The 48,867-nt window shown below is 52.1% G+C and carries 44 protein-coding genes, 1 pseudogene and 1 riboswitch (1 of these 46 cut by a window edge); of the genes and pseudogenes, 3 read left to right on the forward strand and 42 right to left on the reverse strand.

Annotation, left to right across the window (positions count from 1 at the left end; all coding sequences use genetic code 11):
* From ACFVSO_RS18720 to ACFVSO_RS18745, 6 genes are all read right to left on the reverse strand, one after another.
* On the reverse strand, positions 1–662 hold the beginning of the coding sequence (locus ACFVSO_RS18720) for an ABC transporter ATP-binding protein (RefSeq protein ID WP_387476347.1). Its footprint begins 1,147 nt before the window's first position; 662 of the gene's 1,809 nt are visible here — the first part of the coding sequence; it begins with the start codon at positions 660–662; its stop codon lies beyond the left edge, outside the window.
* A complete protein-coding gene (locus ACFVSO_RS18725; RefSeq protein ID WP_387476349.1) occupies positions 659–1,141 on the reverse strand; it encodes a lasso peptide biosynthesis B2 protein in 483 nt (160 codons plus the stop codon). The genes ACFVSO_RS18720 and ACFVSO_RS18725 overlap by 4 nt, the downstream gene beginning before the upstream one ends.
* Positions 1,142–1,154: 13 nt before the next feature.
* Positions 1,155–1,475, reverse strand: coding sequence for a lasso peptide biosynthesis PqqD family chaperone (locus ACFVSO_RS18730; RefSeq protein ID WP_387476351.1), 321 nt, complete (start codon positions 1,473–1,475; stop codon positions 1,155–1,157).
* On the reverse strand, positions 1,465–2,406 hold the full coding sequence (locus ACFVSO_RS18735; protein WP_387476353.1) for an HPr kinase/phosphorylase: 942 nt from the start codon (positions 2,404–2,406) through the stop codon (positions 1,465–1,467). The genes ACFVSO_RS18730 and ACFVSO_RS18735 overlap by 11 nt, the downstream gene beginning before the upstream one ends.
* An 80-nt stretch (positions 2,407–2,486) precedes the next feature.
* Entirely contained in the window at positions 2,487–2,633 is a 147-nt protein-coding gene (locus tag ACFVSO_RS18740; protein WP_387476355.1) for a paeninodin family lasso peptide, read from the reverse strand.
* A 13-nt stretch (positions 2,634–2,646) separates the two neighbouring features.
* On the reverse strand, positions 2,647–4,587 hold the full coding sequence (locus tag ACFVSO_RS18745) for an asparagine synthase-related protein (RefSeq protein ID WP_387476357.1): 1,941 nt from the start codon (positions 4,585–4,587) through the stop codon (positions 2,647–2,649).
* A 356-nt stretch (positions 4,588–4,943) separates the two neighbouring features.
* Here ACFVSO_RS18745 and ACFVSO_RS18750 point away from each other — a divergent pair, with 356 nt between their 5' ends.
* Entirely contained in the window at positions 4,944–5,270 is a 327-nt protein-coding gene (locus ACFVSO_RS18750) for a helix-turn-helix domain-containing protein (protein ID WP_387476359.1), read from the forward strand.
* 12 nt (positions 5,271–5,282) lie between these two features.
* Here ACFVSO_RS18750 and ACFVSO_RS18755 read toward each other — a convergent pair whose 3' ends face one another.
* The 3 genes from ACFVSO_RS18755 to galE all read right to left on the reverse strand — a co-directional run bounded on the left by ACFVSO_RS18755 (position 5,283) and on the right by galE (position 7,806).
* Positions 5,283–5,444, reverse strand: coding sequence for a hypothetical protein (locus ACFVSO_RS18755; protein WP_165867318.1), 162 nt, complete (start codon positions 5,442–5,444; stop codon positions 5,283–5,285).
* Between the two features lie 16 nt (positions 5,445–5,460).
* Positions 5,461–5,542, reverse strand: a riboswitch (cyclic di-GMP riboswitch).
* 100 nt (positions 5,543–5,642) lie between these two features.
* On the reverse strand, positions 5,643–6,701 hold the full coding sequence (locus ACFVSO_RS18760) for a glycosyltransferase family 2 protein (RefSeq protein ID WP_387476362.1): 1,059 nt from the start codon (positions 6,699–6,701) through the stop codon (positions 5,643–5,645).
* Positions 6,702–6,768: 67 nt separating this feature from the next.
* Positions 6,769–7,806 carry a UDP-glucose 4-epimerase GalE gene (gene galE / locus ACFVSO_RS18765; protein ID WP_387476364.1) on the reverse strand — a complete coding sequence of 346 codons (1,038 nt, stop codon included), beginning with the start codon at positions 7,804–7,806 and terminating at the stop codon, positions 6,769–6,771.
* Positions 7,807–8,040: 234 nt separating this feature from the next.
* On the opposite strand from galE, the gene ACFVSO_RS18770 reads away from it, so the two are divergent.
* The gene (locus ACFVSO_RS18770; protein WP_387476366.1) at positions 8,041–11,175 is read left to right on the forward strand and encodes a right-handed parallel beta-helix repeat-containing protein; all 3,135 of its coding nucleotides are present in this window, start codon (positions 8,041–8,043) and stop codon (positions 11,173–11,175) included.
* Positions 11,176–11,218: 43 nt separating this feature from the next.
* Here ACFVSO_RS18770 and ACFVSO_RS18775 read toward each other — a convergent pair whose 3' ends face one another.
* From ACFVSO_RS18775 to ACFVSO_RS18815, 9 genes are read right to left on the reverse strand one after another with little or no spacing between them, the layout of a single operon-like run.
* The gene (locus ACFVSO_RS18775) at positions 11,219–12,781 is read right to left on the reverse strand and encodes a lipopolysaccharide biosynthesis protein (RefSeq protein ID WP_387476368.1); all 1,563 of its coding nucleotides are present in this window, start codon (positions 12,779–12,781) and stop codon (positions 11,219–11,221) included.
* Positions 12,778–14,016: a glycoside hydrolase family 88 protein gene (locus ACFVSO_RS18780; RefSeq protein WP_387476370.1), complete on the reverse strand. Its 1,239-nt coding sequence runs from the start codon at positions 14,014–14,016 to the stop codon at positions 12,778–12,780. Before ACFVSO_RS18780 ends, ACFVSO_RS18775 begins: the two co-directional genes overlap by 4 nt.
* A 4-nt stretch (positions 14,017–14,020) precedes the next feature.
* Positions 14,021–15,235: a glycosyltransferase gene (locus ACFVSO_RS18785; protein WP_387476372.1), complete on the reverse strand. Its 1,215-nt coding sequence runs from the start codon at positions 15,233–15,235 to the stop codon at positions 14,021–14,023.
* Positions 15,236–15,238: 3 nt separating this feature from the next.
* Positions 15,239–16,435, reverse strand: coding sequence for a glycosyltransferase (locus ACFVSO_RS18790; RefSeq protein WP_387476374.1), 1,197 nt, complete (start codon positions 16,433–16,435; stop codon positions 15,239–15,241).
* A 7-nt stretch (positions 16,436–16,442) separates the two neighbouring features.
* Positions 16,443–17,600, reverse strand: a complete 1,158-nt coding sequence (locus tag ACFVSO_RS18795) for a polysaccharide pyruvyl transferase family protein (RefSeq protein WP_387476376.1) — start codon at positions 17,598–17,600, stop codon at positions 16,443–16,445.
* A 16-nt stretch (positions 17,601–17,616) separates the two neighbouring features.
* Positions 17,617–18,669: a glycosyltransferase family 2 protein gene (locus ACFVSO_RS18800; RefSeq protein WP_387476378.1), complete on the reverse strand. Its 1,053-nt coding sequence runs from the start codon at positions 18,667–18,669 to the stop codon at positions 17,617–17,619.
* Positions 18,629–19,894, reverse strand: a complete 1,266-nt coding sequence (locus tag ACFVSO_RS18805) for a glycosyltransferase (protein WP_387476380.1) — start codon at positions 19,892–19,894, stop codon at positions 18,629–18,631. Before ACFVSO_RS18805 ends, ACFVSO_RS18800 begins: the two co-directional genes overlap by 41 nt.
* A complete protein-coding gene (locus tag ACFVSO_RS18810) occupies positions 19,891–20,529 on the reverse strand; it encodes an acyltransferase (protein WP_387476382.1) in 639 nt (212 codons plus the stop codon). The genes ACFVSO_RS18805 and ACFVSO_RS18810 overlap by 4 nt, the downstream gene beginning before the upstream one ends.
* A gap of 30 nt (positions 20,530–20,559) precedes the next feature.
* Positions 20,560–21,759: a nucleotidyltransferase domain-containing protein gene (locus ACFVSO_RS18815; RefSeq protein ID WP_387476384.1), complete on the reverse strand. Its 1,200-nt coding sequence runs from the start codon at positions 21,757–21,759 to the stop codon at positions 20,560–20,562.
* A gap of 331 nt (positions 21,760–22,090) precedes the next feature.
* Between ACFVSO_RS18815 and ACFVSO_RS18820 the strand changes: the two genes are divergently transcribed.
* Entirely contained in the window at positions 22,091–22,750 is a 660-nt protein-coding gene (locus tag ACFVSO_RS18820; protein ID WP_387476386.1) for an acetyltransferase, read from the forward strand.
* Here ACFVSO_RS18820 and ACFVSO_RS18825 read toward each other — a convergent pair.
* From ACFVSO_RS18825 to ACFVSO_RS18940, 24 genes and pseudogenes are all read right to left on the reverse strand, one after another.
* The gene (locus tag ACFVSO_RS18825; protein ID WP_387476907.1) at positions 22,747–23,889 is read right to left on the reverse strand and encodes an aminotransferase class I/II-fold pyridoxal phosphate-dependent enzyme; all 1,143 of its coding nucleotides are present in this window, start codon (positions 23,887–23,889) and stop codon (positions 22,747–22,749) included. The two genes, ACFVSO_RS18820 and ACFVSO_RS18825, sit on opposite strands and share 4 nt — an antisense overlap.
* A 53-nt stretch (positions 23,890–23,942) precedes the next feature.
* Positions 23,943–24,548 (reverse strand): sugar transferase, encoded by a 606-nt coding sequence (locus ACFVSO_RS18830; protein WP_387476909.1) that lies wholly within the window; start codon positions 24,546–24,548, stop codon positions 23,943–23,945.
* A gap of 246 nt (positions 24,549–24,794) precedes the next feature.
* Entirely contained in the window at positions 24,795–25,535 is a 741-nt protein-coding gene (locus ACFVSO_RS18835) for a glycosyltransferase family 32 protein (protein ID WP_387476388.1), read from the reverse strand.
* 94 nt (positions 25,536–25,629) lie between these two features.
* A complete protein-coding gene (locus ACFVSO_RS18840) occupies positions 25,630–26,703 on the reverse strand; it encodes an EpsG family protein (protein ID WP_387476390.1) in 1,074 nt (357 codons plus the stop codon).
* A 34-nt stretch (positions 26,704–26,737) separates the two neighbouring features.
* Positions 26,738–27,640: a glycosyltransferase family 2 protein gene (locus tag ACFVSO_RS18845; protein ID WP_387476392.1), complete on the reverse strand. Its 903-nt coding sequence runs from the start codon at positions 27,638–27,640 to the stop codon at positions 26,738–26,740.
* An 18-nt stretch (positions 27,641–27,658) separates the two neighbouring features.
* The gene (locus tag ACFVSO_RS18850; RefSeq protein WP_387476394.1) at positions 27,659–28,780 is read right to left on the reverse strand and encodes a glycosyltransferase family 1 protein; all 1,122 of its coding nucleotides are present in this window, start codon (positions 28,778–28,780) and stop codon (positions 27,659–27,661) included.
* Positions 28,671–29,858 (reverse strand): glycosyltransferase family 2 protein, encoded by a 1,188-nt coding sequence (locus ACFVSO_RS18855; protein WP_387476396.1) that lies wholly within the window; start codon positions 29,856–29,858, stop codon positions 28,671–28,673. Before ACFVSO_RS18855 ends, ACFVSO_RS18850 begins: the two co-directional genes overlap by 110 nt.
* On the reverse strand, positions 29,821–30,984 hold the full coding sequence (locus ACFVSO_RS18860) for a glycosyltransferase family 4 protein (protein ID WP_387476398.1): 1,164 nt from the start codon (positions 30,982–30,984) through the stop codon (positions 29,821–29,823). Before ACFVSO_RS18860 ends, ACFVSO_RS18855 begins: the two co-directional genes overlap by 38 nt.
* A complete protein-coding gene (gene galU / locus ACFVSO_RS18865) occupies positions 30,974–31,861 on the reverse strand; it encodes a UTP--glucose-1-phosphate uridylyltransferase GalU (RefSeq protein WP_387476400.1) in 888 nt (295 codons plus the stop codon). The genes ACFVSO_RS18860 and galU overlap by 11 nt, the downstream gene beginning before the upstream one ends.
* Positions 31,862–31,912: 51 nt before the next feature.
* Positions 31,913–33,739, reverse strand: a complete 1,827-nt coding sequence (locus tag ACFVSO_RS18870; protein WP_387476402.1) for a polysaccharide biosynthesis protein — start codon at positions 33,737–33,739, stop codon at positions 31,913–31,915.
* A 94-nt stretch (positions 33,740–33,833) separates the two neighbouring features.
* Positions 33,834–34,502: a CpsD/CapB family tyrosine-protein kinase gene (locus ACFVSO_RS18875; RefSeq protein ID WP_387476404.1), complete on the reverse strand. Its 669-nt coding sequence runs from the start codon at positions 34,500–34,502 to the stop codon at positions 33,834–33,836.
* The gene (locus tag ACFVSO_RS18880; RefSeq protein WP_387476406.1) at positions 34,492–35,223 is read right to left on the reverse strand and encodes a YveK family protein; all 732 of its coding nucleotides are present in this window, start codon (positions 35,221–35,223) and stop codon (positions 34,492–34,494) included. Before ACFVSO_RS18880 ends, ACFVSO_RS18875 begins: the two co-directional genes overlap by 11 nt.
* 105 nt (positions 35,224–35,328) lie before the next feature.
* Positions 35,329–35,742, reverse strand: coding sequence for a helix-turn-helix domain-containing protein (locus tag ACFVSO_RS18885; RefSeq protein WP_387476408.1), 414 nt, complete (start codon positions 35,740–35,742; stop codon positions 35,329–35,331).
* A gap of 293 nt (positions 35,743–36,035) precedes the next feature.
* Positions 36,036–37,016, reverse strand: coding sequence for a C39 family peptidase (locus ACFVSO_RS18890; RefSeq protein WP_387476410.1), 981 nt, complete (start codon positions 37,014–37,016; stop codon positions 36,036–36,038).
* A gap of 381 nt (positions 37,017–37,397) precedes the next feature.
* A pseudogene (locus ACFVSO_RS18895) lies at positions 37,398–37,856 on the reverse strand (argininosuccinate synthase domain-containing protein); the annotation flags it as partial.
* A gap of 567 nt (positions 37,857–38,423) precedes the next feature.
* Positions 38,424–38,831 (reverse strand): VOC family protein, encoded by a 408-nt coding sequence (locus ACFVSO_RS18900; RefSeq protein WP_387476412.1) that lies wholly within the window; start codon positions 38,829–38,831, stop codon positions 38,424–38,426.
* 26 nt (positions 38,832–38,857) lie between these two features.
* On the reverse strand, positions 38,858–39,844 hold the full coding sequence (locus ACFVSO_RS18905; RefSeq protein WP_387476414.1) for a zinc-dependent alcohol dehydrogenase: 987 nt from the start codon (positions 39,842–39,844) through the stop codon (positions 38,858–38,860).
* A 58-nt stretch (positions 39,845–39,902) separates the two neighbouring features.
* Entirely contained in the window at positions 39,903–40,694 is a 792-nt protein-coding gene (locus tag ACFVSO_RS18910) for a sugar phosphate isomerase/epimerase family protein (RefSeq protein WP_387476416.1), read from the reverse strand.
* A gap of 22 nt (positions 40,695–40,716) precedes the next feature.
* Positions 40,717–41,361, reverse strand: coding sequence for a ThuA domain-containing protein (locus ACFVSO_RS18915; protein ID WP_387476418.1), 645 nt, complete (start codon positions 41,359–41,361; stop codon positions 40,717–40,719).
* Positions 41,362–41,441: 80 nt separating this feature from the next.
* Entirely contained in the window at positions 41,442–43,031 is a 1,590-nt protein-coding gene (locus ACFVSO_RS18920; RefSeq protein ID WP_387476420.1) for a response regulator, read from the reverse strand.
* On the reverse strand, positions 43,006–44,922 hold the full coding sequence (locus tag ACFVSO_RS18925; RefSeq protein WP_387476422.1) for a sensor histidine kinase: 1,917 nt from the start codon (positions 44,920–44,922) through the stop codon (positions 43,006–43,008). The genes ACFVSO_RS18920 and ACFVSO_RS18925 overlap by 26 nt, the downstream gene beginning before the upstream one ends.
* Before the next feature lie 92 nt (positions 44,923–45,014).
* Entirely contained in the window at positions 45,015–46,640 is a 1,626-nt protein-coding gene (locus tag ACFVSO_RS18930) for an extracellular solute-binding protein (RefSeq protein WP_387476424.1), read from the reverse strand.
* A 77-nt stretch (positions 46,641–46,717) separates the two neighbouring features.
* Positions 46,718–47,593, reverse strand: a complete 876-nt coding sequence (locus ACFVSO_RS18935) for a carbohydrate ABC transporter permease (RefSeq protein ID WP_387476426.1) — start codon at positions 47,591–47,593, stop codon at positions 46,718–46,720.
* A 14-nt stretch (positions 47,594–47,607) separates the two neighbouring features.
* Positions 47,608–48,576, reverse strand: a complete 969-nt coding sequence (locus tag ACFVSO_RS18940) for an ABC transporter permease (protein WP_387476428.1) — start codon at positions 48,574–48,576, stop codon at positions 47,608–47,610.
* Between the last annotated feature and the right edge of the window lie 291 nt (positions 48,577–48,867).

Genomic DNA, 48,867 nt, shown 5'->3' on the forward strand with positions numbered 1-48,867 from the left:
AAGTGATCGGATATGCCCGCCAGATAGCTTTGAGCCAAGTCAACAGAGACGGCTCCCAGTTGTTTGGATTTGCGGATATAACGCCGCGACAGCCATCCGATCAACAGGCCGCAGCCTAATATGAACAGCGTTAACGGCCAGGACAACCACAAGGCCAGCCCAATCTGTATCAGTGTGAACGCAACAGAGGCGATCATCTGCAGGAACAAGAAGGCGCCATTCGTTACCCTTCCCAGCTCACCTGTCAATGCATTGATTAAATCCGATTTTCGTTTCCGTACAAAAAATGTCCAATTCGCTTGCAGCAGCAGTCGGTAAGTCTCCAGCCGCACATGATTGATAAAACCTGTATGTATGCGTACTTCCCGCAGGGATAAATTACGCTGGAGCAGGCTCTGGGCCGCTACCAATGCGATATAGAAACATAAAATAATAGTCAGTGACCAGGTGACCGGCATCTCTTGCAGGAAGGACAGAAAGCCAATACCCGGAATGGTTGCCGTCGCAGACGGGATAATGCCGATAATGCCGATCAGCGGCAACAGCAATAGGACTGCCGCGCCATCCAGCAATCCGATCAACAGCATTCCGAAAAGATTGACATAAAGGATCTTTCCCGCGTACCTGTGGAGCTGGCCTGCAAAATACAGCAGCTGCTTCATACATTCATCGCTTTCCGGCCCTCGAATGCCATCGTTCGGGCAAACTTGCCTGTGACAGTAAATGACTTCATCTCTTCCGCCCCGGTAATATACCACGGGCCGCTGCGGAGCCAGGCATGCGCAATCATGCTGCCTTGTTCATTTTTGGCGGTCCCCAGATACAGCGTGCTTTCGATCCCGCGCCTCTCCAGCATTTTCATCCCGGCGACGGCACGCACGAGGCATTTGCTCTCCCAGAAAGTATGTTCACTCATCAAGTTAAGCGCATGCCGAACACGAGCCAGGTCCTTACGATGCGCTTCCGTCTCTTCATAATCCGTCTCCTTCATCGGCTCTCCCAGCCGGGCGGCCAAACCCGCGAAGGGACGGTGCAGCAGTTGGTACCGGGCCCAACCCATATAACAGGTTGCTTCGACAAGCAGTGCGATGGTGCGCCTATCATAAGACAACAGCAGCTTCAGCTTTCTCGCGATCGACATCGGTACACCAGCCTTAAATGCCGAACTGGACAAGCCGTTCCTCAGAGAGATGCGTCAGGAACGAGAATACTTGCTCCTCGCATGTCGTCCGGTCAATCTCGTATTCGTCCATCAATGTATTGACGATGGAACCGATCGTCTCCGGATACGCCATCATATCCCAGATGCGCCCGCCGATGGCGCCCAAATTGTAATACTTGCCGTTGTCGATGCTTAGAAGCACCTTCTCCCCGTTCATGTCGCTGGCAATATTGTTTTTGTTCTGCACAGCAAGCAGATCCAGCGAGAAGGCCTGGTGTTCCGGCTGGCTCATTAATTCCCCTTTATAAACCATGGACTGTTCCCTCCGTCGAAATCGTATTCAAGACAAGATCGGCTAATTGAGGCGCAGTGAACGCGGATTCGCCACGGCGCAGCCGGTATATATTCAGCCTTGAGGCCAGTGCCGCCGATTGCTCAAAGTGCCACTTCATCACATTCATACGCTCGATCAGCTGATACCGGTATGTATGCTGGAACAATAGAGGCAGCCTCTCCAGCTTGCCGGCGGGCTCCACCGCAATGCCGTTATGCTCCGCATTCTTCGTTAGTTCGAAGACACCGCCGAGCGGCAACGAAGCGGACTCGAAGTTATCGGTCAGCGGAACGCAATATTTGGTCTCCCTGCCGAAGATCGAGCGCAGCGCTTCATAACTCTGCCCCATCGCTTCCAGACTGTTCTGCCATAGCTTCTGCTGGGGATAAGACGGCGCTACAGTCGGCTGTCCCGTAAGCGGATCGATCGATACGGCGATGACGTCATCGCTCAGCAGCCGGTAACCCTTTGCAATCAGCGCGGAAGCGAGCGTCGACTTGCCGGCGCCGGACTTACCGACGATAGCATACGCCTTTCCATGAATGGCAAGCGCGCTGCCATGAAGCGGATAGATGCCCCGCTGCAATAGCACGATACCGAAGCAAGTGCCAAGCACATAAAGGCGGATTAAATCCTCATCCGCACCCGCATAAGGCGAGACAATGATCTTGTCGCCATCCTGCACGCGGAAGACGCCAGCATCAGGCATTTTGACCGTCACCGTATGATCCTCGGCCACAAAATGATAGGGTTTCGCATCAAACCCGTTTTTGAGGAAGGGATCTACCTTCACCACGACATCCGCCGAAGCGCTGAGGCTATCCAGCTCCGAAAGCTCAGGCAGCACCATGTCGCTGTGGACGGATAAGCCGAAGGCTCTATATTGCAGTTTCACTTTCGTATCCAACATGTTTTGTTCACCCCACAAACGGAATCAACAAGCTCTTATACAGAACCGTATAAGAGCTTGCCCAGTCGCCATTTCCGACATTAGCTTGAAAACCGCGGGAACTCACTGTTGTTGCCAGGGTTATAAGCTTCATCAGTAAAAGGACCGTTGTGCGTCGAAGCCTCCGTCATTTGAACTTGAAGAACTTCCAATTCCGGCTTATTCCATTCTTTTTTTGCCATCATCATTCGTCACCTCCTTTCAAGCCGATTTCCGAAGAAATCGATACAGAATCATTAAGTACATGGCGGCGTTGACATCCCGTCCATACGCATCTGCGGATTGGACGCCATTCTTCAGACGGGCAAGCACACTCTCTACGACTCGTCCATCCACGATCTCAAGCATTCGGTCATCGCGGCCGATCTGCTGAAGCTCCTGATAGAACGATGTCCAATCCGGCAGCATCCGATGAAGCCAATCCGCTCCCTGCACACCGCGTATGGTCTCGTTCAGCCGGATCGAATCGGGCAGCAGCTTCTCCGTCGCACGCCTGACTAACGCACGCGACATCCCTTGCCTCACATATTGATCCTCTGGCAAAGACAGGCAGAAGCGAATGACTCGCAGATCATTGGTTGGATCGCGCTTCCACAGCTTATAGCGATGGGAAAGCTTGGCCGCAAGCGTATTGCTGGCATTCCAATGGAACAGCTCACGGAAGTGGTTCTTCTTGTCCTTGTACGTATCACCCGAAGCCAGCCAGCCGGAGCCGCCGATTCCGTATTCGCGTAATTGCTCATACACCTGGGTCCTTGCGGCAAATTCGGGATTGATGAGCGCATGATACGGACTCTCGGCAAGCTCTCCGTTCTTTCCTCTCAGGAAGGGGAACGCTTCTTTGCTGACGAGTGACAAGAGATGCCCTCGTCCCGAGCCGATCTTATAGCTGCGAGACCGCAGCTCGCCCATCAGCTTGATCCACCTCATTCGCTTTAGCAGCCGGGCATAATAAGGAATTGCGTCCCCCCACGAAATGGACAGGTTCCCTCTGCCTCCATTAAGAAGCACTCCGATGTTACGGTCGCTCGCTTCCTTGAAGATGCCCTTCAGCCAATACGAATTGCTATAAAATTTATATGGCATTTCCATTACATTCAACATGTCGTCGATATCCGAATAGGGATCAAGTCCTTCAAAATCGAGGCAATGGGACTGGATACCTCCGATATGCGTAACCGTCTTCTCGATATAGGGTCTCTCATTGGGCATATACCACTTGGACGTGTAATCCACAAAGTCGTGAACCGGCACATAACTGAACGTTTGAAGCGTCCGATTCTCTTCGCGAAGCCGTCTGGCGGCAAAGCTTACGACGGCTCCGGAATCCAGTCCGCCGCTGAGCTGCGCCCCGACACCTCCGGCAGTGCGCACTCTGGCGTCGACGGCCTGCTGGAATACGTCGCGGAAAGCCTCTACATATTCACCGTCGGACTTCAGCTTCAGCATGCCAGGCGATTCCAACTTGCAATACCGGGACAAAGTGAGCTTGCCATCCTCCAGCACAAAGTAATGGGCAGGAGGGATTTGTCGAATGTCCTCGTATACCGTCTGGTCAGCGCTCGCGGCATCCACCACGGTCGAGATAGCCAAATATTGCGCAAGCCACCGCTCGTTGATGGTTCGGGTTCCCTCAGGCAGCTTCAGCAGCGGCTCCATCATTGAGCAGAAGCGGAACGCTATCCCGTCCCAGCTGTAGTAGAGCATTCTTCCGCCGGAGAAATCCCGCGCCCCATACAGCCTGCCGTTGCGATCGTCCCGAAGCACGAACGCAAAGTCGCCTACCAGCCGGGCAGCGGTCCCTGTCCCCCATTTCTCATAAGCCAACAGAATCAGTTCCTGATCGCTTATAGAGGCTCTGTCGCGCCGATGTACGCCAAGATTGTCGAACAGCTCCTCGCGATTGTCGATAATCGCGTCAGCAACAACGGTTAATCGGCGTTCCCGGTCGCAGAACGGATTAGGTACGCCGACCGATTCCGGAGTAATCCAGTGATTGTGCGCACCCAAGTATGTAAGCCGGTCTTCCCAAGCCAGGACATCATCCGCAGTCTGATTGTCCCATGCCTGCAGCATGCGGCTGCCCTCTTCTCGCAGCCGAACCCTTCCGATATCTCCGTGTACTCCCGCAATCACGCTCATGTCTGCCTCCGAACCGGTCAGTTTCGTTCATTTTAACGAACAATTTTTCTATAAACTCATCCCGTCAGCCGACAGAACTAAGTTCTTTATTAAGAACACAATCTCATATTATCCTCAAATCATTCGGGTGTCAACCGTATTTTTCGCCCTTTTTTGGTTCATTTCGCAATCTTTTTGTTCGTTATTAAAAACAATAGAAAGCTTTCACTTCAATGGAAAATATTGAATGAACAGATCTTATTCTGTTATGCAATATCTTTTATGTACGGCAAATGGAACATAATCACTTTCGTTAATCACTATATTTCGCTATAATAAAAAAAAAATGCATATAAGCATTAACGGAGGAGTTTGCTATGATCGGACAACGCATTCAGATGCTTCGCAAACGAAAGGGCCTTTCGTTAACTGAGCTCTCGCAGCGCGCAGGGGTTGCAAAATCGTATTTGAGCTCCATTGAACGTGGTCTTCAGCAAAACCCTTCCATACAGTTTCTTGAGAAAATAGGCGAGGTATTAAACGTGCCGGTCGAGGAATTTGTAAATAACGACCAATCGGAACGCCCAGCCGGGCTCGATCGGGATTGGGAAGATTTAGTAAGAGAAGCGATGAATTCCGGGGTAAGCAAAGAACAATTCAAAGAGTTTCTCGAATTTAATAAATGGAAATCAGGTCGTGAATAGCGCTGTATATCGTTATACAGCGCTCTCCTGTATAATGGATTGCCCTTCCTCTTGAAGGATACGCAGAACCTTGCTCACTTCTTCGGTTGTGAGTCCCTTTTCGCGCGCGCATATCATGAGCTCTACCCACTCCGCGTCCAGTTCCTGCTGGTTGTCCGATATTACTCGTCTCATCCTTTATATCCCCCATTCGTCGGGGCCGGTTGCACCACTGACTCCATGCGCTTAAGGTGCCCAGATACTAAACGCATTTCAACGTCTCCCTTTTTCCATATTGATTCCACAAGATGTATATTATCCTAACTCAAATGCACATGCTGTCGGTTCATGTCTCCATAATTTGAGAGATTATTTCTCAATTTGTCGAAATAATTAGAATGATATTTTTGCAATCGCATACATCACAAATTTCTTTGGCAGGCTGATCTGGTAGTCCCTTTTCCCCAATCTGGATAAATAAGCGGCGTCCCCGTTTTGAATGGCACGAATGTAACGAAGGGGGAAATAAGCCGCCGCCGCCTCGTCCCTGGCGCACTCCAGAACAGCCGGATGGGAGCAATATTCGCGGATCGCGGACAAGCGCTCCCGCTCCGGCAATCGTCCCGTAGACAGGTTGCGCAGACAAGTGCGGAGCGTATTAAGCAGCATGACTCTGATTCCAAAGTAGTGGAATTGGATCTGGTGCCGGTAATGAGATTCCACCACTTCCTTCTGAATGAGAAATCCGTTCACCATATCATGGAACAGATGCGGCATATAGCGGCTCGTAGCTCCGCCTGCACGGTAATAGTAAAGGACATCGGGGATAATCTGAACCGACCGCGCCTTCAAAAACATCTCCAGATTCAGAAAAAGATCATCGCCAAAAAAACGAATCCGCGATACATAATGCCCGCTGGACAGCAGAAGCTCCCGCTTGTAGAGCTTGCCGTGCAGCTGCGGCGGGAAGGGATGGCCGTGCAGAAAAGCAGGTACGAGCTCGCTGCGGATCTCGTCAGCCTCATACCTCCTCTTTTGCTTGAAGTAGCGGCTGCCGTTGCTCCGTCTGGGCCATGCTGAATCATTCATGACTTTATACATATTGCATACCGTAATGTCCGCGTCATCGGCAAGAGCCGCCCCTACCAGCTTCTCCAGCAGCCGCTTGTCGGCCCAGTCGTCTGCATCCATATACAGAATATATGGGGCATCGGACAGCTCCAGCCCCAGCCTGCGAGCGGATATGCTGCCGGAATGAGACTGCCGGACATAGGAGATTCGGCTATCGCGTTCGGTATATTGCTTGCACAACGCATCGCTGCCATCGCTAGAACCGTCGTCAACCAGCAGCAGTCTCCAATTGGGGTAGGACTGCAGCCGGATCGAGCGGATGCAAGCATGCAGCTTCAGACCGGCATTATACACGGGCACTACGATATCAATCTTGCTCACAAGCAGCACCTCGCCGATGGTAGATTATAAATGGTCACGAGGATAAGAACCCTGTGCCGGTTACGGCCTACAGCCGCTGAGCGACAGGCTCCGGCGCGCGGTACCCTCTTGGATTCATCGATTGCCAGCGCCAGGCGTCTAGGCACATCTCATCGATTCCTCTGGCGGCTTCCCAGCCCAGCTCCTGCCCCGCTTTCGACGCTTCCGCATAGCAAATCCCGATATCGCCCGGCCTTCTGGCGGCGATCCGATACGGAATCGTTTGCCCGGAAGCACGTTTGAACGCCTCAATCATCTCCAGCACGCTGTACCCTCTGCCAGTACCGAGATTATAGGTGTGAATGCCTGCAGTCCGTTCGATTCTGCCCAGCGCCTTCAGATGGCCGATGGCCAAATCCACGACATGAATATAGTCACGGACACCCGTGCCGTCTATCGTCTCGTAATCACTGCCATAGACGGACACCTCGGACAGACGGCCTACCGCAACCTGGGCAATGTAGGGCATGAGATTGTTCGGAATACCGCTGGGGTCCTCTCCGATCCGACCGCTCTCATGCGCGCCAACCGGATTGAAATAGCGCAGTATGGCTACGCTCCAGTTGGCATTCGATTGCGCCAGATCCATAAGCATCTGCTCGATCATCTGCTTGGTCCGCCCGTATGGATTAATGGCGCCGACGGGGGCCCCCTCATCGATCGGCACGCTCTCCGGCACACCGTACACAGTAGCCGAAGAGCTGAAGATGAGCTTGCGCACACCGTTGTCCTCCATCACCTCGCACAGCGTCGTCGTGCTCATGAGATTGGAATGATAATACCTGAGCGGCTGCTGCACGGACTCCCCAACCGCCTTCAGACCCGCAAAATGGATAACCGCCTCGATGCCGTGCTCTTTGAACACATGATCCAGCGAATCGCGATCGAGCAAATCGATAAAGTAGGAAGGGAATGTTTTGTTCGTAATCTCCGATACTCTCTTGAGCGCCTCCGGATGACTGTTCGATAAATTATCCACAACAACAATGTCATAACCGGCATGAAGCAGCTCCACACAGGTATGACTGCCGATGTATCCGGCTCCGCCCGTAACGAGAATGGCCATGTTCCATCTCCTCCGCAATTTTCTAATGAGAACATTTTCGTTCTTTATAAAGAACATTGTAGCAGAACATTACCATTTTGTCTCTAATAACGAACAAAAGATTGCGATTTGGTCCAGAATTGCCGACGACAGGCAGAAGCATATTCTATAAAACGCACATACCATCTTCACCCGTCTATCATATGAATATCAGTGAACCGTCTTTATTCATTTTGAGAGAGGAGAGTAGATTGTATGGCTTCAAATAATAACGGTTACATCGATGTGAACGGACAGTCCTTTCTGATATACGACGATTCAGCCATCCAGTCCAGGCTGGATGCGATTATCGATTCTGATACCGGACAAATCAAGGCGTCCGCCATTCCCGAAAGCATCGGCCAAACGCCCGGCCCCACGGGACCGCAGGGACCACCCGGAACGCAAGGTGCAACTGGCGCGACTGGCGCTCAGGGGCCCGCCGGGATGCAAGGTGCGACTGGCTCTACAGGCGCACAAGGGCCAGCTGGCCTACAGGGCGCGACTGGCGCTCAAGGGCTAGCTGGGCTGCAAGGCACGACTGGCGCTACTGGCGCTCAAGGGCCCGCCGGACTGCAAGGTGCGACTGGCGCCGCCGGCGCTCAAGGGCCGGCTGGGCTGCAAGGCGCGACTGGTGCTACTGGCCCTCAAGGATCTGCGGGACTGCAAGGCGCTACTGGCGCTCAAGGATCTGCGGGACTGCAAGGTGCTACTGGCGCGACTGGCACTCAAGGTCCGGCAGGGCCAGCGGGTCAAGCAGGACCACAAGGACCGGTCGGTCCGCAAGGACTTCCCGGTCCCGCTGGCGCTGCCGGACCAAAGGGCGATACCGGGCCTACAGGACCGCAAGGGCCGCCCGGCTCAGGCTCAGGAGGAGGCGAAGCCGCATCCTATCTGATCGAGCTTGCGAGATGGGGCATAACGCCCGGACTTCCATCGAAGCCGTATACCGATCAGCATTACTTCATGGCCGACAAAAATATCGATGGCTTTAACAATGCCATCGCATGGGCATATGACAATGGGTATCGTTATCTATTTGTCCCAAAGAACGAATACGCCATTTGCTTCCCCAAGAGCATAACGATTGCCCAAAGCCATATGACGATCGATTTTGAAGGCTCGACCCTCAAGGTACTCTATGATTCCGACCGCAAATCGCCATTCGATACGCGCACAGGTACGACGGCTTATTATCAATTCCCCGTCCAAAGCGGCATGAGCATTCAGCTCCCGGGGGTCACCGATTCCCATATCAAAAATCTGATTCTCATAGGCGACAAGGCAGACCGCAGCTTCACGAATGCAGCCGAAGCAGCGCATGAGGGCACCTACGGCATTCATCTTACAAAAGGCTCCTCCTTCTGCTCCGTCCGCAACAGCGTCATTAGCAGCTATATGGGAGACGGCATCTCCATCGACAGCGTATCCTTCTACGATTATGCCGAATTTGCTTTGGGGCTTACGGTCAATGAAGTACATCGCCAGACTGGCGCTCTAATCCAGGCGAACGGCAAGACGCTTGTGTCGCAGCCCATCAACGTTCCAGCAGGCTATGACAGCTTCCTCGTTGCCGGGGCCGGCTATACCCGCCAGACCGCGTTGAATACGAAGGAAGTTGACGTCGCCTATTACGGTGCCAATAATACCTACCTTGGCCGCTATGACGCCAAAAAAATTTACACACCCATCTCCATTCCCCCCGGCGCCCGAACCTTCCGATTTATCTTCAACAACGAAACTTCCACGACCAAAAACATGCAAATTACGCTGAAGTTCGGATTGACTCCCCATCATAACCTGATCGAATACAACGAAGTCTACAATACGCATAGAGGCGGCATTACGCTCGGCGGCAACTACAACACGATTCAGAACAATATCATTCGCGACGGAACGGGGCTTCTCGACCGCAAGCCCGTCTTCAATGATCCGACCCGTTATGGCATTAATCAGGAGGATTCCTACGGGGAAAATTGCGTCATCCGCAACAATGTATTCTACAACCTGTACCACGGCATTCTGGTTGGATGCTGGTCGGTCGAGGTCCACAACAATCATCTGTACAATCTGTCCGGCATCGGGATTAACCTGTATTCGCTGCAAGTGGCGAACGTACGGGAAAACTTCCTGCATCGCTGTCAGTCCGGCATCGGCCTGATGACTGCCCATCTCCCCAACGCGCATGTCAATATCGAAAACAATACGCTGGTTAGCATCAGCAACACGAGCATGGCGGGCACGGGCTACGATGTGAACTTCCGCAACAACACGCTGATCGATTCCGCCAACTTCTCCTTGCCCGACGATGACCGCTTCATTTGCCGCGAGAATCACTTCATCTGGACCGAAAACTTCTCGGGCACACCGTTTGTTGTCGCGAACCGGATCGAGAGCTGCTCCTTCGAGGGCGTAACGATCCAGCGGGAATTGTACCTGCGCGCCTACGAGGTCATCGGGACGATCATGACGAACGTCAATGTGCGCATCGAGACGCGTTACCAGACAACAGCAGCAGAGAGCGTCACGTTCCGGGATTGCAAATTCAGAAACAGCCTGCTGAACAATCATATATTCGGCATGAAGCAGCGGACAGCTCAATTCCACTCCTGCAAGCTGACGGATTCGATTCTTAAAATCGGGAACATTAACACGCCTGGCGAATCTCCGATCATGCGACTTGAGCAATGCGACTTTATCATCCGTACGGCCGCTTATCTCTTCCAGAGTGAATTCAATACCGGCTACGGCTGGATCGAGGTTGCCGACTCTCGAATTGGAATCGCCAATAGCGGCTTCGCTTATTTCCTGACAAACAACTTCAATGTGACCGGCACCACTAGCGTCTATCTGAAGCGTTCAACAATTAGCTATACCGGCACGGGACGGCTGAACCTGCAATATTACAATCCAACGAACAAAAAAGCGGTCAGAACCTTCGGCAACATCCGCAACATTTATACGCAAATCAATTTGCCGGTGCCTGAAGGCGCGATCTATCTCAATTACGATCCCGACATCGAAGGGGTCAGCCCTCCCGGCCACGGATACTGGTTCCGCGGCGATCTGTACGGCAACGCCGCACCCGTAGCAGGCGGGTATGCAGGCTGGATATGCCTAACAGAAGGCTACGCAGCTACCCTGGCCTGGTCGGCAGCTACAGGCAAAACCAAAGGCGACCGGATTCAGTCGGGGGGCTATGTGTACGAGGCAGTCACCTCCGGCACAACCGGCGCGGCAGTGCCGGCATGGCCATCCGCCACCGGAGCTACCGTAGCCGACGGAAGCGTCACCTGGCAAAGAGTCGGACCGCTTGCCGTCTTCAAGCCTTACGGCTTAATTGCCCCATAATCAAAAAAGGCCATTCGGCGGGAGCACCCAGGGCGAATGGCCTTTATTTTTCCTCCGTACGCAGCAGCCGTGATGGAAGAAGACGCTTGAACGGATTAAACTTGGATGCGAATGATGCCGCGATACGGGCCAGATAAGCAAACTCCGGCGTTTTGAAAAACACGAGCAGATAGAGCAGATTAACTACAATAAGCACGATCACACCTTTGGCGAGAAAGGCCAGCAGAGAATGTGCAGGAAGCAGGCTGCTTACTGCATAAGAGGCTGCTAGAGCGCCCAAGCCCAGCAACGTGTAGAACAGGTACGTCCTGTAATAATGAAAGACGGAACGCTTGAATACTTTTTTGTATACCAAATACGGTGTGGTCCAGAAGGGCACAAGCAACGCGCTTAACAGTCCGCCTACGAATACGCCGACAAGTCCGATCTGCTGGACGAGCCATAGGGACAGTCCCAAATTAATGGCGGCCTGAATAAGCGGCGCAAACCGGTCCTCGTGGAAAATCCCTGCTGTCGTCTTCACCGAAGTAATCGTATTGCGCATGCCGCGCTCATAGAACATGATGACGAGCACCGCCAAGATGAGCCCGCTCATGCCAAAGTCCGGTCCTAGCCACAGCAGGATAAGCGGCTGGACGAGCAAAAACATCCCGATCGACAACAGCGAATAGAGCCAGAAGCTGAGCAGCAGCATGACTTTGTAGACATCGAAGATTTTGGCGGCGGATTCGACGGCCACCATATTGCCCACGCTGTGGTTCATGCCGGCGAACACCTGATTCAGAAAGGTCCGGCTTATGTCGAACAGCATTTTGTAGTTGGCATAGATGCCGACGGCAATGATGCTGACAAAGGTCGAGATCAGAATGCTTTCGATGCCGAAAATAAAGTAGTTGCCCACATTTTGCATAAATATGGCCTTCATATTTTTCATGAAGTTCGCTCTCGTCTCCGGGTCCAGGATGTCGGCTTTGCCGAAGCGGAGGAATGGATATTTTTTGTCCACGATACGTGCCAGGATAATCGATGTTGCTATCGTGATGATGCTGTCCACCGCCAAATAGAGCAAGTAATTTTCCGTATAGTACAAAATGGCGATGCGGATGCTGGTTGACACAATTGCCGATATCGAAAACACGATGGTGACAATATAGTTTTTTTGGTTCACGTTCAGATACGAATGCTTGTAGACGAATAAATAAGGCACGGCTGTATTCAGCAGAAATATGAGGTAGACCCATTCCAGATGCTTGACATCGGCATCCTGCACGATGATGTCCAGGAAAGGCATCACGCTAAGCCCCAGCAGCAGCACGATGACTGCGATGACCCGGTACGTATTGCGGTAGAGCTTCATAAGCGCCAGCACCTTAAGCCTGTTTCGCTCCGCCACCGGTTTGTACAGATTATAGATGATGCTGGAGCCGATACCCGCTTCCGCCAGGGAAAGCATGGCCAGCACGCTCGTAAACAACGCATTAACGCCCAAATATTCGATGCCGAGGCTATTAATAAAGACGGTTCTCGACACGAAGCTCAGAATCGTAATAATGAGCTGATTCAACAAGCCTGCCGAGATGTTCAAAAAGCTGCTTTTGACTCTCATGGCTTGCTCCATTCACGCTGACCTACAGCCATGCGCAGCTCCGACCCTCCATCTATGGCCTGCCCGTATCGCTGGCCGAGCCGAATCGCAAAGCCTTGCGTGAACGGCAAGATGCCGAACAACGTAGAATACACCCCAATATCCTTCGTATCGCCTTGGGAAAATTCTACGGCTCCGTCCTTTCGCGTCACGCCCCGCAAATAATGCATCGCCTTCTCCACGCACTTCATGGCGGGAGCGGACAACTCCTCCAGCTCCGCCGCCTTGATGAGGAACCAGGCAAGCGTCACCGTCGCAGAGGAGTCCGGCCGGCTCTCCTTCCGCGTGACCGTCCAGCTCCAGCTGCCGCCCGGCTGCTGCAGCTTCATGACTGCTTCGGCGAATGCCTTCACGACATGCCTCAGCTCGCGCTTATACACATGATTGCTCGGCAATTCGCTCCACATATCGATCAGTCCGATCGCAAACCAGCCAAGCCCCCGTCCCCAACCGATAAGCCCAAGCGGCGCTTCACTGCTGATATCATAGGCGTGAGCAGGGATACCCAGACCTTCATGAAAACCGAACTTCACATATGCCCGTATTTGCTTCATCGCCAGCTCAAGGCTGGTCGTATCTCCGAACTTCATCCCATAAGCGATAAGGAACGGGCAGATGAAGCCGACCGTATCCACGTAGCGGTATTCGCGCATCGCATTCCGGTAGCGAACCGTTCCGTCCTCGCCCACATGATCCTCGATGAGCCGCCGGATAGCGTCGAGGGCCGGCCGGTACCGGTCTGCTTGTATTCCGGGAATTTTCATGACGGCATATGCGAGGATGGCAGAGTCGACATGGCGGGGCGCATTCCGCCAATCCCCCTTGTCGGTGAAGGTCGTAGAGAGGAAGCGCTCCATCTCGTGCTTTACACCGCTTTCCTCCGGCAACTCCGATAGTCCGAGCAGCAACGAAGCCCGCTGCCAATCCTGCAGCGCCGAAGCCGAATACCGGCCGTTCAACCGTTCAATCACCGTCAGCCTTGTCTGATCGGTCACCTTCGCAACTGGCGTCCGATTCAGCCATTTGGCCCCTCTGGCTGCAACAGCCGAATGCCAGTGCGCATGCTGATCATACCTGCCGATATGAATGCGCCTCAGCCAGGTGCCAAGCAGCGGAACAAGGTCGTGAAGCGACAGAGCCGCTATACTAACAATCAATATAAATGCAAAGATCCAACCTGCCGATAGGAGCTCCATATGTTCAGTTCGCCTCCAACCATTCTCCATCATGTACGAGCTCATACAGCTTGCGTACTTCATTCTCCGTTCCCAAAGCTTCTTCCGCCAGTCTGGCGGCAAAAGCTTCCCGCAGCTCCGGTTGCTCGATCAGCCGTCTAATCCCATCGGCGATCGCCTGAGGCTCGATCTCTACCACAAGCCCGTTGCTGCCATGCTCGATCTGGTCCGCTACCGTCGTGAAGGCGGTGGCGACGATCGGCTTCCCCATAATTTTTGCCTCGTCGATGGCAATGGATTTTCCTTCATACCGCGACGGCTGGATGACAATATCAGCCAGCTTCAAATAAGGATAGGGATTGTCTACAGCACCCAGCAGCCGCACATGCTCCTGAAGGCCATAACGCTCGATCAGCGACGTAAGCGACTCTCGTTCTTCCTTGCTGCCCTCGCCGAGCACCGTCCAGTCCACAGCTACGCCCATGTCCCTCAGCAGCCTCGCCGCTTCGATGGCAAGATCGATCCCCTTGACATGATGCAACCTTGCAATCGTCAGCAAGCGCACGGCGTTGCCCTGTTCGGCGGGAAGCTCTTCTTGGGCAAGCCTGCGAATAATGGCGGGAGACACGACATTATGAATGACCTTAACCTTGGCCTTAAGCTTCCCGAAGGTATCCTTAACCGAATAACCGCACTCCTCCGACACGGTCACAATATGATCCAGCTGGTTGAAGTACGGTTCATCCAGCCGCCGGTCCATGCCCATATTCGCATAATTGGTATGAATCCAGCCGATTTTGCGCCGGGCCTTCACCTTGTCAATCACATAATAGATCGGCGTCTTCTCCAGAAAACCGATCGCGGCATCGTATTGATCCTCCAACTGCTTGAACGTACGGACAATATGCCGCCAAGCCAGCTGCTCTCTTCTGGCCGCATTGTCCTCGGTGCGCATGACGAGACCCAGATATAAACGAGGCAGCACCGAACGGAAGGCCCCTCTCTGAATACACTTCGCTATTGCGGAGCGGATCGGCATATCGTAATAATGGTAATCCGCGGGCGGCTGCAGAAGCTTCACCTGCTTCGGGACATGCCCGAGGAACATGCCTTCTCGCTTGAACAAGAGCAGGTCCACCTCAAACCGGTCGTAGTCGATCACCTGCAATAGCGAGACGAGCGCTTTCTCCGCGCCGCCGCAGTCCAGGTGATTCATGACGAACAGTAATTTCGGCTTCATGAATCAGCCTCCTACCAGCTTATACAGCTTATGAATCTCTTCTTCCGTTCCCAGCTTCTCCTCCGACAGCGTCTTCGCAAGACGCCCCGCGAGCTCCGGCTCGTCGATCAGCCGGGCAATCGCTGTGGCGACGCCTTCAGGGTCCATCGACGCGATCAGCCCGTTGGAGCCGTCACGGATCTGGTCCTTCGCCGTCGTGAAATTCGTAACGACGATCGGCTTATACATAATTTTGGCCTCGTCAATCGCAATGGACTTGCCTTCGAATCGGGACGGCTGGACGTAAATATCGCATTGGCGGGTATAGGGATACGGATTGGCCCGGAGGCCAAGCAGGATGAACCGCTCCTCCATGCCATGCTTCCGGATGAGCTCCTGCAACACTTCCCGCTCCTCCCCTTCCCCGATAATAAACCAGCGGATATTGTACCCGTTCGCCACAAGCCTCGCGCAACTCTCTACCGCAAGCGGCAGCCCCTTCTGCGCATGAAGCCTCCCGATCGTCAGCAGGATGGTCTCGCCCGCCCGCCGTCCATATACATCGCCGGCTTGCTGCTCGCCCAAACGATGGATAATGGTCGGCGACACGATATTGTAGATCGTGCTGATCTTTCGGTCATATTCCGGGAACCGGCGTTTCAGGATGTCCTCGCACTCCTCGGACACGGTAATGATATGATCCAGCTTCCCGAAGTACGGCTTATCGAATTCGGGGTCCATCTCCAGCTTGTCGTAATCGATATGAATCCAGCCGATTCGTTTGTCTGCTCTCACTTTATCCACACAGAAGTAGGTCGAAGACTTCTCCAGAAAACCAATCGCCACATCATATTTCTGCTCCAGCGTATCGAGCGACCGGGCCATGTACTTCCAGCTATGCTGCTCGGTAACAGAGCTGCCGCTGCGGTGTTTGTTCCGCAGCGTATAACGCAGGCGGCTATAGGCCAGGCCGATATGGCCGGATGCCCATAACGTCCTCAACGAATGGAAGAGAGGCAGCGTGAACGCATCGAACAACGACTGCGACTCCAGCAATCTCACTTCCTTCGGCAGCGCATCCAGGAAGATGCCTTCCCGGTTGAACAGAAACAGATCGACCTCATACCGGTCGAAATCGATATGCGAGAGCATCGTGACAAGGCTCTTCTCCCCGCCGCCCGCAGCTAGGCTCGGCATCACAAACAGCAGCTTCTTCTTCATAGTCACCTCACGCCAATTCGGCCAAGTATTGGACAGCCCGATGCGACAACTGCTGAAGACGGGGGACGGATCCGCGCAGCGCGTCCCTCAGCGCCGCCTCATCCCGTACCATCTCGTCGAAGGCGCCCTTCAGCTTATCGCCGCTTGATATGTCCTGTATGCCGAGCACCAGCTTCTCCTCGCCGAACAAGTCCTTGGCGATGCCTTTGGACTTAACGCTGTAGCCCAGCACCACCGTCGGAACCGTGTTGGAGTACGCGGCGATGGTCGCATGAGTCCGTGCGCCGATAAAAAACCGCATTCTCGCAATGTATCCTTTATACTGAATCGCGTTCAGATGATCCGGCAGCAGCAGCACACGGCCGGTATGCTTGTATTCCTCGTAGTACGCCTGCAGCACCTCATAGTCGTTATTGCCCTCCTGCATCACATGAGGCGTCAGAGCGATCGTCATGTCGGTCGAATCCAGCATATGCCGGATCAGCTCGTGAACAGCGGCTTTGGACTCTTGATTCCTCTTCCATACGAGCGGACTGAAGTTCAGCCCTACAGTATTACCTTCCTGCCAGCCTTCAGGGAGCGCCAGCTCTTCCTTCTCCATCGTGAACGCCGGGTCCGCCACCAGCCTGACATTCGTCAGCCCTTTCGCCTTCAGCATCTCGTACGTCAGCGTCTCGCGGGCGAGAATCAGGTCATAGCCGCCGAGATCCTGAAGCTTCGCCGGCGACATGTCTTCCTCGCCGATGGAGCAGCCCCAAAGAACAAGCTTCTTCCCTTGGCGCTTCACTCTGCGGTTCACCTCATACCAGCCCGGCTGCTCGCCGTAGCAATAATTGTCTCCCCCGATCGACAAGCAGACATCCATATGGTCGATATGCCTGATGATATTGTCGTGGATCTTCCCCAGCGCATAGGATTCGTCTTGGAACAGCTTGTTTCTGACTGAAGAGACCAGCCAGTCATAGGAGTACTTGCGCAGCGGAGAGGGCGAGCCGTCGTATACATCGTCCAGCTTCGTAATGGATTGATCGGTATGCGGGTTGTCGGACAGCAGATACACCTGCGCGCCGCCGATCCCCTCTTTAATAATGGAAGCCGATGAGCGGACGATCGCTTCGCAGCCGCGATTCATGCTTCCTCCATGGCCGTACATCATAATCTTCATGATGAAGTACCTTCCTTTATCCTTTATTTCGGGCATTGCTATAAGCGGTAATGCAATATAAGCCAAGCGGCGAACGGAGCAGCATAAGCCGGATCAGAACCCGCTCGTATCTTCCCATCCGCTCCTCATTCAGCCCCTTGTAGCGCTCCAGCGCCTCGCGCAGCAGCCATTGATTAAGCAGCGTGCGGACGTAACGGTATTTTTGACTAAAGCTAACCGGCGTTGACGCGGAATAATAAGCATGAATAATGGAAATCGCCGACCTGACGAATTTATTCAGCTTAAGCGGCTCCAGCTTCTCCTTGTCGAGCGCAGCCATCACATCGTCCGGCAATTCCGATTGATAGACCTCAAGGGTGCGGGCGAAATAATCAACCGACTCCGTCCGTCTTGTGGCGCTCCCCTCTGTCTCCCGGTAGTAGTAGCCGGCGTAATCGAGGCAGATGCCTCCTCTGGCGTAGCAAAGAAAACGCATGTTGAACAGGCCGTCTTCGCCCAGCGCGACAGACTGAGGGAACGACAAGCCGTAAGTGTCGATGATTTCCTTCCGGTACAGCTTATTGCATACGGAATTGCAGCTGTCGGATTCTACGAATACCGGCAATACCCATTCCCGCAGGTAGGCCTGGTCCATCCGGACGCCAGTCAAAAACGGGCCGTGAATGACCGACTCCTTGCCGCCTGCTGATCTCATGTAGCCGGAGTAGACGACATCGCCATCCGCTGCAGCGGCATACAGCGTGCCGAACAGCTCAGGAGCCGCCCAATCATCCGCATCGACGAAGCCGACGAACTCGCCCCTTGCTGCCGCCAGTCCCGCATTGCGCGCTGCGCTTACGCCCGCATTGGCTTGCTGAATGACGACGATTCGCTGATCCCGCTCACGATAACGCTCTAATATTTCGGCGCTTCTATCGCGGGAGCCGTCATCGACAAATATAAATTCGCAATTGGCAAGCGTCTGTGCAAGAAGAGAATCGATGCAAGCCGGCAGATAGGCCTCTGCATTATAGAGCGGAATAATGACACTAACCTTGGGCCGTCTTGCCGACACGCTGCTTGTATGCATGGTTCTCCTCCTCCCGCTCTGGCGCTGCTCCTTCAATCCAGTTGTACAGCTTGGCAAGCTCGCCGGCATTTCCGTAATCCATTCCTTCGACCGCCGCTATCAAGCGTTCTCTTAGCGGAGTATCCCGGTACAATCGTTCAATGGCATCAGCAATTGATTCTGCATTTGCGTCGCAGATGATTCCATCCATGCCGTCGCGCACCTGGCTGCCCGAGGTCGGGTAATTGGTAATAAGGACGGGTTTGCCCACAATTTGCGCCTCCGTCACCGTCACGGCTTTGCCTTCATAACGGGAAGGCTGTACATAGAGGTCGCAGGCTTTCATATAGGGATAAGGATTTTGCTTCTTTCCATGCAAAATGACCCGATCATCAAGCCCGTACTCCGCGATCTTCGCCCGCAGCTCCCCTTCTGTTCCGCCGAAGCCGACGATATGCCACTTCACTTTATGGAAGCCTCTGGCATCCAGCAGCCGGACCGCTTCAATCGCCATATCAAAGCCTTTTACATAAGACAGCCTGCCTACCGATACGATGTTAAAGCTGTCGTTATCCATGCCCTCTGTCTCCTCTTCCAGCGCCTTGCTGCGAATGTAGGCCGGAGAGGCGATATTCTCGACCAGAAACATCTTGCCGGACAAAGCCGGATACTGGCTAAGGAAGGCTTCCGTACAAGCTTCCGATATCGAGGCGATGCCGTCATACCGGGCCCACATCGCTTCATCGACCGTATTGTCGATCTGGAGCTTGGTGTAGTCCGTATGAATCCAGGCCAGCTTCTTATCTGCCTTGACCCGCTTCAGCATAAAGTCATGGGGCCAGGCGTAGCTGATGGCCGCATCATAGCGCTTGTCGATTGAAGGCAGCAGCGACGACATATATTTCGACACCAACTGCAATTGGATATACCCCGAGCCCTCCGACAGCATGAGCCGTCTAGCCTTGGCATCGGCGATCAGCTTAACCAAGAGGCGCACAGCCACGCTGGCGATCCGGCCTTCCTTCAAGCATTGCTTCATCGGCTTGCGGAATACTGTGTAGCTGCTCTTCTCTGGAAGGAGCTGAACAGCGGGCGGCAATTGCCCCAGCAGATCGCCTTGGTGGGAGAATACAAGCAGGTCTATCTCATACCGCTCGTAATCGAAGTGCTCCAGCATATTAATGAGACTTCGCTCGATACCCCCGATCTCCATGTCGTATACCGAGATGAGAATTCGCTTCTTCATAGGGACTCCTTGGCGGCGAGCGAAGCCGATTCGGGATCGATCGGAATCAGTCGTTTCTCCCGCTTATTCGCAAATAAAGTACGGGCGGGCACATGGCCCTTCACGACACTTCCTGCCGCTATAACCGCATGGTCTTCAATTGTGGTGTCCCGCAAAATAACCACATTCGATCCGATCCACACATGCTTCCCAATCGACACCTGACCAATCAGAAGATGCTCATCCCCCGTATGCTTGTAATTATGGTCATGATCGTTGATGCATACATTGGGAGCAATCTTCGTGTAAGCGCCGATGGATATCCGGTTGACGCAATTCATATTGCAATTGTCGTTAATGAACACATAATCGCCCAGCTCCAGCTCGCCTTCGTGGTCAATGCGAATGCTGGCATTTTTGCGAATGAATACATATTTACCGATGCGCATCCGCGACCGCTTGCCTAGCAGCTCGATGGTGCTGTTCGCTTGCATGAAGAAGATCGTGCTTTTGATCTTGCCGAAACTGAACAACCGCGCCAGCAGCCCTCTCAGCCATGCAAAAAACTGCACGCGATTCATCGCTATGAAGCTGGTTATGCCTCTGGATCGATATTGGGTGCCGATCGTTTGCAGCGCTTTGACCCATGTTCCCATATTTATGCTCCCCTCCAGCGCGCCTGGCCTCTAGGCGCTTGCTTCCCGCTTCTTCTCCGAGGAGCGGCTACATATTTTCCTCGATGCCCATAAAATCGGCCGCAACGGAAAATATAAAAAATGCAGCTTGGCCGGCAAAGGCAGCGTCTTGGTGTCCTCGGCCAGCGGATGCAGAATGCTGGCGAAAAACAGCAGCTTCTGTCTGGTCGTCATGAGCGCCAGCAAATATTGTCTGTGATAACGTTCGACGTCTTTCGGCACGGGCGGACTGTGCAGATTAACCATTCTCTGAACATAGAACAGCGTATCCTCCGCCAGCCACTCCGCTTTGCGGGACGCCAGAATGGGCCGCATCTCTTCCCGAAGAGGCGCGGCAAGCAGCTTGGCAGCGAGGCATAGGGCCTGCCCGCCGATATGGAGCAGCTGATGCTTCCGCAGCAGCAGAATGAGCTTCGGCCAATTCAGCTTCTGATTCATGAGCTGCTTAATATCGAGCAGCCAGCGCAGTCTCGACCAGCCATGGCGGGCTCCGTGAGATACGAGAAACAGGAACAGGTCCTCACGTCCCAAATAATAGATCGGCCGGCTGATCAGCGCGCTCTGTCTTCTTCTGCTCCAGAGCTCCTCAAAGCTGGGCTCCTTCGACGGCGCCGGATTCAACCGCCAATGCACCTCGACCTTGATTCCCTTCTGGGGATGCATATAGGTCATATGGTGATGACGCCACTTCCAGTCATTGAGCACGCTCGTAATATATTCATCCTTCACATAACCGAGAGAAAGCAAATACGCCTCCGCCGCCTCAAGGCGGTCCATCGGCACCAGAATATCGAGATCGCAGGACGTACGCAGCGATACGTCGCCATAGAGATCGGCAGCGATGACCGGCCCCTTCAGGAACAGAACGCGAATATCTTTATTCAAAAATTGGCTGGCCAGCAGCTCCATCTCTCCGCTTAGCGCCAGCATCTGAATCGTATTCCGGTAATAGTCACGCTGGAACATGCCCATGACGAATGCCGGTACCCGAATCGGTCTTAGCTCCTGGAGCTTGCGGTTAACCGTCGGGAACACTCGGTGATGTCTGGCCAGCGCGATGAACTCATGCCAATCGGCGTCCTGCATCAGCTCCCAATGCTCGAACGTCAGCACCGCCCCTTCCTCCATCTCCAGCAGCGCAAGCAGCAGCTTCAGCTCCTGGGAGAATTCTCCGCTATGATCGTTTCTCATAAGTCTCCCCTTCGCAATCATTCGCAAATAACGAACAAAATTCTACTTTTGTTCTATAAAACGAACACAATTACAGATTATCATCCGTCTTCCAATCTGTCAATTATTGCTTGCGGATACAGCCAAATTTTATGGAAAGATGGCAATATGCTAGAATAATAGATAGGACGTGCTGTAGCCGGAAGCCCTGACTCCGCGAGTCCGGGAACCCTTCCGGCTGCAAAAACGAACCCTTCATCGCTCCGCAACTGCGGGTTATCCCCGCTGTTAAAGCTATGCTGTCGTTCAACTTCAATCATTTTTTATTGTGAACTGTTCGGAGGAATGTCTGATGTCAAAACGTATCATTATATTCGGAGCCGGAGGCCATGCGAAGACGGTCGTGGATACGGTTGAAAAAGAAGGTATCTACGAAATTGCCGGCCTGCTGGATCAGCACCTCTCTGCGGGAGAGCAGGTATACGGCTGCACGGTGCTGGGGAGTGATGATTGGCTGGAGGCCCATGCCGATACGATCGACGGCGCTATCGTGGCCATAGGCGACAACTGGACGCGCGGCCTCGTCGTCCAAAGCCTGAAGCGCAGGTTCCCTGCATTGCCATTCGCAACGGCCGTTCATCCCTCCGCCCAAATAGCAAGAGGAGCCCGCATCGGAGCAGGCTCGGTCATCATGGCGGGCGCTGTCGTGAACAGCGACGCGATTATAGGCGAACATGGCATTCTCTATCCGGGCACATCGGTTGATCATGATTCAAGGGTCGGAAGCTTTGTCAGCTTTGCGCCGAGATGCGCCACTGGCGGCAATGTCACCATCGGCGACTATACCGCCGTCGCCATCGGCGCCGTCCTGATTCACGGCCGTACCATCGGCGAGCATTGCGTCATCGGCGCAGGCGCGACGGTCGTCTCGGATGTGCCGCCGCATACGGTAGCTTACGGCACGCCTGCCCGCGTCATTCGCTCCAGAGCCTCAGGAGACCGTTACCTTTAGTTAACCGCTTTGGCGGTTAGTCCGGTTAATTGATGCATGACATCTTCCAACACATCAATGACCCTTCCTTGATCCTCCAAGGTCAAGCTGGAACCGGATGGCAGGCATATCCCTCTCAGGAACAGATCCTCGCAGACAGCCGTGCCTGCCGCCGAATGCGTATAGAAGGCATTGTCACTGAATAGCGGCTGCATATGCAGCGGCTTCCACAGCGGCCGCACTTCGATATTGGCTCTGATCATAGCTGCCATGATCAGCTGAATCATATAATCGGCATGCGGGCTGTCGATGGTCAGCGCGGTCAGCCAGCGATTGGAGCGCGTTCCCGGCAGCTCTGGCATAAAGCGAATCTCTTCCCAATGCTTGAGCGCTTCCTCATAGATATGGTAGACATTCCTTCTGGCTTCGACGCGCTCGTTCAGCACTTCGAGCTGCGCTCTGCCGATGCCTGCCAGCACATTGCTCATCCGGTAATTGTAGCCCAGCTGGCTATGCTGGTAATGTGGAGCCTCATCCCTGGCCTGAGTCGCCAGGAAGCGCGCCTTCTCCAGTGCAAGAATGTCGTTGGATACGAGCATGCCCCCGCCTGATGTCGTTATGATTTTGTTGCCGTTAAAGGAGAAAATGCCGAACCGGCCAAACGTACCGCTTTGACGCCCCTCGCAGGTCGAGCCGAGCGACTCTGCGGCATCCTCCACAATGGGAACCCCATAGCGCTCACAAATACTCGTAATGGCCAACATATCGGCCATACACCCGTAGAGATGGACAACAATGACCGCCTTGGGAAGCTGTCCGAATCTTGCGCCAAGAGCTAGCGCTCGCTCCAGTGCAGCGGGCGACATATTCCATGATTCCGGATCGGAATCGATGAAGACCGGCTCTGCGCCCAAGTAGCGGATCGGATTGGCGCTGGCAATAAACGTGAAGCTCGGGCAGCATACGCGATCTCCCTCGCCCACGCCGAGCAGGCGCAGCGCGAGATGGATCGCCGCCGTACCAGAGCTGACAGCCGCTGCTCCGCCTGAGCCGACATAGCCCGATATTTCGCTTTCGAATGCATTAATATGGGGGCCAAGCGGCGCGATCCAATTGTTCATGAACGCCTCCCCGATATAGGCTTGTTCCTGGCCGCTCATATGCGGCGGCGATAAATAGATTCTGGCATTTGCAGATGCGGACAAAGGGCATCTCATCCTTTCTGATTGCTTGCATTGCCTTCGAAGAGGGGCATGGTCACATGATTGCCGTTGCTGATGCCATCGGACTTTGCCACTCGTTTAACGGTTAACAGCAATATTTTCATATCCAGCCAAAAGCTTCTGTTCTCCACATACCAGACATCCTTGAGGAACCTCTCCTCCCAGGTCACGGCATTGCGGCCGTTCACTTGCGCCCATCCGGTAATGCCCGGCCTGACCAGATGCCGCTTCGCCTGTTCCGCCGTATAGAGGGGCAAATACGCCATCAGCAGCGGACGCGGGCCGACCAGGCTCAGCTCTCCCTTTACCACATTCAGCAGCTGGGGCAGCTCATCCAGACTGAGCTTTCGCAGCAGCTGGCCAAGCGGCGTCAGCCGCAAATGATCCGACAGCAGCTTCCCCTCCGCATCTCTTCCATCCGTCATCGTGCGAAACTTGAACAGCTGGAACGGCTTCCCGTGCATCCCTGGCCTGATCTGCCGGAACAGAACCGGTCTTCCCAGCTTCGTGCCGACCAAGACGGCAACAACTGCAAGTACAGGCGACAGCAGCAGGAGCAGAGCGGAGGCGACGACAAGATCAAAACTTCGTTTCATCATCGTATGGTTTCTCCTCTTTCTCTATGTATAAAACCAGGTCGTGTCTGAGAACTCAGAGGGCAGCAAATTTTTCCGAATTTTCGTTCCATGCAAGGCGCGTTTGTGAAGGCGTACCGGGGTACGTCAAGCAAACGGAACGCAGCAGGGGGCGAAAAGGCGGTGAAAGGTTCTACTGAACGGGTTTTCAGACATGACCCAGGTCGTGTATGCCGACTCCGAAGTAAGCAGGTTTGCATACACGCCCTAGGACTGCACGAGCCACTTTCGCATTTTGGAGATGACTTTGGGACCTACCACCCTCCCCGCGACCCGTTTAATTCCGCTCTTCAGCCGGACATGCGCCGGGAGCCAGGATTGGGCAAAGTGGTGGATCGTATAGCTGTCCGCCGTCAAATAACTGCCTCCATTAATGTAATCGTATGGACTGAAGAAGGTTCGCGGATAGAAGATGACGCCGTTGCTCAGGATTTGATGCTCGCCGTTCAGCTTCAGTCCGTCCCGCTTGCAATGCTCGGATATGACAGCGGTATTCGTCAGCATATCGAAGGTGCCGTCCGGCAGCAGGAACGCTCTGCCTGCATATTCATCCAGCAGCGCCTTAATCCACGGATGTCCCGGGGTTGCTCCCATGGTGCCAGACTGCAAATACGTCTCGTCTTCGAATCCCGTAAAGGCATCATGGGCCAGTAAGTCGTCAAGCGGCTTCACCACTTCCACATCGGTATCCAGATAGATCCCGCCGTACTGATGGAGCGCATGCAGCCTTACATAATCACTGACAAATGCAAACTTGCGGGCGTTGTAAGCTTCCTTCGTGTAGCGGCTCTGCCCGACGTCGAACAGGTCCTCGTTCCACTCCATGAACTGGTATCCGCTCAGATGCTTCTCCCAGCTTCTCATGCATTTTTTGATCTTCTTCGATTTCTCCCCGCGCCCGAACCAGCAGTAATGGATGATGCGCGGAATCCGTTCAGAATCTTGCATAGGGCTTCCTCCTAAAAAGTTTGCGTAAGCAAACTTATCATCGTAAGCATAAGCTTAAGTTTTGCGGAGCAAAACTTACTTCGTAAGCATGGGCTTAAAACGGCCATTTGATATAGTCGCTGGTGTAGCGAATATCGAGAATAATGACATTTTCATAGAAGAAATACAGAAAATAAAAGCAGATGAACGTCAAGTATACGAAGCGCTGATCCTTTTCCCGGAACAGCTTAATCATCCACCCCATCAGAATGAGCTGGTACAGGGTGAAGTAAATGCCAAGCCGGGCAAAAATCCAGTTTTGGGTCGAGATCAGCATAATGACCGCTCCCACCAGCGACAGATTGACGATCACATCGCTTTGCGGAAATATCGCCTTCAGCTTATCTCTGCCAAGGTAAGCGATAATAAGCGGAATCGCGTAGATGACCACCCGGATAAAGTTCGCTCCGCCTTCCTGGAAGTTCTCATACTCCGAATATTTCGTATTCTCGATCACGCTGAAGAGGGCTGTGGAAAAGTAGTTGAAGCCGACCACGATGAGAATCGCTACCCCGAGCATCAAGCTCGTCGTCAGTGTCCAGGCCCTTCTTCGCACCAGGAAGTAGATCGGCACCATGATGAGTGCACTCTGATGAAAAAACGATGCGATCAGGACAACCGGGAAGTATACCTTCCACTTTCCATCCAGCAATGACTTGATTGCCGCAAATACGATCGCAGCCGCCAGGTACTGGCGAATGCCGTTCATCGATACGATGAACGCGCCGGTTGTGATATAGGCGAACAGGCTGAACTCTACCAGCCTTGAATACCGATAGAAGACGATCACGATCAACAGATTCGTCACGAGCGCCGTCAGGAATATCATCAGCTGCGGATCGGGCGTCAATTGCTTCAATAGCATTTGAAATAGATTAAAGCCGATATCCTCCGACTGCAGAACAGATTCCCATGTAAAGTCAGTCACTTGATAGCCGTGCATGTAGAGATAGGTATCGCCTATGTTGTTGCGCAAGCCCGCCACCAGAATCAAGCAAAGCGCTGCCAGAACGATATATCCTCGATTCGGCCGTATGGTCAGGGGCATTCTCCCGGTCTCCAGGGACAGGAACCTGCCCATGAACGCGCACAAAAACACGGCCGTCAGTGTGAACCATATCATTTCCATTTGCGTTGTTCCCTCCAGGCTTGCGCGATAAGCGTCATCCGTTCTTCATGACGGTGCTTCGTTTCGTCCGGTTCAAATAGACATACAGCGCCACACCCAGCGGCACGGCAAGCAGCGTCGTCCATCGCCGCGGCGACTCGGACAGAAACTGCCGGTTGCGCAGAATCAGATTGCTGGATACATAATGAACGGCTTCCCGAAATCTGTCCTTATAGGTGATGGCATATTGCATGGCTGTTTTGCGGAAGAAGGAAAATCCGCGCGGATTGCGCAAATATTGCTTTAGAATGTTCATACTGGAGCCGTCTGTCCGATATTCGACGATGCAGACCACCTCATCCATCAAGAGAAGGGGCTGCTGCTGATCGATCAGAATATACTTGTAGGAAAGAGGACAATACTTCTCACCTTCGAACACCGGGTACGGCGGACAGCCGCGTGTCAGCTCCGAGCGGTAAATCAGCTTTTTGTCACCCTTCACCCCATGCTTGGCATACAGCTCCGACTGGGTCGCACTCTGGAGTCCGGCGGGCAGCCTTGTGCCGATGACCGCTCCGTACGGCGAGGCGTCGAGCGCCGCGATGCCGGCGTATCGATCGCTGCCGTGCCACTTCCAGAACGTCAGAATGGCCTCCATCGCATGATCGGTCATATAGTCGTCCGAATCGATGCAGACGTTCAGCTCCGTACGGATATGCTCGTACGCCGTATTGTGGGCACCATGCATCCCTTGATTCGCCTGATAAATATATTCAATCGGGAAATCCGCTTCCCGCTTCCAGCCCTCCACCAGCTCGGCCGTGCCGTCAGTAGACCCGTCATCGATAATGAGCCATATAAAATCCTTGTTGGTCTGGCGCAGCAGACTTTCATAGCAAAGATGCAGCGTATAGGCGCGATTGAACGTCGGTGTAAACACGGTAATTGAAGGTTCCATCCGTAAGTCCGCTCCTTCTTATTGCGATGATGCCGCAGCAGTCTCAAGCTGCTGCCGATAGAATGCGCCCAGCCATTCTGCCATGGCTGCCGCGTCATAGCCTCTGTCCCGAAGCATGGCCTTCGTATCGGCATGCTCATACGATGCGCTTAGAATAGCGCTGCTCCACTCGTCAGGCGACAGATCCAGCGAGAGGAATGACACCCGGTTCGTCACATCCGTCTCCTTCGTAATGCGGTCGGATACGATGCAGGTCAATCCCGCAGCCTGCGCCTCTACCAATACGACGGGCAGTCCTTCGAATAAGGAAGGGAACAGAAACAGGTCCATCCCTTGCAGCAGCCTTGCGACATCCTCGCATACTCCCAGGAACCGGATCGACTGCGTCAGGCCCCTTCTCTCGGCCTCCTTCTCGATAGCGGGACGCAAGTAGCCGTCTCCCGCAAGCACCAGCAGCGCGTCCTTCCTGCGCCGATGGAGCGATTGAAATATATCGAGCAAAAACGTGTGATTCTTCTGTTCGTTGAACCGTCCGATATGCCCGATCACAAGCGAGTCACCCGCATTCAGCTCTGCTCTGACCTCCGCTCTCGTCCCCTCGTCGAAGCGGAAGTCCTCCGTATTGACGGCATTGTTCAGCACCGTCACCGGCTGCCCCTGCTTCTTCCCGTACAGCCATTCGCCCGCTCTGGCCGAGCAAGCGAAGTAGTGGCTCGGATTGCCCTTGATTGCCGCCCTTGCGTAAAGCCGGAACGGATATTTGTAATCCAGGGCGAGGTCGCTCAAGTGGCTATGAATGATGCGGCATGGCACACCGGCTTTTTTGGCCGCGCGTATGGCGAATCCGCTGTTCTCATTCATGTGGGCATGAACAACCTTGTATTCCTTGTGCCCTGCGAAGAAGGTGTCCAGCTCCTTGAAGTAGCGGCGGTAATTGCCCGGCCTGATCGGGGGCATGCGGAAGATGTTGCCGCCCATCGAGATAATTTCCTTGTCGTAATGCCCTTCCTCCGACCGGTGCACGAGGAAATCAAACTGAATGCCGTTTGTACTCATTTGCCGGTAATAGTTCATGAGCATCGTTTCCAGCCCGCCCCGGTTCATAATGGTGACGACCTGCAGGATGCGAATCGGCTCCATGGTTGTTTCCCCCTTTCCTTTTCATTCGCAGCAGCTCTATGCCGTTCAGCATGGCGTATATCGGCAAGACCAGCCTTAGCTTCGCCGCCGTAAAAAACAGCTTCCATACAAGCGGAGAAGCCGAAGCGTCGAATTCGGCCAACGCCGCTTTCATCCTGGGCTGCGCCAGCAGCTCTTTGATCTGATTCAGCTTCCCCCTGAATGTAGAAGGGTTGGAGCGGCTAATGATATTCAGGCCCAGTCCCATCACATTCAGCGCGATCCGGTTGCTCAGCGCCTTGCGGTATTCGGCAGCATTCTTGCTGCCTTCAACCGCAGCCTCCAGCTCCTCGTATTGCACGAGGAACCGCTTCAAGAGATCCGGCTTGTGGCGGGTCGTAATGGAGCCTTCGTTGGCTTTCCAATAATGATAATAAGGCCGGTTCAAGAACACGAAAGAGCTTGCCTTGCGGAATGCCATCACGTTGAACAGCGTATCCTCGTTGCTCCCGATCACAGACAAATCCTGGAATGAGATGCCGGTTTCTTTCAACAGCTCCGAGCGATACAGCTTCGACCATACCGTTCCCCAAGCATCCAGATGCTCCGGCGATGCTGTCTCCGCTCCGATCGGCCCAACCAGCCGCCGGGTCATGCCAGACTGTACCTCATCGCCTCTAAGGACCGTCATATCCGGCAGCGGGAACGCCTTGGGATTGGCATGCGTGCCGAACTCCCGCGTATAGCCGCACATGACGATATCCGCATCATGCTCCAGCGCAGCGGCATGCATCTCGCCGTACATCTCGCCATCCACCCAATCGTCGGGATCGACAAAGCCGATATATTGGCCGCGGCAGGACGCCAAGCCCAGATTGCGGGCGGCAGCAACGCCTCCATTGGCGGAATCGATAATCCGAATTCGGGCATCGGCAGCGGCGTACCGCTTCAGTACGGCCAGGCTGCCGTCCGTCGATCCGTCGTTGACGGCAATAATCTCGAAGAGCGGGTACGTCTGCGCCAGCAAGCTGTCCAGACATCTGGGAAGGTAGCCCTCCATGTTATATATAGGAACGACGATACTGATAATGGGCTTCATCCCGGACCTCCATCATTGGCTTGTAGAGCTCCTTCAGCTCCTCCAGCACTCGGTCGAGCGAATAATCCTTCACACGCGCCAGGCCATGCTCACCCATGCGAAGGCGGGTGTCCCGGAAGCGGAACAAGAGGAGCAGCCGGCTTGCGAATTCATCCGGATCGCCCGGCTCTACGACAAAGCCGGTTTTGCCCTCCAGCACCAATTCTCCATGGCCGCGATTCCTTGTCGCGACAACGGGCAGTCCGCAGGCCATCGCTTCCATAATGTTGACTGGCAGCCCCTCGCGAAGGCTGGACGCGACAGCTACATCGCACATCGGAATAAGCTGATGCAGATCGTTCCGATAGCCGAGAAAGTCAACCTGGGGAGCAATGCCCAGCTGAACGGCAAGCGCACGGCATTCGTCCAGCAGGGGTCCTTCTCCGGCCAGCAGCAGCCGCGCGCTGGGCACGCTGTCCTTCAGCTTCGCCATGGCGCGCAGGAGCAGCTCATGATTTTTGTTGGCATTGAATTCCGCAGCGTAAATCATCAGGAAGTGATGCGGCGTATAGTTAAAAAGATCACGCATCGCACGCTTCTCCTCCGGCGGAAGCGGAGCGAATCGCCCCGTATGCACGCCGACGCCATGCACATGATGAATACGTTCCGCACGGAATCGGCTGTCGATGGCGCGCCGGTAATCCTCATGATTAATCGTAATGAGACTGTCCGTCATCGCCGCCAGCAGCTTCTCGACTGGGTAATAGAGAAGCCAGCTCGACAACGGAGAGCCTTTATGAAAGTGAAAGCCGTGCGCGGTATAGATAATTTTGGCGCCCCGCTTCCGGGCGCCCCGCGCGGCCATTCGGGCAAGTGCCCCGCCGACCGGCGTATGGGAATGAATGATGGCATACCCTTCCGTGTCGATGATGTTTTTCAGTTCCCGGTAAGCCTTAACGTTTTCGGCTTTCATGGGGGCACGGTGAATCGGAATATTGAATTTGCGGTCCACATGCGGAATGTCCAGCTCTCCGCGCGCCGCAATATGAACCTCCCAGCCCATCCTGCGGAACCATTCCATAACCGGCAGATGAAAGGCTTTGAAGTGATAGTCCACTGTCGCGCAGAACAGGATTTTAGGACTCATAAGGCGCCGTTTCCCGCTGCAGCGTACGTGTCAAATAGTCGAGCAAGTCATAGCGAAGATCATCTCTTTGCAGAGCAAATTCAATGGTTGTCTGGATAAAGCCTATCTTCTCGCCGACATCGTAACGCTTGCCTTCAAATTCATAAGCGAATACCGCTCGTGAACGGTTTAGCGTCCCAATCGCATCCGTCAGTTGAATCTCTCCGCCGGAGCCCGGTTCCTGACGGCCTAAGATATCGAAGATTTCCGGCGTCAGAATATATCTGCCCATAATCGCCATATCAGAAGGCGCCTCGTCACGCGACGGCTTCTCAACGAGATGGTTAATCCGGTGGAAGGATGGCTCCATGACCATACCGTCTACAATCCCATACCGGGATACCGCTTCCTCCGCTACCCGCTGAACACCAATCACGGATGAGCCGTATTGCTCATATTTTTCAATCATTTGCTTCAGACAAGGCTTCTCTGCGGATATGATGTCATCGCCGAGCAAGACGGCGAAAGGCTCGTCACCGATGAATTTGCGGGCACACCAGATGGCGTGGCCGAGACCTCTCGGTTCCTTTTGGCGGATGTAGTGAATGTCTACCATGTCGGAGGACTTGCGCACTTCCTGCAACAGCTCGAATTTGCTTTTGGCGGTCAAGATCTGCTCAAGCTCCATCGAATTGTCGAAGTGATCCTCGATCGCCCTCTTGCCTTTGCCCGTCACGATAATAATGTCTTCGATGCCGGACTCGATCGCTTCTTCTACGATGTACTGAATCGTCGGCTTATCGACGATCGGAAGCATTTCCTTCGGCATCGCTTTCGTCGCCGGGAGAAATCTCGTCCCTAATCCCGCAGCCGGTATAATTGCTTTTCTTACCTTCATCGCTATTCCCCCGCTTCTCTTACCAAAATAACGGAACCTCTCGTTCCTTCCTTACCCGGAAACCGTCGCCAGCGTCTTGACGTCAACCAATGCATGATTGGCCATATCCAGCAGCCTCATCCTCAGCTCTGCCTGATTCATGGCAGGGAAGTCCTCAATGAGCCGCTCAATTTCTTCATATAAAATAGCGGAAGCTTTGCCGATGTAAATTTTGGGATGCACCTGCTGCTCCATCACCTCATCGTCCTTCAGCATCTCCTCGAACAGCTTCTCGCCCGGCCGAATGCCGGTATATTCGATGCCAATATCGTCGACCGAATAACCCGACATGCGGATAACGTTTGTGGCCAGCTGCGTGATGTTCACCGGCTCGCCCATGTCGAGTACGAAGATTTCGCCGCCCTTTGCCAGCGCTCCCGCTTGAATAACCAGACGCGACGCTTCCGGAATTGTCATAAAGTAACGCACCATATCGGGATGGGTGACGGTTACTGGACCGCCTTTGGCAATCTGTTTCTTGAAAAGCGGAATAACGCTGCCCCTGCTGCCCAGCACATTGCCGAAGCGGACCGCGACAAACTTCGTATAGCTGATCCGGCCCATATGCTGAATAATCATCTCGGCAACACGCTTCGTTGAACCCATGACGCTTGTCGGGTTCACGGCTTTGTCGGTAGAGATCATCACGAATGTCTCAACGCGGCTCTTGCTTGCGGCTTTTGCCGTATTCAGCGTACCCAGCACATTGTTTTTGAACGCTTCTTCCGGATTGCGCTCCATAAGCGGCACATGCTTATGGGCTGCCGCATGGTAGACGACATGAGGCCGATGGGCCATCATAACTGCCATCATCTTGTCGGCATCCTGAAGATCCGCAATTTCGGTATAAAACTTAATGTTCGTATCCTTGAACGTCTCCTTCAGCTCCATCTCAATCGCATAGATGCTGTTCTCCCCATGTCCGAGCAGCACCAGCTTCTCCGGCAGGAACCGCGAAATTTGGCGGCATACCTCTGAGCCGATCGATCCGCCTGCGCCGGTGACGAGCACGACTTTCTGCGTCACGTATTCCGAAATGCTCTCGATATCCAGCTCCACTGGCTCGCGTCCCAGCAAATCCTCCACCTGCACGTCGCGGAATTGCGTCACGGAGATTCGGCCCGTCGCCAGGTCCTCCAGCATCGGGATCATTTGGGTCTTGGCGCTCGTCTTCGCGCACTCCGTATAAATGTGATAGAGCTCCTTCTTATGCATAGAAGGAATGGCAAGGACGATATTGTCGATCTCCAGCTTCTTCGCGACGCTTACGATGTCCGCGATATTGCCGGCTACCGGAAGGCCCATGATGTCGAGCATCTGCTTCTTGGCGTCATCGTCTACGAAGGCGACGGGAAGCAGCTCGGTATCCGGGTTATTCATCAACTGGCGGGCTAGCATCGTCCCCGCGGAACCTGCACCGACGATTAAGGTCCGCTTGCGCTTGCCGCTTTGCTTATTGAAGCTTCCGCGAATCATCCGCCATCCGAGCCTGGAGCCGCCGATGAGCAGAATATGAATCATCCAGGCGACAGCGAGCCACTTCAATTGAAGCGTTCCATAGACGACGACTTGCGCAATAGCAGTCAGCAGGAAAGATAACCCCACCGCCTTGGTCATGATGACCAGCTCGCCGATGCTCGCATATTCCCAAGCTTTCTTATAAAGCTTGAAGTACAGGAAAAGTCCATGGTGCAGCACGAGCAGCGTTCCCGCCAGGAAATAGAAGCCTGTTCCTGCGGCGGTATTTGGCTCCAGAAGCCAGCGGCTGACAGCCAATGCCGTTATAACGATTCCCGAATCAAGCAGCACAAGAAGCGAAAGCCTACTTCGATAAGTCATGACATGCTCATCCTTTCTCCTTGCATGATAACGAACTCATTTGTGCTTTATAAAGAACAAATTGGCCGAAAAAAAGACGTTATCCGATGAGTCATCATCTAACGTTCTTTTTGTTTAGAATCGCCCCTATAATATTCGCTCCTGCAAAGGATAGAGATTGTTTCGCTTCAAGGGCCTTGCCATGCGTGGTTTTGCCGCAATTCAGCAGCAATACGACACCGTCGCATTTATTCACCAGCGCATTCGTATCGGGTGCCGACAATACTGGCGGACAATCGAATACAATGCGGTCGTAGTGCTGGACGGCACTCTCTATTAATTCCTTCATGCGGTGAGAATCCAGCAGATCGGTGGAATTGCCTTGCGACAACCCGCTTGTCAGAAGGTCCATGCCTTCGACTTCCGTCTCCTGCACGGCTTCGTCGAATGCCAGTTGCTGAGCCAGCACGCTGGAGAGTCCCGGCGATATTTGGGTATTGAAAATTTTATGAAGGACCGGATTGCGGAAGTTCACGTCGATGAGCAGTACACGCTCCCCCCGCTGCGCCATGCTGACCGCCAGGTTAATGGCAGCCGTTGACTTGCCGTCCCCTTCCTCAGGCGATGTCACAAGCAGCGTACGGACCGGCGCTCCCTCTGCCGCGTATTGAATGTTGTTGCGGATCGTCCGGTATTGCTCCGCTATTCTGTGGGAGGGATTCAAATAGGCAATCAAACTGCGGTTTACAACTCGTTTAGCTATTTTTGCTCGTTCACGAACCAATCGTCTCACTCCTAATTATCGCTTGCTTTGTCTTTTTTGTATGTATACGCGAATGACCGCTCTTGATTTTGGATACCTGACCTAGCATATTGATGCCAAGTGTGCTTTCGATATCATGCTCCGTCCGGATTGAATCGTCCAGCGATTCCAGCAAGAACGCAAGGCTCAAGCTTAAGATCAGACCGACGACAAACGCCACATAAACGATCGTGTTGCTCTTCTCATTAATAGGGGACGGCTCAGGCACCGCCGATGTCAACAGTCGGATACTGCTAATGCCGAGTGTCTCCGCAGCTACGCTTCGATACACCGTTACAACGGCGTTCGCGATATCAGCCGCACGATCCGGATTGGTATCCGCTACGGATATAACCGTAATGAGCGATTGCTCCACGCTGTCTACCCGGATTTGGCTTCGCAGCTGCCCGGCTGTGGCATTTAATCCCAAATCCTCAATGACCTGATTCAACACAATCGGCTCGCGTACAAGCGCCCTGACCGTGGACATCATATCATTGGTCGCCGCAATCATGACCCGTGAGGAAGAGGAGTAGACATTGGGTTCCGACTGAGAGTTGTATAGAATTCCAAGGACGGTGATCGCGCCCGTCAGCAGCACAATGAGCAGAATTTTGTTCTTGATTGTGCTGAAAAGCTTGCGCAAATCAATTTCCTTGCCGCTTGCCGGCACAAAACGTTCTTTCATACGATTCGTTTCCATTCATACACCCGCTTATTGTGTTAGTTATAATGAACACTAACACAAGTTTAGTTCTTTATATAGAACATGTCAACAGTAAAGTAGTTTTATTTTTCGTAAAGGAAGCTAATGGTCGATATGCAAAATAATAATATTGGATTTCTTTTTGCTGTCGATATCCCGGTAATCCCTGCGCTGCCCATGCTCTTCCCGCCACTTGTTGGAGCGAACCAGATCCTTCAGCGCGCGGAAATCCCCTTTGCTCATGCCTTCGTCTACAGCATCCCTAATGATGTCATGCCACTCTTCATCCAGCACTTCGTCCACCCACACCTTCGGAGCGAGCTCCTCACCCAGCAAATATTCAATGTTCGTATCCAAATGAAACGCGATCTTGGCCAAAACCTGAAGCGAGGGATTGTTTTGTACGTTACGTTCAATATAGCTTAGATAAGATTTCGAAACTCCGGCTAGATCGGCCAGTTTCGTTATGGAGTAGCCTTTTTGTTCTCTAAGTGATTTGATCCGTTCCCCAATCATAATATTCTCCTTCAGTCAGATTAGATCCGTGCTTTTATTTGTACGCGAAGCTTATCGGGTTTCTTATAACGGACAATAACTATATTTTAGTTCTTTAAAAAGAACAGGTCAATACCTTTACAGCGCTGAGTTTCATAAAATATTTCTCCTAGAGTTCACTGTAATGAACAAATCTGAACTCTGTTCATCTTCAATTCGATAAAAAAACACCTTCAGAGTTGTATCCATGTCTACGACATGTTCACATTTTCATGAAGGTGATTGGTATGAACTACTCTCTCTAAGCTTTCTGATTATATTTTTCCATTCTTTTTTTCAATAGTGCGTATCAATCGCTCCATTTTAGCCTCTAAAATCGCACAATTGCCAATACGATTGGAAAGTGTTTGGATGAATTTTTTTTCATTTTTCGTTTTGCCTAAGATGTAATTTTTAATAATTGATTTTTGAACAATCTCCCACTCTTTTGCCATGTCCTCACTAATTGTCCTTAACTCGTCTAATGTGAATTGTACAGCAGAGTCCTTATTTATCTCACAAATGTAACGCATTGTTTCATAAAAATATATCCGAGCGAAATAAATCGTATCAATCATTTGAAAGAAATCGCATGCCCAAAAATCATGCTTTTGATTAAACTCTTCCGCAAAGTTTATGGCAGCACCAATATGTTGGGCAATACCTTTTATAACTTCAGAGTTTTGGTTCTGCCCATATTTATATGCAATTTTCAAGAACAAATCCTTTACAATAATTGTTTTAGGAACAACCTTATGTATTGTGAAAATAGTCCCATTATTACCTTGCATAAAATGATCAAGAGGCAAAAACTCTTGTTTTTGACTAAATGTTGGATCAATGCAAATTAACTCTTTGCTGCTATTGTCGATACCAGTCACTAAAACAAAATGCTTATCATTAATCCGCTGATAAGCATGGGGATTTCCCCATGGGTTCCAAAAAGAGCTGATATAGATAATAACAGGATTGCCGTTTTCAATTTCCAGTACTAGATGGCCATAAGCTTCTTCCGAATTAGAGTAGATCCTTTTTTGAAGATTCATACCCACGTATTCCTGTAATAAAGGAATCGATGTTTCTTTACGGGCCTTTATAGCTGGGCCAATTAATGAGTGTCCCTCAGGATCGAATTGAATGTTTAACGACTCAAAAAAAATAAAAGAAAAGGCGCGCTCCCATGAAACGGCAACGGATATAATAAGATCCTGAAAACAATTTGAGCTTACGCCTCTGACGGGATTAACCGATATCATTAATTTTCCTCCCGATTATCAGATAAATCTCGTTATGTTCTCTGGTAGACCCGTTCAATACCACACAAATTTATGGCGGTGTCTCTATATAAAACAATTGTGTGACGTTTGCCATAATATAAAAGCTCCAGACGGTATGTCTTACACGTGCAGGATGACTTTGGCGCTAGAACAATAAATATCCTCTGTCCTTGAGAAATCGAGGGATTCCGGAAGCAAGACTGATGAGCTTTTTTAGCGTGATGCTTCGGCGCTTAATTCTACGTCTAGCTTCTTTGTATCATTATGTCCAACTTGAAATGAGAGATTTTTAATTGCATCAACGTTCTCAAATTCCCTTGAGAATAAACCAGATATAGAACCTGCTATTTTGCTATGCGAAATCCCAATACCATGTTGTTGAGCATATTTCACTTCTTCATCTCTTGTCATCCCCCATTCACGAACAGGAGCATAAACTTTTAATTCTGGCGCTAATATATTTAATGTAACTTCAAAACGAACTTGGTCATTTCCTTTCCCTTTACATCCATGTGCCACAGCAACTGCGTTATGCTCTCTAGCAGTATCAACCATGTACTTGGCGATTAATGGTCAAGCAAGTGCAGTTGCGAGCGGATAACCCCCCTCATAAAGCGCTCCTATCTTTAAAGCGGGAAGTACAAAACATTTCTACTGCACCTGTTTTTTTTACTTTTTCCTCAATTCCCCTTAGTTCTTTCCCCTGTCCAACATCTATCGTAAGTGCAACAACGTCATAACCATATTTTTCACCGAGCCACTTAATCATCACAGAAGTATCTAAACCACTGAGTATGCTAAAACAATTTTTTGTGACATTTTAATATCTCATTTCATTTATGGATATATTAGTAACAATTTCTATTATATATCATCATCCATTTTTATGTAAATGGCATCTTTCAGTTTACTTTCCGCTTAATGCACAAAATTTTATTCGATTAGGCAGGAAAGAAGCTAGCTTCCCTCTTTTCAGACCACCACCATACTTCAGTCTGTGTAGCAAACATCAGAATATTATCGTGTTTAAACGCAAAAAAATAACCTTTATCGAATTTTTAACCTGAAATAGATGAAAATAGGAGCTAATTCAACTTATGCCTAACTCGTTGGACGATTTGTAGAGAAGATAATCCTATACGAAATGTCGATACACTTTATACTACTTATTATGAGTCGTAACAAAACAACTATAAACTACTTTGATATTAAAAAGGTTTCGGGTTAAGCGTTGGTTGATTTATCACAAATTTACTTCACAAAATTAAAAGCGAACGCTGCCGCTTCTCCAGAATAGTTCTTACTCCGTTGTTTCCCGCCATGACAGTTGCAACAAAAAAAGGCGGTGCCAGGATTGTTCTCCTGGACATCGCCTTTTGATTAAAACTACCGATCCTGAATGAACTCGACCAATTCGCCGCCCGGCGCTTCTACGTAGCAGAATCTTAAGCGGACCGTTTCGCCCGAGCGGGCCGGGATATCGGAGTTGCGAGGCTCCCCGAGCTGTCTCGCTCCCGCCGCCACCGCGCGTCTGACCGAGTCGTCGACATCCGGCGTGCGTACGGCGAGATGCTGCCATTTGCCCTCTCCGAATATTTGCTTCGTCTCGAAGATTTCCAGGAAATCGCCGTCAGCCAGATCGACCAGCACGGCATGATCCTCTGCGCCATCCTTGCCCCACTCCACAACGAACCGGGCGCCCAGACCTTCCATGTAGAATTGAACGGACTGCTTGATGTCATTGGTCTTCAGACAGACATGATGAATGCCGACTTTTTTATTCGTTGTATACACAAGGCAACGCCCCCTAAGCTACAGTTTTAAATACGGCTCCAATCAAAGATCGCACAGGTTTTCTCCATCGTTCCATCAGCCATGCTGCTGTAGATGTCGTCGCAGCGCTCCGGTGCCGCCACTTCGTAGATACCTTCGACTTTGATATAGCTGTCGCGAATCCACTCCATCGACTTTGCAATATTCGAGAAATTGCTGTTCGGCATAAAATCTCTGGAATGGCGCGGCAGCGACCATTCGAAGCCCGAGCGCAATTGAATAAAACCGTAGAAAACATTTTTCAGAAGCTCATGGGCAAACGTATCCGTCGAGCGATACCATGGCACGCCGACCAGATACAGCTCTCCGCCTCTTCTCAGATTGGCGACTAACGAATAGGTGCCTTCCTCGCGGCCCGAGCACTCCATCGCCAGTCCCGCAACGCCTTTCACTTCCGGCACTTCGTCCAGCGAAGCGTAGACATGGCGAATCCCGCAGGCTCTAGCTGTCTCTCTGCGATTCTCGTTCGGATCGAAAGCATAGACCTCGTAACCGCAGTGGCGCATCATCTGGGCGCACATGAGCCCAACCACACCAAGCCCCGTCACCAGCACGGGCTCCGTCGGCTTGATGGCCGTATGAATCATGGACGTCATCGATACTGCCGGGAATCGGCCCATCACCGCATGCTCCGGGTTCATCCCTTCCGGAACGAGGCTGATTTCATCACTTTTCACCCGGTTGTACAATTGATGAGGTGCTAGAGCAAGCACACGGTCACCGATCTTGACGTTCTTCACCGCGCTCCCGATTTCCAGTACCTCCATGACGGCAGCGTAGCCCGTCGAGACAGGGTATACCGTACCGCCAAAGTAGTCCATATATGCGCCGCGCTCCGAACCTGTCGAAATCAGTGATACAATCGTACGGCCCGCTATCTCATCCGGTGCCAACGGCGATTGATCAATCTCGCCCTCTACCAGCGCCGCTTTCCGCTTCTCTATAAATTGAATGGCATATTGCCTCTCTGTCATCGTAATCACTCCTGCCCTTCTATCTATGAACGGCTCTATGGCTTCACGCCAGCATCCGTTATCTGCTTGCCAGCGCAGCGCGCAATCCTGCCAAACAGCGCTCCGCGCCGATAAAGCCCGGATAGGCCGTCTCCGATTCATGCTCTACGATCAGCCATTCTGTTCCCGCACGCTCGCATTGCTCAATGATATCTCTCCAGTTGTTCTCGTCTTTGGCATCGCCAATATAGGTTTCATGGCCGTCCGTACGCGAATACGGCTTGCCATGCACCAGCAGCGGCCTGCCGGGCACAGCCGCAATGACCTCAGCCGGATCTGCTCCCGCTTCAATGCAATTGCCTGTATCCAGCTCCAGCAGAATGCTGGAATCGGTATGCTGGCATAACAAATCCCACGGTGTAACGCCGCCAAAGTCCGTATCGAACTCATGGGCATGCGTATGGTAGCCAAGACGGAAGCCTTGAGCTGCAACTTGCTGCGCAATCTCATTCATCCGCTCTGCATGGCGAATCCAAACCTCTGTACTGTCTTCATCCTGCTTATGTCCGATTTCCCAAGGGCCGCCCAAGGCCGGGATCACAATATTCCGTGTGCCTGCCCGCAGATGGTAATCCAGGGTCGCTTCAATCGTATCCGGTTGAAGCAGCTTCCACTCCGTATGCCAGCCGCAATTGGCAAGCTCCAGCTCCTCCAGCAGCCCCTTGATCATCTCCGGCTCATGCGTAAATTCGCCATAAAACTCCACGCCCGCGTAGCCCATCTCCTTCACGCGACGCAGCGTAGACTCCAAATCCTGCTGTAAATCTCTATAGACGGAATAGAGGCCAAGTGCAATTGATATCTGGCTCATGCGCAGTACTCCCCCTCCTGTTTCAGATCAGGCCAATCGCCCAATCGGAAGCGTTCCTCATTAATTGCACCATTTGCGGATTGCCGAGCGCATCCGTCGTATGGCCCGGCGTAAGCGCCGCGACACGGCCTTGTCCTACGCTGTGAGCCCAGCCGCCAGCCGCTGTCACATGCTTCGAGGTGCTCAGCAACCATACATCCGTTCTTGATGTATCTACTTGGCAGTAATAGTGCTCGTCGGTTGCCGTGAACGCCTCGATACCGCGGGTAATAGGATGGTCGAAGCTGCGCACCGGCACATTGGTAACGGGCACATGATGCGGGGAATGCTCGATAAAGCGGCCGGAATTAAGCTCCGCATAGAAAGGGCTATCCTCTTCAATCAAAACAAGGCCCGCATGAACGAACAACATGCCCATGCCGGCCTTCACCCGATCCACAATAATTCCCTGTTCCTCCACGCTCAGGTTCGTCTCGCCCTCGGGACGCCCGTTCGTAAACCACATCGCCAAATCCGCCTCTGCGACATGCTCAACCAGATCGCGCGCGCGGTCAGTCAACACGACGTTCCAGCGTTCCGCATCAAAAACCCGCTCCATCACGGGATCAATCACTTCTTTAGGATGGTTCACATCATCGCGAATAATATATACCGTTTTCTTCGACATTGGCTCTCCTCCATCTGTATGCTTCTGCTGCCTTGCCTACATTATAGAAGAGCCCTTCCGTCTGAATAAGGCTTCAGATTTCATATATGGTGCCGATTTTTCAGGTCGGCGGCGGATTGCTCCTTTTGCCGGAACTCATTAGGGGAAACGCCCTCCAGCTCTCTGAATACGCGGTGAAAATGCTTGGCGTTCTCGAAGCCGGCCCGCTCGCCGACTTCATGCACCTTCAGATTCGTGCTGGCGAGCAGTTCCTTCGCCTTGCCGATCCGAATTTTTTTCAAATAATTGACGAAGCTCTCATTCGTATACTCTTTGAAGGCTTGACTGAAATAGGAATAGTTCATCGAGATATAATTAGACACCATCGCCATATTCAGCTCATTATTATAGTTCTCGTGAATATATTGAATCGCTTTGTTCATCTCGCGATTGTCGTTATGGATGTTCTTCATATTGCCTACATACAAATCCAGCTTCTTCAGCAGCGTCTCGACATGATGGTAATAGTCTTGAAAATCCCAGAAGCTATATAAATCGGCGACAGACTTGTACAGCTTCAAAATTTCAACTGATTCCTCGCCGTATACATTGAACACTTGATCGAAGACGAGTTCATTGAATGCGCGGCTGATGCCTTCCATATAGGAAATATCGTATTTCATCACAACGCGCAAATCGACCACTTCCTTGAACAAACTCATCACATCAGACTCTCTATCGGTACCCAGCATATTCGATATCTTCTTGATCGATGCGATCGGCAGCTCGTAATTCGATTCCCTTCCCTCCAATTCCTCATAACGAAGACATACCGAATGCTTGTAAAACAGCGAATAGTTAAGCGCCCTCTCCGCTTGACCGTAAGCCTCATTCACGCGTGCCAGCCGACCAGTCCATTTGCTGGCCCCCATCTTCACCCGCATCTCCACCTGCTGCTGGATCAGCTCCTCAATAGCCGAGAGCAGCTCGGGATAACCCGTCAGCACAACAAGGTGACCGTGCCGGTTCATGAAACGCAACGTCAGCGCCTCCGCCTGACTCCCCAGACGCTTTAAGACCAGGTCCAGAAAAGCAAACTTCTGCCCTTGATCCCGTCCGCGCTGTCCAGCATCGGGCCATTTGAGCAAGGCAAGCCGATAGCCTCCGCCCAGTTCCGGCAGCTCCAGCTTGCCGAGCCGCTCCTCGATCTCCCCCTCCTCCAGGTCGGAGCGCAGGAACACATAATTGAACTGCGTCTCAATATGCTCCTTCATCTGGTCGGATATTTGCTTGAACTGATGAGAGATCGTCTCCTTCTTGACCAGCGTCTCCTCCAGCATCGTCAACGCTTCTACCAGCTCCTCGCGAACGATCGGCTTAAGCAGATACATGCGCACCTCACATCGCATCGCTTCTCTGGCATACTGGAAATCGTCATGCCCGCTCAGGATCATCACTTCCGGCTTGCCCTCCATCTCCTGAAGCTGATTGATCAGCTCGATGCCATCCATGACAGGCATACGAATATCAGTAATAAGCAGATCGATAACTTGCTCTTTCAATCTCTCAAGCGCATCCGCCCCGTTCACGGCGAACGTTATGTCATAGCGGCCCGGCAGTTCCCGCTCAATCATCGCTTTCAGGCCAATCCTTATATTTTTTTCATCATCCACGATCAGAAGTTTCCGCATGTCCCGCATCTCCCTTGGAGAATAGTAGTGTCGGCAGCTTGATGCTGACAGTCGTATATTGCCCCTCTACGCTTTGCACTTGAATGCCGTAATCATTGCCATAATTCATCTTCACCCGCTGATTGACGTTCCGCAGGCCGATTCCGTTGCCCTTCTCTTCCCCGGACTTGACCGCTCCTTGCACCTGGCGGAAATCCGCATCGTTCAGACGAATCATATAGTTAATCCGGTTCACACCCTCGGCGTCCATCCCTTTGCCATTATCCATCATCTCAATCAGCATATGATCATTCGCCTCATGCACCCGGATCGACAGAACCAGCGGCAGCTCCTCGCCTCGCTCATTGGTATACAGGCCATGCTTGATGGCGTTCTCCACCACAGGCTGCAGCGACATCTTCAATATCTCATGCTCCATATAGACCTGCGGCACAAATAGCTGGAGCGAAATTCTGTCGTCGTACCGGATATTCATAATCGCAATGTAATTCTGGATATGATGGACCTCGTCGCGCAGACGGACATAATTGCTCGTCCATTGCAGATTGTAGCGCATCATGCGGCCAAGGGAGGTCAGCGCATCAGAGAGCACATACTGCCCCTCTACCTCCGCCAGCATCTTCAAATTTTCCAGCGTATTGTACATAAAATGCGAATCGATCTGGTTCTTCATCGCATTCAGCTCCGCTTCCTTGGCCGCCGCCTGCTTATTGACCGCATCGACGATGAGTGAATTGATTTTTTTCATCAGCATCTTAAAATGAAGGGCAATCTCGCCAACCTCTCCGCCGCCGCTCACATCGATATTGACCTGCAAATCTCCGTTCCGCACGCGATTCATGGCGTTTTGCAGCATACGCAGCCTCTTGAAAATAATACGGCTCAGCAAATACGTGATCAGCGACAGAATGACGATCAATACAACGCTGACGAGAATCAGATTTTGCACCGTATCACGAATCGCCTGAAGAGGCTCCTCCAAGGACACGGCGCTTATAATAAAGGCGTCCAATAGATCGATTTTTTTGAAAATCATAATATAAGGCACGCCGTTATAGGTGATTTCAAAATGAGACCCGTCCGTAGCTGCGGCAGACTTGATGCGCTGCTCCAGATCATCCAGCGGAATATTGGCTACGAAGGACGTTTGGTCATGATAGAAAAATTGCGACTTCCGATCCAGCAGCAGCAGCTTCGATTGGCGATCCTGTTCGTCATGCTCCACTCTGGAGAAGAAATCGTCCAGGTACATGTCAATCTGCACGATCCCCGCTTGCTTATCCGTCCCGTAGCTAATTTGCCGAAGCAGTGATACCTTAGACTTCTCCTTCTGGAACGACTCGCTTGTCGGCAGGCTCATCACGTTGCGGTCCTCCGTATCGAACTCCCACAGCTCCATCCCGTTGCGCTCCTTCAGCTCCTGCATCCAGGGAACATTCGCGATCCGCTTCTCGTCCAGGAAGATCGGCCACAGCTCTTTGGTATACGGGTTGTTGAAGTACATACGGATATGCGCAATATTGGGATTGTTGAATTGAAGCCGCACCAGATCCGGCAGCACGTTCCGCGAGAAATCCATTAATGAGAGCGTATCCATTTCTTGCTTCAGGACCAGATAATCCAGCACCTTGTTGTCCAGCAGCATCAATTGCGCTGTCCGCTCCATCAGATCGATATTGTTGGTAATTTTGTTATACTCCACGTCTAGCAAATATTGATTGGACTGAATCGTATCATGGATCGTATTATTGTAGAAGTTGTTGGACATGTAGCTTGAAAAGATTAAAATCGGAATCAATATAATCAGGATATACGAGACAACCATCTTCGTCTGCAATCGCATATTTCCAATATACTGCGCAAGCCTGTTCCATCGCAGCCGTTGTCCCACAGATCGTCACATCCATAAAGTAGAGTAAGCAACAATACAGCAAAGCCCATATCCAGATGGGCCTTGCTGCTTGCTGCTTTAGTACACTGTTATTATTTAGTTAGTTTAGCCACGTTCTCTTCATATTTCTTCTGCTGGTACGCAACCACTTTGTCGAAGCCAAGCTTCTCGCGGTCCTGCAGGAAATCATTGAAGATCACATCGAAATCCTCATCCGACTTGGACAATATCATCTTCGGCAGCGCTTTTCCCCATTGCTGGCGGATCTTCTGCGAAATGATGCCTTCCTCGGTTGTGCCTTGCGGATTCAGATTGCTGAAGGCGGAGAAGTTATGCGTCTTGCCTCTTGTCCAATCCTCCAAAATCGTATATTGCTCCTTCGTAGCCGGAGCCCATCTGAGCCACATGCTATAGTCGGTCAGCATGAAGTAGCTGTATTGCGTGCCGTAGTCAAACTCCGTCTCGTCGATAACCTTTTGATACAGCTGATCCTTGCCGTCAATCGTATCATAGGTTACCCCTTTTTCACCAAGGGCGAAGTCCTTCTGGCCTTCCTCGCTGATCATGTACGTCAAGAACTCGATGGCTCTTTTCTTATCCTTCACATCTTTCGAGATAAGCGTGAGGCCCCAGCCCCCGATTTCTGGTCCGCTCAGTGTCGGATCCTCCAGCTTCGAGTTGGAAGGTCCGTCGATCGACATATAGATGCGGTTCGGGTCTTTCTGGTATACGATGTTTTGCTGCGAGCTCATATCCTTCCATTGGAACAGCATCGCGAAGTAGCGTCCTTGCGCAATCTTCTCTTCCATCTGCGGTCTCTTGTCGATGAAGATGTCTTTGGACAACAAGCCTTCACTATTAATTTGACGGAATGTCTTCAGCCAGCTGATGTATTCAGGATCTGTCGTGCGGTCGTTCAACTTACCGTCCACCTCTTGCGGGATCGCAAGGAAGTTCTGTAAGTAGTTTTCCAGCGCATAGTTGCCCGTGTCGGTAAACTCATGCAGACCAAGCGGAATGAGCGGCTGGCCGTCCACTTCCGGGAACTTCTCCTTCGCAAGCTTCAGCGCGTTGATGAAGCCTTCCGGCGTTCTCATATCCGGCTTGCCAAGCGCTTCATACATATCCTTACGCACCATGAAGGTTTGCGTCGATGTGAACATCGTTTCATTCGCCTCATAATCTCTCGGAGACGACGAGTTGTTCGGATAGCCGTAGAAGTTGCCGTCCGGCTCAGCGAACCAGGAAGCCTTGGACGGATCGATTACTTTGTAGAAATAAGGATCATATTGGTCTGCCAGCTCGTTCAGAGGCAATACCATCTTGCCTTCGATCAGTCGCTTCACCGCATCGTCATTGGCATCCAGCGTAATGAAGTCTGGCATCTTACCGGAGGCAATCATCGTGTTAATTTTTTCGTTTTCGTTGCCTGCGGGAACGATCAGGTTCAAGTTAACGCCTGTTTTTTTCGTAATATACTGAGACGTGGGATCGGAACCCCATTTCTTTTGGAACCAGGAGTAATTCAAATACCAATCGAATGTAATCGGCTCGGTATTGCCTTTCCAGCCCGGCGCATCCGGATTAACTGCTGTTTGCTCCGCGGACGGCTTAGGCGTCTCGCTGCTTTTGTTGCCGCCATTCGAGGCGCAGCCTGCCGCAGTCAGCAGCAAGCTGATTAATGTAACTGCGGTAATGAATTTACGCATAACTGCCATGCTTGATACCCCTCTCTATGATGATTATATATGCTCTCAGCTTTGCCTGGCCAATAGCATTGCTGTGAAAGCCGACGTTATTCTTTCATGGAGCCAATCATAAAGCCTTTAACAAAATATTTTTGCAGGAACGGATACACGAATACGATAGGCAGCGTCGCCACAACCATCGTGGCCAGCTTGACCGACTGCGAGGTGACGGTCTTGGTCACACCCGTTACGGTCGATACAATCTGATTGGAGCCCGACAGCGCCACAATCCGGTACAGGAAGGTTTGGATCGGCTGCAAATTCGGATCGTTGACATAGATGACGCCGGCAAAATAATCATTCCATTGATACACACCGTGGAATAACGCGATGGTGGCGACGACCGGCATGGAGACCGGAATGATGACCCGGACAAAGATGCTGAAATCGTTGGCGCCGTCCATCTTGGCCGCTTCCTCCAGGCCATACGGAATCTCTCTGAAAAAGGTCATAAAGATGATAAGGTCGAAGAAGCTGAACATTGCCGGGAAAATATAGACCCAAAATGTATCGAGCAAGCCCAGATCACGAAGCAGCAAATATTGCGGAATAAGGCCGCCGCTGAAAAACATCGTAATCGTGCCGACTATGAGATACAGCTTCCGGCCTACCAGCTCTCTCTGCGAGATGGCATAAGCGACCATCGCCGTGAAGAAAACATGGATGAAGGTGCCGAGCACCGTCTTCGCCACTGTGATGCCGAATGCGGTCATCAGTCCGTCGTTTTTGAACACGGTCGTATAGCTCTCCAGACTGAACACCCGGGGCAGCCAGTAGATGCCGCCGCGCATGGCGTCCATTCCTTCATTCAACGAATTAATGAGTACATACCAGACCGGATAAAGCGTTGCGAAGCAGATCAATAGCATGACCAGCGTATTAAACCAGTCGAATATTTTTTCTGATCGTAAGCGTGTTTGCATAGTCCGTCCACCCTTTAAAATAATGATGTGTTATTGAGTCGCTTGGTGATGCTGTTCGCCGTGAGCAGGAGTATAAACGCAATGACTGACTTGACGAGACCAACGGCTGTAGCATAAGAGTAACGGCCTTGCGAGATGCCGATCTGGTAGACATAAGTGTCGATGACGTTGCTGGCTACTTCGTTCAGCTGGTTTTTCAGCACGAATATCTGATCGAAGTTCGAGTTCAAGATGCCGCTGACCGCCAGGATGAACAGGATCGTGATCGTGCCTTTAATCATCGGCAGCGTAATGTAATACATCTTCTGGAAGCGTCCGGCGCCGTCAATGGTGGCTGCCTCATACAGCTCCGGCGAAACCCCTGTAATCGCTGCCAAGTAGATGATGGCGGACCAGCCGAGCTCCTTCCATATATCCGAGCTGACGATAATCGTCCAGAAATAACTAGGTTCAGCCAGGTAGCTGATCGGCTCGTGGATAAAACCTAGCGCTAGCAATACTTTATTTATAATGCCCACATCCGCTAGCCAGGTGGTCAGGATGCCGCCCAGAATGACCCAGGATAAGAAATGGGGCAGGTATGAGATGGTCTGAACCGCTTTTTTGAAGCGGACCGATCTGAGCTCGTTCAGCATTAGCGCGAACAGGATCGGCATCGGGAAGCCGATTAACAGCTTCAGCAAGCTCATCCCGAATGTATTTTTAATGACGTAGCCGAGGCTGTCGTCTTCGAAAAACTCCTTGAAGTGATAAAGCCCGACCCAAGGCGCGGAGCTGATGGAATGAACGATGTTGTATTCCTTGAAGGCGATAATGATGCCGTATATGGGGATGTAGTGGAAGATAACCAGCCACACCATACCGGATAACGCCATCAGTTGCAAAATCTTTTGCCTTTTCAGCTTCTTGAAGAAGAGAGCCGCCTTGTGTACGCGGGTTGCTTCATTGCCGTGTTTCTCTGGGATGGTAACCTGTGAGTCCATCGCGGCATTCCTCCGTATCTGTTCATATCTCTATTTGGTAATCCAAGTATAGAACAGGTGGCAGGAGGGTCATAAGGAGGGAGATTTCGTTTATGGTTGCAATTTTTCAGGTGAGAGGATATGGCTGAGCGCGCACTGCGCAAGAAAATATTCTTACGATCGATGGTGTTGCATGGCTGGACACAAACTGCGCAAGAAAATATTCTTACGATCGATGGTGTTGCATGGCTGGACACAAACTGCGCAAGAAAATATTCTTACGATCGCTGTTGTATCCGGATTTCCTTGAAC

Origin of the sequence: Paenibacillus sp. NPDC057967 (assembly GCF_042887015.1) — a bacterium.
Taxonomy (GTDB): Bacteria; Bacillota; Bacilli; order Paenibacillales; family Paenibacillaceae; genus Pristimantibacillus.

What these genes read in the sequence shown, in the direction of transcription:
- ACFVSO_RS18725 (WP_387476349.1), bottom strand. Translation starts at nt 1,141, where the DNA reads ATGTCGATCGCGAGAAAGCTGAAGCTGCTGTTGTCTTATGATAGGCGC.
- ACFVSO_RS18775 (WP_387476368.1), bottom strand. Translation starts at nt 12,781, where the DNA reads ATGAGAGTCAAAAGCAGCTTTTTGAACATCTCGGCAGGCTTGTTGAAT.
- ACFVSO_RS18845 (WP_387476392.1), bottom strand. Translation starts at nt 27,640, where the DNA reads ATGGAACCTTCAATTACCGTGTTTACACCGACGTTCAATCGCGCCTAT.
- ACFVSO_RS18840 (WP_387476390.1), bottom strand. Translation starts at nt 26,703, where the DNA reads ATGGAAATGATATGGTTCACACTGACGGCCGTGTTTTTGTGCGCGTTC.
- ACFVSO_RS18910 (WP_387476416.1), bottom strand. Translation starts at nt 40,694, where the DNA reads ATGAGCCAGATATCAATTGCACTTGGCCTCTATTCCGTCTATAGAGAT.
- ACFVSO_RS18940 (WP_387476428.1), bottom strand. Translation starts at nt 48,576, where the DNA reads ATGGACTCACAGGTTACCATCCCAGAGAAACACGGCAATGAAGCAACC.
- ACFVSO_RS18850 (WP_387476394.1), bottom strand. Translation starts at nt 28,780, where the DNA reads ATGGAGCCGATTCGCATCCTGCAGGTCGTCACCATTATGAACCGGGGC.
- ACFVSO_RS18915 (WP_387476418.1), bottom strand. Translation starts at nt 41,361, where the DNA reads ATGTCGAAGAAAACGGTATATATTATTCGCGATGATGTGAACCATCCT.
- ACFVSO_RS18815 (WP_387476384.1), bottom strand. Translation starts at nt 21,759, where the DNA reads ATGAGAAACGATCATAGCGGAGAATTCTCCCAGGAGCTGAAGCTGCTG.
- ACFVSO_RS18755 (WP_165867318.1), bottom strand. Translation starts at nt 5,444, where the DNA reads ATGAGACGAGTAATATCGGACAACCAGCAGGAACTGGACGCGGAGTGG.
- galU (WP_387476400.1), bottom strand. Translation starts at nt 31,861, where the DNA reads ATGAAGGTAAGAAAAGCAATTATACCGGCTGCGGGATTAGGGACGAGA.
- ACFVSO_RS18835 (WP_387476388.1), bottom strand. Translation starts at nt 25,535, where the DNA reads ATGCAAGATTCTGAACGGATTCCGCGCATCATCCATTACTGCTGGTTC.
- ACFVSO_RS18790 (WP_387476374.1), bottom strand. Translation starts at nt 16,435, where the DNA reads ATGAAGAAGAAGCTGCTGTTTGTGATGCCGAGCCTAGCTGCGGGCGGC.
- ACFVSO_RS18870 (WP_387476402.1), bottom strand. Translation starts at nt 33,739, where the DNA reads ATGACTTATCGAAGTAGGCTTTCGCTTCTTGTGCTGCTTGATTCGGGA.
- ACFVSO_RS18935 (WP_387476426.1), bottom strand. Translation starts at nt 47,593, where the DNA reads ATGCAAACACGCTTACGATCAGAAAAAATATTCGACTGGTTTAATACG.
- ACFVSO_RS18780 (WP_387476370.1), bottom strand. Translation starts at nt 14,016, where the DNA reads ATGGAGCTCCTATCGGCAGGTTGGATCTTTGCATTTATATTGATTGTT.
- ACFVSO_RS18830 (WP_387476909.1), bottom strand. Translation starts at nt 24,548, where the DNA reads ATGAAACGAAGTTTTGATCTTGTCGTCGCCTCCGCTCTGCTCCTGCTG.
- ACFVSO_RS18930 (WP_387476424.1), bottom strand. Translation starts at nt 46,640, where the DNA reads ATGGCAGTTATGCGTAAATTCATTACCGCAGTTACATTAATCAGCTTG.
- ACFVSO_RS18855 (WP_387476396.1), bottom strand. Translation starts at nt 29,858, where the DNA reads ATGAAGCCCATTATCAGTATCGTCGTTCCTATATATAACATGGAGGGC.
- ACFVSO_RS18750 (WP_387476359.1), top strand. Translation starts at nt 4,944, where the DNA reads ATGATCGGACAACGCATTCAGATGCTTCGCAAACGAAAGGGCCTTTCG.
- ACFVSO_RS18920 (WP_387476420.1), bottom strand. Translation starts at nt 43,031, where the DNA reads ATGCGGAAACTTCTGATCGTGGATGATGAAAAAAATATAAGGATTGGC.
- ACFVSO_RS18825 (WP_387476907.1), bottom strand. Translation starts at nt 23,889, where the DNA reads ATGAGCGGCCAGGAACAAGCCTATATCGGGGAGGCGTTCATGAACAAT.
- ACFVSO_RS18810 (WP_387476382.1), bottom strand. Translation starts at nt 20,529, where the DNA reads ATGGGAACATGGGTCAAAGCGCTGCAAACGATCGGCACCCAATATCGA.
- ACFVSO_RS18730 (WP_387476351.1), bottom strand. Translation starts at nt 1,475, where the DNA reads ATGGTTTATAAAGGGGAATTAATGAGCCAGCCGGAACACCAGGCCTTC.
- ACFVSO_RS18820 (WP_387476386.1), top strand. Translation starts at nt 22,091, where the DNA reads ATGTCAAAACGTATCATTATATTCGGAGCCGGAGGCCATGCGAAGACG.
- ACFVSO_RS18860 (WP_387476398.1), bottom strand. Translation starts at nt 30,984, where the DNA reads ATGAGTCCTAAAATCCTGTTCTGCGCGACAGTGGACTATCACTTCAAA.
- ACFVSO_RS18740 (WP_387476355.1), bottom strand. Translation starts at nt 2,633, where the DNA reads ATGATGATGGCAAAAAAAGAATGGAATAAGCCGGAATTGGAAGTTCTT.
- ACFVSO_RS18880 (WP_387476406.1), bottom strand. Translation starts at nt 35,223, where the DNA reads ATGGAAACGAATCGTATGAAAGAACGTTTTGTGCCGGCAAGCGGCAAG.
- ACFVSO_RS18735 (WP_387476353.1), bottom strand. Translation starts at nt 2,406, where the DNA reads ATGTTGGATACGAAAGTGAAACTGCAATATAGAGCCTTCGGCTTATCC.
- ACFVSO_RS18770 (WP_387476366.1), top strand. Translation starts at nt 8,041, where the DNA reads ATGGCTTCAAATAATAACGGTTACATCGATGTGAACGGACAGTCCTTT.
- ACFVSO_RS18800 (WP_387476378.1), bottom strand. Translation starts at nt 18,669, where the DNA reads ATGCATACAAGCAGCGTGTCGGCAAGACGGCCCAAGGTTAGTGTCATT.
- ACFVSO_RS18805 (WP_387476380.1), bottom strand. Translation starts at nt 19,894, where the DNA reads ATGAAGAAGCGAATTCTCATCTCGGTATACGACATGGAGATCGGGGGT.
- galE (WP_387476364.1), bottom strand. Translation starts at nt 7,806, where the DNA reads ATGGCCATTCTCGTTACGGGCGGAGCCGGATACATCGGCAGTCATACC.
- ACFVSO_RS18905 (WP_387476414.1), bottom strand. Translation starts at nt 39,844, where the DNA reads ATGACAGAGAGGCAATATGCCATTCAATTTATAGAGAAGCGGAAAGCG.
- ACFVSO_RS18885 (WP_387476408.1), bottom strand. Translation starts at nt 35,742, where the DNA reads ATGATTGGGGAACGGATCAAATCACTTAGAGAACAAAAAGGCTACTCC.
- ACFVSO_RS18890 (WP_387476410.1), bottom strand. Translation starts at nt 37,016, where the DNA reads ATGATATCGGTTAATCCCGTCAGAGGCGTAAGCTCAAATTGTTTTCAG.
- ACFVSO_RS18745 (WP_387476357.1), bottom strand. Translation starts at nt 4,587, where the DNA reads ATGAGCGTGATTGCGGGAGTACACGGAGATATCGGAAGGGTTCGGCTG.
- ACFVSO_RS18785 (WP_387476372.1), bottom strand. Translation starts at nt 15,235, where the DNA reads ATGAAGCCGAAATTACTGTTCGTCATGAATCACCTGGACTGCGGCGGC.
- ACFVSO_RS18795 (WP_387476376.1), bottom strand. Translation starts at nt 17,600, where the DNA reads ATGAAGATTATGATGTACGGCCATGGAGGAAGCATGAATCGCGGCTGC.